At 71.7% G+C, this 49,782-nt stretch carries 46 protein-coding genes and 1 pseudogene; 24 read left to right on the top strand and 23 right to left on the bottom strand.

All coding sequences use genetic code 11. From position 1 onward, the window contains the following. Positions 1-458: 458 nt before the first annotated feature. A complete protein-coding gene (locus AC061S_RS18035; RefSeq protein ID WP_478686963.1) occupies positions 459-1,883 on the bottom strand; it encodes a peptidoglycan recognition protein family protein in 1,425 nt (474 codons plus the stop codon). A 150-nt stretch (positions 1,884-2,033) separates the two neighbouring features. Here AC061S_RS18035 and AC061S_RS18030 point away from each other — a divergent pair, with 150 nt between their 5' ends. The 4 genes from AC061S_RS18030 (at position 2,034) to AC061S_RS18015 (ending at position 8,010) form a co-directional block, all read left to right on the top strand. After that, on the top strand, positions 2,034-2,783 hold the full coding sequence (locus AC061S_RS18030) for a TIGR03089 family protein (RefSeq protein WP_478686962.1): 750 nt from the start codon (positions 2,034-2,036) through the stop codon (positions 2,781-2,783). Positions 2,784-2,962: 179 nt separating this feature from the next. Beyond that, on the top strand, positions 2,963-4,249 hold the full coding sequence (locus AC061S_RS18025) for an LCP family protein (protein ID WP_478686961.1): 1,287 nt from the start codon (positions 2,963-2,965) through the stop codon (positions 4,247-4,249). A gap of 222 nt (positions 4,250-4,471) precedes the next feature. Further along, positions 4,472-6,205: an LCP family protein gene (locus AC061S_RS18020; RefSeq protein ID WP_478686960.1), complete on the top strand. Its 1,734-nt coding sequence runs from the start codon at positions 4,472-4,474 to the stop codon at positions 6,203-6,205. Between the two features lie 101 nt (positions 6,206-6,306). After that, the gene (locus AC061S_RS18015) at positions 6,307-8,010 is read left to right on the top strand and encodes an LCP family protein (RefSeq protein WP_478686959.1); all 1,704 of its coding nucleotides are present in this window, start codon (positions 6,307-6,309) and stop codon (positions 8,008-8,010) included. An 88-nt stretch (positions 8,011-8,098) separates the two neighbouring features. Here AC061S_RS18015 and AC061S_RS18010 read toward each other — a convergent pair whose 3' ends face one another. Next, positions 8,099-9,139, bottom strand: a complete 1,041-nt coding sequence (locus tag AC061S_RS18010; RefSeq protein WP_478686958.1) for a glycosyltransferase family 2 protein — start codon at positions 9,137-9,139, stop codon at positions 8,099-8,101. 141 nt (positions 9,140-9,280) lie between these two features. Between AC061S_RS18010 and AC061S_RS18005 the strand changes: the two genes are divergently transcribed. Continuing rightward, complete coding sequence (locus tag AC061S_RS18005; RefSeq protein ID WP_478686957.1) at positions 9,281-10,819, top strand: LCP family protein; 1,539 nt, start codon at positions 9,281-9,283, stop codon at positions 10,817-10,819. Positions 10,820-11,014: 195 nt separating this feature from the next. Here AC061S_RS18005 and AC061S_RS18000 read toward each other — a convergent pair whose 3' ends face one another. Next, entirely contained in the window at positions 11,015-11,557 is a 543-nt protein-coding gene (locus tag AC061S_RS18000) for an acyl-CoA thioesterase (RefSeq protein ID WP_478686956.1), read from the bottom strand. 106 nt (positions 11,558-11,663) lie between these two features. On the opposite strand from AC061S_RS18000, the gene AC061S_RS17995 reads away from it, so the two are divergent. After that, a complete protein-coding gene (locus AC061S_RS17995; protein WP_478686955.1) occupies positions 11,664-13,010 on the top strand; it encodes an LCP family protein in 1,347 nt (448 codons plus the stop codon). Between the two features lie 69 nt (positions 13,011-13,079). On the opposite strand, the gene manB is transcribed toward AC061S_RS17995, so the two are convergent. Next, entirely contained in the window at positions 13,080-14,162 is a 1,083-nt protein-coding gene (gene manB, locus AC061S_RS17990; protein WP_478686954.1) for a mannose-1-phosphate guanylyltransferase, read from the bottom strand. 297 nt (positions 14,163-14,459) lie between these two features. On the opposite strand from manB, the gene AC061S_RS17985 reads away from it, so the two are divergent. The 7 genes from AC061S_RS17985 (at position 14,460) to AC061S_RS17955 (ending at position 17,325) form a co-directional block, all read left to right on the top strand. Then, on the top strand, positions 14,460-14,651 hold the full coding sequence (locus AC061S_RS17985) for a hypothetical protein (protein WP_478686953.1): 192 nt from the start codon (positions 14,460-14,462) through the stop codon (positions 14,649-14,651). Beyond that, entirely contained in the window at positions 14,638-15,159 is a 522-nt protein-coding gene (locus AC061S_RS17980) for a DUF6879 family protein (RefSeq protein ID WP_478686952.1), read from the top strand. The genes AC061S_RS17985 and AC061S_RS17980 overlap by 14 nt, the downstream gene beginning before the upstream one ends. Then, entirely contained in the window at positions 15,156-15,986 is an 831-nt protein-coding gene (locus tag AC061S_RS17975) for a helix-turn-helix domain-containing protein (protein ID WP_478686951.1), read from the top strand. The genes AC061S_RS17980 and AC061S_RS17975 overlap by 4 nt, the downstream gene beginning before the upstream one ends. 66 nt (positions 15,987-16,052) lie before the next feature. Beyond that, entirely contained in the window at positions 16,053-16,259 is a 207-nt protein-coding gene (locus AC061S_RS17970; RefSeq protein ID WP_478686950.1) for a hypothetical protein, read from the top strand. Further along, on the top strand, positions 16,259-16,483 hold the full coding sequence (locus AC061S_RS17965; protein WP_478686970.1) for a hypothetical protein: 225 nt from the start codon (positions 16,259-16,261) through the stop codon (positions 16,481-16,483). The genes AC061S_RS17970 and AC061S_RS17965 overlap by 1 nt, the downstream gene beginning before the upstream one ends. 56 nt (positions 16,484-16,539) lie before the next feature. Next, a complete protein-coding gene (locus tag AC061S_RS17960) occupies positions 16,540-16,764 on the top strand; it encodes a DUF397 domain-containing protein (RefSeq protein WP_478686949.1) in 225 nt (74 codons plus the stop codon). Positions 16,765-16,842: 78 nt separating this feature from the next. Continuing rightward, entirely contained in the window at positions 16,843-17,325 is a 483-nt protein-coding gene (locus AC061S_RS17955) for a hypothetical protein (protein ID WP_478686948.1), read from the top strand. A 9-nt stretch (positions 17,326-17,334) separates the two neighbouring features. Here AC061S_RS17955 and AC061S_RS17950 read toward each other — a convergent pair whose 3' ends face one another. Together AC061S_RS17950 and AC061S_RS17945 are read right to left on the bottom strand one after the other, a co-directional pair. Continuing rightward, entirely contained in the window at positions 17,335-17,553 is a 219-nt protein-coding gene (locus AC061S_RS17950; RefSeq protein WP_478686947.1) for a hypothetical protein, read from the bottom strand. After that, positions 17,553-17,861 (bottom strand): hypothetical protein, encoded by a 309-nt coding sequence (locus tag AC061S_RS17945; protein ID WP_478686946.1) that lies wholly within the window; start codon positions 17,859-17,861, stop codon positions 17,553-17,555. Before AC061S_RS17945 ends, AC061S_RS17950 begins: the two co-directional genes overlap by 1 nt. Before the next feature lie 172 nt (positions 17,862-18,033). Here AC061S_RS17945 and AC061S_RS17940 point away from each other — a divergent pair, with 172 nt between their 5' ends. Next, a complete protein-coding gene (locus AC061S_RS17940) occupies positions 18,034-18,258 on the top strand; it encodes a winged helix-turn-helix domain-containing protein (protein ID WP_478686945.1) in 225 nt (74 codons plus the stop codon). 59 nt (positions 18,259-18,317) lie between these two features. Here AC061S_RS17940 and AC061S_RS17935 read toward each other — a convergent pair whose 3' ends face one another. Next, positions 18,318-19,490: an acyl-CoA dehydrogenase family protein gene (locus AC061S_RS17935; RefSeq protein ID WP_422522793.1), complete on the bottom strand. Its 1,173-nt coding sequence runs from the start codon at positions 19,488-19,490 to the stop codon at positions 18,318-18,320. Between the two features lie 251 nt (positions 19,491-19,741). Here AC061S_RS17935 and AC061S_RS17930 point away from each other — a divergent pair, with 251 nt between their 5' ends. Both AC061S_RS17930 and AC061S_RS17925 read left to right on the top strand, forming a co-directional pair. Further along, the gene (locus tag AC061S_RS17930) at positions 19,742-21,094 is read left to right on the top strand and encodes a UDP-glucose dehydrogenase family protein (RefSeq protein WP_478686944.1); all 1,353 of its coding nucleotides are present in this window, start codon (positions 19,742-19,744) and stop codon (positions 21,092-21,094) included. A 115-nt stretch (positions 21,095-21,209) separates the two neighbouring features. Then, positions 21,210-22,514: a glycosyltransferase 87 family protein gene (locus AC061S_RS17925; RefSeq protein ID WP_478686943.1), complete on the top strand. Its 1,305-nt coding sequence runs from the start codon at positions 21,210-21,212 to the stop codon at positions 22,512-22,514. A gap of 16 nt (positions 22,515-22,530) precedes the next feature. On the opposite strand, the gene AC061S_RS17920 is transcribed toward AC061S_RS17925, so the two are convergent. The 3 genes from AC061S_RS17920 to purE form a co-directional block, all read right to left on the bottom strand. Continuing rightward, a complete protein-coding gene (locus AC061S_RS17920) occupies positions 22,531-23,622 on the bottom strand; it encodes a dipeptidase (RefSeq protein ID WP_478686942.1) in 1,092 nt (363 codons plus the stop codon). A gap of 204 nt (positions 23,623-23,826) precedes the next feature. Next, positions 23,827-25,047: a dipeptidase gene (locus AC061S_RS17915; RefSeq protein WP_478686941.1), complete on the bottom strand. Its 1,221-nt coding sequence runs from the start codon at positions 25,045-25,047 to the stop codon at positions 23,827-23,829. Beyond that, the gene (gene purE / locus AC061S_RS17910; RefSeq protein ID WP_478686940.1) at positions 25,044-25,583 is read right to left on the bottom strand and encodes a 5-(carboxyamino)imidazole ribonucleotide mutase; all 540 of its coding nucleotides are present in this window, start codon (positions 25,581-25,583) and stop codon (positions 25,044-25,046) included. The genes AC061S_RS17915 and purE overlap by 4 nt, the downstream gene beginning before the upstream one ends. Positions 25,584-25,730: 147 nt before the next feature. Here purE and AC061S_RS17905 point away from each other — a divergent pair, with 147 nt between their 5' ends. Beyond that, complete coding sequence (locus AC061S_RS17905) at positions 25,731-26,729, top strand: RNA-guided endonuclease InsQ/TnpB family protein (RefSeq protein ID WP_478686939.1); 999 nt, start codon at positions 25,731-25,733, stop codon at positions 26,727-26,729. 12 nt (positions 26,730-26,741) lie between these two features. Here AC061S_RS17905 and AC061S_RS17900 read toward each other — a convergent pair whose 3' ends face one another. Next, entirely contained in the window at positions 26,742-27,983 is a 1,242-nt protein-coding gene (locus tag AC061S_RS17900) for a 5-(carboxyamino)imidazole ribonucleotide synthase (RefSeq protein WP_478686938.1), read from the bottom strand. Positions 27,984-28,092: 109 nt separating this feature from the next. Here AC061S_RS17900 and AC061S_RS17895 point away from each other — a divergent pair, with 109 nt between their 5' ends. Next, positions 28,093-28,641 (top strand): GtrA family protein, encoded by a 549-nt coding sequence (locus tag AC061S_RS17895; protein ID WP_478686937.1) that lies wholly within the window; start codon positions 28,093-28,095, stop codon positions 28,639-28,641. Between the two features lie 40 nt (positions 28,642-28,681). On the opposite strand, the gene AC061S_RS17890 is transcribed toward AC061S_RS17895, so the two are convergent. Next, complete coding sequence (locus tag AC061S_RS17890) at positions 28,682-29,947, bottom strand: ATP-binding protein (protein WP_478686936.1); 1,266 nt, start codon at positions 29,945-29,947, stop codon at positions 28,682-28,684. 55 nt (positions 29,948-30,002) lie between these two features. Beyond that, positions 30,003-30,680, bottom strand: coding sequence for a response regulator transcription factor (locus tag AC061S_RS17885; protein ID WP_046778942.1), 678 nt, complete (start codon positions 30,678-30,680; stop codon positions 30,003-30,005). Positions 30,681-31,172: 492 nt separating this feature from the next. Here AC061S_RS17885 and AC061S_RS17880 point away from each other — a divergent pair, with 492 nt between their 5' ends. Then, positions 31,173-32,669, top strand: coding sequence for a peptide MFS transporter (locus tag AC061S_RS17880; protein WP_478686935.1), 1,497 nt, complete (start codon positions 31,173-31,175; stop codon positions 32,667-32,669). Between the two features lie 74 nt (positions 32,670-32,743). On the opposite strand, the gene AC061S_RS17875 is transcribed toward AC061S_RS17880, so the two are convergent. The 8 genes from AC061S_RS17875 to hutU form a co-directional block, all read right to left on the bottom strand. Further along, positions 32,744-33,982, bottom strand: coding sequence for a hypothetical protein (locus AC061S_RS17875; protein WP_478686934.1), 1,239 nt, complete (start codon positions 33,980-33,982; stop codon positions 32,744-32,746). A 382-nt stretch (positions 33,983-34,364) separates the two neighbouring features. Further along, positions 34,365-35,576: a hypothetical protein gene (locus tag AC061S_RS17870; RefSeq protein WP_478686933.1), complete on the bottom strand. Its 1,212-nt coding sequence runs from the start codon at positions 35,574-35,576 to the stop codon at positions 34,365-34,367. Continuing rightward, positions 35,573-36,631 carry a COG1470 family protein gene (locus tag AC061S_RS17865; protein ID WP_478686932.1) on the bottom strand — a complete coding sequence of 353 codons (1,059 nt, stop codon included), beginning with the start codon at positions 36,629-36,631 and terminating at the stop codon, positions 35,573-35,575. Before AC061S_RS17865 ends, AC061S_RS17870 begins: the two co-directional genes overlap by 4 nt. Before the next feature lie 17 nt (positions 36,632-36,648). Next, positions 36,649-37,326 carry an LPXTG cell wall anchor domain-containing protein gene (locus AC061S_RS17860; RefSeq protein WP_478686931.1) on the bottom strand — a complete coding sequence of 226 codons (678 nt, stop codon included), beginning with the start codon at positions 37,324-37,326 and terminating at the stop codon, positions 36,649-36,651. Between the two features lie 210 nt (positions 37,327-37,536). Further along, the gene (gene hutI, locus AC061S_RS17855; RefSeq protein ID WP_478686930.1) at positions 37,537-38,715 is read right to left on the bottom strand and encodes an imidazolonepropionase; all 1,179 of its coding nucleotides are present in this window, start codon (positions 38,713-38,715) and stop codon (positions 37,537-37,539) included. A gap of 118 nt (positions 38,716-38,833) precedes the next feature. Next, entirely contained in the window at positions 38,834-40,177 is a 1,344-nt protein-coding gene (locus AC061S_RS17850; RefSeq protein ID WP_478686929.1) for a formimidoylglutamate deiminase, read from the bottom strand. After that, positions 40,168-41,358 (bottom strand): allantoate amidohydrolase, encoded by a 1,191-nt coding sequence (locus AC061S_RS17845; protein ID WP_478686969.1) that lies wholly within the window; start codon positions 41,356-41,358, stop codon positions 40,168-40,170. Before AC061S_RS17845 ends, AC061S_RS17850 begins: the two co-directional genes overlap by 10 nt. Before the next feature lie 35 nt (positions 41,359-41,393). Beyond that, on the bottom strand, positions 41,394-43,079 hold the full coding sequence (gene hutU, locus AC061S_RS17840) for a urocanate hydratase (protein ID WP_478686928.1): 1,686 nt from the start codon (positions 43,077-43,079) through the stop codon (positions 41,394-41,396). Between the two features lie 104 nt (positions 43,080-43,183). On the opposite strand from hutU, the gene AC061S_RS17835 reads away from it, so the two are divergent. Beyond that, entirely contained in the window at positions 43,184-44,548 is a 1,365-nt protein-coding gene (locus AC061S_RS17835; protein ID WP_478686927.1) for a type III PLP-dependent enzyme domain-containing protein, read from the top strand. A gap of 464 nt (positions 44,549-45,012) precedes the next feature. Here the strand turns inward: AC061S_RS17835 and AC061S_RS17830 are convergent, their stop codons facing one another. Further along, positions 45,013-45,600 carry a TetR/AcrR family transcriptional regulator gene (locus AC061S_RS17830; RefSeq protein WP_478686926.1) on the bottom strand — a complete coding sequence of 196 codons (588 nt, stop codon included), beginning with the start codon at positions 45,598-45,600 and terminating at the stop codon, positions 45,013-45,015. 105 nt (positions 45,601-45,705) lie between these two features. On the opposite strand from AC061S_RS17830, the pseudogene AC061S_RS17825 reads away from it, so the two are divergent. Together AC061S_RS17825 and AC061S_RS17820 are read left to right on the top strand one after the other, a co-directional pair. Continuing rightward, a pseudogene (locus AC061S_RS17825) lies at positions 45,706-46,224 on the top strand (FAD-dependent oxidoreductase); the annotation flags it as partial. Positions 46,225-46,280: 56 nt separating this feature from the next. Beyond that, positions 46,281-46,877 carry an FAD-dependent oxidoreductase gene (locus AC061S_RS17820; RefSeq protein WP_478686968.1) on the top strand — a complete coding sequence of 199 codons (597 nt, stop codon included), beginning with the start codon at positions 46,281-46,283 and terminating at the stop codon, positions 46,875-46,877. Between the two features lie 18 nt (positions 46,878-46,895). Here the strand turns inward: AC061S_RS17820 and AC061S_RS17815 are convergent, their stop codons facing one another. Next, positions 46,896-47,738 carry a MurR/RpiR family transcriptional regulator gene (locus AC061S_RS17815; RefSeq protein WP_478686925.1) on the bottom strand — a complete coding sequence of 281 codons (843 nt, stop codon included), beginning with the start codon at positions 47,736-47,738 and terminating at the stop codon, positions 46,896-46,898. A gap of 310 nt (positions 47,739-48,048) precedes the next feature. On the opposite strand from AC061S_RS17815, the gene AC061S_RS17810 reads away from it, so the two are divergent. Both AC061S_RS17810 and AC061S_RS17805 read left to right on the top strand, forming a co-directional pair. Further along, a complete protein-coding gene (locus AC061S_RS17810; RefSeq protein ID WP_478686924.1) occupies positions 48,049-49,245 on the top strand; it encodes an MFS transporter in 1,197 nt (398 codons plus the stop codon). A 9-nt stretch (positions 49,246-49,254) separates the two neighbouring features. Beyond that, positions 49,255-49,632, top strand: coding sequence for a hypothetical protein (locus tag AC061S_RS17805; RefSeq protein ID WP_478686923.1), 378 nt, complete (start codon positions 49,255-49,257; stop codon positions 49,630-49,632). The last annotated feature ends 150 nt before the right edge of the window (positions 49,633-49,782 follow it).

The raw sequence follows: 49,782 nt of genomic DNA, 5'->3' as shown, positions 1-49,782 counted from the left end.
GGACCCCTCTGGGGCTCCGCCCCAGACCCCGCGCCTCAAACGCCGGCGGGGCTGGATTTTGGCCGGCGCCGGATCGCACGTGTGCGCAGCACAGCGTGTCAGCACAGCGTGTGCTGGATTGCCCGGAGGCAACTCCAGCCATCCCCAGCCCCGCCGGCGATTGAGGCGCGGGGGCCCGGGGGCTGGCCCCCGGCAACGGCGCCGCACACGGCAACGGGTCCGGGGCAAAGCCCCGGGGAACGGGCGAAGGGCGGGTAGGGGACCTCGCCCCCGCAGGGCCCAACCACCCGCACACGCCCACCGGCCCCGCCCCAGGCGCCAGTGGCTGCAACGCCGCCAGGCCACCGCCGGACGGAGTCCGGCGCAGCGACGCGAAGCCGGTAAGGCCCGCCAGGGCCGCACCGCGCGAGCGGCGCATCGAAAAGGTGAGCGGCGCGTCAAGGAGGGGCCATGGCCCTTCAGGGGCGGCCCTGGAGTTTGGCCGAGGCGGTTCGGGTGGGGGGGAGTTCGGTGTAGAGGCGGCGGCCGGGGCATTCGGTGGCGAAGCCGTCGCGGTGGCCCGAGATGACGTTCAGGCGGACGTTGCTGCCCTTCGCGTAGAGGTTGCCGCCGCCCGAGCGGAGGGTGGTCTTCGCGCGGGGGTCCGCTCCGAAGAGCCCCAGTTTCCAGGCCGTGAGGCGGGCCACCGCGTCGACCGCCGGCTTGGGGGGAGATGTGGAGGCGAAGGTGCCGATGACCGCGACGCCCATGCTGTCCGTGTTGAAACCCATGGTGTGCGCGCCGAGCACCGCCTTGGCGACTCCGCCCGCCCGGCCCTCGTAGACGGTGCCGCACTTGTCGACGGCGAAGTTGTAGCCGATGTCCCGCCAGCCGCTGCTGACCACGTGGTAGCGGTACAGGCTGCGCAGGACCGCCGGGGCGTCCTTGCAGGCGTAGTTGTTGCCCGAGGCGGTGTGGTGGACGAAGGCGGCCTTGACCGTCTTCGTGTAGACGAAGCCCTTCTCGCGCAGGCTCTCGTCCGCGCCCCATCCCATCCGGGTGACGATCTTCGGGCGCGGGCCGATGTACGGGGCGGCCGCGAGCGCCTCGTCGGCGAGGACCGCGTCGGCGGTGGAGTCGGCCTTGTTGAGGGCGGGGATCTCCTGGGCGCCCAGGGGTGCCATCGGGACGTTGGCGGAGGAGGACTCCGCCATCTCCATCGTCATGCCGGGGAGGAGGGCCAGCTCCCCCTTGTCGTCGTCGTCGATGGGCGTGGAGGTGCCGGGGCCGGTTTCCTCGTGGGCGTTCTTGGCGTCCGACTGGGGACGGGACGAGTCGCCCGGGTCCACCAGTTCGATGCGCATGCCCGTCGGGAGCCCGCTGCTCACCACGCGGCCGCCCGGTTCCGCCTGGACGCGGACCTCGATGCCGTCGGACTGGCCGACCCACAGGGGGGCGGTGCTGCCGCGGACCCGGCCGGAGCCGCGTTCCGCGGTGTCGGGGTCGGCGGCGTGTTCGCCGTTGTGGGTGTCGACGTCCTGCCATTCGGACCAGGCGGAGGTATCCACGGAGCGGGCGCGGACCTGGACGCGGCCGTCGAGCTGGGTGCTCGCGTCGTCCCAGACGACGCCGACCAGCGAGAAGGTCTTGACCTCGCGCGCCGACAGGCCCCGGGTCTCGGGCAGCCGGGGCGCGGTGCTCATGCCGGGGACCCCGGGGGTGCGGTCCGCCGCGGGTCCCACGGGGACGAGCGGCAGGGACTGGGTGGATCCGGCGGGGGCCGCGGGGGCTGCCGAGCCCGTGACCGCTGCCGGGTGTGCGAGGGCCGTGGAGGGGAGCGCGAGCGGCAGGGCCAGTGCGGCAGCCGTCGCGACGCCGATGGAGGAAGCAAGGAATGCACGCATGGAAAGGATGCTGGGGACTGACGGGGGCGGGCGCCATCCGAGAACTGACGTGCCGTCCGGGCCGGGCGCCGATACCCCTCCTCCGTACGGGGGATCGTGCTGCGGCCGTACGGAGGAGCGGCGCGGGCCGCCCCGCGTAGGCTCTGGTCCGTGAACGCCACTGACCGCACCCCTGCCGACCTGCTGCGATCCGCGCTCGCCGCCGATCCCGGCCGCCCGCTCGTCACCTTCTACGACGACGCCACGGGCGAGCGCGTCGAATTGTCCGTCGCCACCTTCGCCAATTGGGTGGCCAAGACCGCCAATCTCCTCCAGGGCGACCTGGGCGCCGAGCCCGGCGACCGGCTCGCCCTGCTGCTCCCCGCGCACTGGCAGAGCGCCGTGTGGCTGCTCGCCTGCGCCTCGGTCGGGGTCGTGGTGGAGGTGGGCGGGGATCCGGGCGGCGCCGATCTGGTGGTGAGCGGGCCGGACACGCTGGAGGAGGCCGCCGCGTGCTCCGGCGAGCGGGTGGCGCTCGCGCTGCGGCCGCTGGGCGGGCGCTTCCCGCAGCCGCCGGCCGGGTTCGCCGACTACGCCGTGGAGGTGCCGGGGCAGGGCGACCGCTTCGCCCCCTTCCAGCCCGTGGACGCGGACGGCCCGGGCCTGGTGGTCGGCGGCGAGGAGCTCTCGTACGCGCGGATCTGCGAGCGGGCCCGCGAGGACGCGGTGAAGCTCGGCTTCGGCGAGGGGGCCCGGGTGCTGTCCCGGCAGGGCTACGACACCTGGGAGGGGCTCTCGGCCGGGCTCTACGCGGCCCTGGCCACGGGCGGCTCCGTGGTGCTGTGCCGCAACGCCGAGGGGCTGGCGGACGGGGCGCTGGCCCAGCGGATCGAGAGCGAGCGGGTCACCCACACGGCCTGACCCGGCCCGACCCCGGCGTCACCCACACCGCCCAATGCCGGATCTGGGCGATTTGTCACCCACATGGCCCTATACACGGTCGTGCCCCCGGGCCGCATCGAACACCCGGGGGCAGGATCGGCACAGGCCGTACTCACCCGTACGGCCCGTACCGGTTCGGGTGAGGGGACGGAACGCGAGTGACGGACAGCGCGGGCATACCGGGCGGCACCGATGCGGCCGGAGGCGAGAAGCCTCCGAACGGCCGCAGGCGGCGCCGCCTGCTGCGCTGGATCGGGCTCGGGACCGGCCTGCTGGCCGTCGTCGGGGCGGGCACGGGCTGGTGGATCTACTCCAAGCTCGACGGGAACATCGCCGAGGACACCTCCGCCGCCGCCGAGCTGCGGCGGTACGACAAGGAGCGCCCGGCCCACCTGGCGGGCGGCGCCCAGAACATCCTGCTGATCGGCTCGGACTCCCGCACCGGCGCGGGCAACGCCCCGTACGGGCAGGACGAGGGCACGCAGCGCTCGGACACCACGATCCTGCTGCACCTGCCGGCGGACCGGAAGAGTGCGACGGCGGTGTCGATACCGCGGGATCTGATGACGGAGATACCCGCGTGCCTGAAGCTGGACGGAAACCGCACCAGGGAGCAGTTGGCCCAGTTCAACTGGGCCTTCGAGTGGGGCGGGACCGCCTGCACGATCCGTACGGTCGAGGCGATGACCGGGATCCGGGTCGATCACCACATGGTGCTGGACTTCAGCGGCTTCAAGAAGATGGTGGACGCCATCGGCGGGGTGGAGGTCTGCCTGAAACGGCCGGTGGACGACACCGAGGCCAAGCTGAAGCTGCCGGCGGGCCGGCAGACCTTGCAGGGAGAGGAGGCGCTGGGCTTCGTACGGGCCCGCTACAGCCTGGGCAACGGCAGTGACACCGAGCGGATGGAGCGCCAGCAGCTCTTCCTCGGGTCGCTCGTGAAGAAGGTGCAGAGCAACGGGGTGCTGCTCAATCCGGCGCGGCTGTACCCGCTGCTGGACGCGGCGACCTCCTCGGTGACCACCGACCCGGGGCTGGCCTCGCTGCGCGGGCTCTACGAACTCGTCCGGGGCGTACGCGACATCCCGACCGACCAGATCAAGTTCCTCACGGTGCCGCGCCGGCCGTACGCCGCGGACGCCAACCGGGACGAGCTGCGCCAGCCGGACGCGACCCAGCTCTTCCAGCGGCTGCGGGCGGACCAGCCGCTCACCATCGCCCCGCCCGCGGCCAAGGCCACGCCCGCTCCGGTCTCCCGGCCCGCGGACGGGGACGGGGACGGGGACCGGGAGGAGGCTTCGGCCGACCACAAGGCGGACGGCACCGAGGACGGCACCGAGGACGGGGCCACGAGCGGCACCGGGGACGCCCCGGGAACCGCGGAGCCCTCCACTCCCGTCCCCACGTTCACCGGCACCACGGCCGGTGTGGCCGACTGCCGGTAAAGCAATCCCAAAAGCCGGTGCCCGGGCCGAGCTTGTTGGGGCGATTGCCCCGTTGTAAGTGCGTGGAATTCATCACCAGCATGGTTTGCGGCGAACCTGTCCGGATAAGGTGAGCGATCCGGCGCCCGGCCAGTACAGAGGCCGTGTGCCAGCAGCCGGATCGTTGACCGTGCGCCTGGGGGAGGCGCGTCGCGAAGCACCGACGGAGGATTCGAGCAAACCGTGGATGCGCAAAGCCGTGGCCGGGCCGACGAGATCGACCCCGCAGACCAGTGGGTACTCAACCCCCGCACCGGCAACTACGAGCTGCGACTGGAAGATTCCGCTGCGCAAGCGCCGTCGCAGCGGTCCGTCCCCCTCGCGGCACCCCGCAGAGCCCCCGTTCCTCCCCGCTCCCCCGCGGCCCCGTCCCCCGCGGTCCCCGGACCGCGCCGCGGTGACGGCCCTCCCCCCGGCGGCCGACGCGGCGGGCGTTCGCGCAAGGTCGGCGGCGGGGGCCGCAAGCGGGCCCTGACGATCACCGGCGGGACCCTGGCGGTGCTGCTGATCGGCGGCTCGGTGGCGGGATACCTCTATTACCAGCACCTGAACGGCAACATCGTGGTCACCGACGTCGGCGACGCGGGCACGAGCGGCGGGTTCAGGAAGGACCAGGCGATCAACATCCTGGTCATCGGCACGGACAAGCGCAGCGGCGCGGGCAACGAGGGGTACGGGGACGCCGGCAGCGTCGGCCACGCCGATACGACGATCCTCTTCCACGTGTCGAAGGACCGCTCCAACGCCACGGCGCTGTCCATCCCGCGCGACCTGATCACCAACGTGCCGGTCTGCCCCACGAAGCAGCCGGACGGCTCGACGAAGGACATCCCCGCCGAGCGCGGGGCCCGCTTCAACAACAGCCTCGGGCAGTCGGGCCGCGACCCGGGCTGCACGATGCGCACGGTCAAGGAGCTCACCGGGATCCAGGTCGACCACTTCATGATGGCCGACTTCAACGCGGTGAAGAACCTGAGCACGGCGGTCGGCGGGGTGCCGGTCTGCGTGGCCAAGGACGTCAACGACAAGGACTCCAAGCTCAAGCTGACGGCGGGCGAGCACCGGCTGCAGGGCGAGCAGGCGCTGGCCTTCGTACGGACCCGGCACGCCTTCGGCAACGAGAGCGATCTCGACCGCATCAAGACCCAGCAGCAGTTCCTCGGTTCGATGATGCGCGAGATGAAGTCCAAGGAAACACTGACGAGTCCGAAGAAGTTCCTCTCCCTCGCGGAAGCCGCCACGAAGTCGCTGAGTGTGGATTCGGGGATAGGCTCGATCGGAAAACTCACCGATCTCGCCGGCGAGTTGAAGAACATCGACCTCAAGAACATCACCTTCACCACACTTCCGGTGCTCGACAACCCGGCGGAGAAGGTCAAGGCCACCGTGGTGGTCAACCAGGCGCAGGCCGAACCCCTGTTGCAGATGATCCGGGGGGACGTCTCCCTCACCGAGGTCGAGAAGAAGGAACAGGCCGCGAAGGACGCGGCGGCGGCCGACGCGAAGGCAAAGCTGGACGCCCTCCTACAGGGCACCCGTGCGGCGGCCAAGGACGTCCGGGTGGACGTCTACAACGGCGGCGGCCCCGCCGGATCCGCGTCCGGCACGCTGAACTGGCTGCAGAACACCCAGGGCGTGCCCAAGTCCAGCAACCTGGGCAACGCGCCCGCCAAGGTGGATGCCACGCAGCTGGAGTACGCGCCCAACCAGGCCGATCAGGCCCGGGCGTTGGCGGACATGATGGGGCTTCCGGCGACGGCGCTGAAGATGGGCACGGCCGACGCCGCGCCCAAGACCCCGATGAAGCTGACGCTCGGCGCGGACTTCAAGGGGGCCGGGGTCTCCATGACGGCGCCTCAGCAGGCACCCGAAGGCGTCCAGCGCGTCGAGGCGGACAAGTCCGTCTGCGCCAAGTGACCGACAAGGGGGCCGTCCGGCTCTCCGCGGTCACGAAATGACGTGCCGGATCACGTCGGACCGGCACAATACCGACACAGAGTGATCGTTATGGGGGACGCGTGAGGCACAGCAGCGTGCAAGGGGAGGGGGCGCCGGGCCGGGCCGGCAACGGCATATCCGGCCCCGGCACCCGTCCGGCGGCCAACGGCGTCGTACCCCCGCCGAGATCCGGCTCCGGCCACCGCCGCGGTGGCGGCAAGCGCCCGACCCGGCGGGGGCGCCGCCGGGTACTGCGCTGGACGGCCTGCATCGTGGCGCTGCTCATACTCGGGACGGCGGCGGCCGGTTACCTCTACTACCGCCACCTCGACGGCAACATCCGCAGCGGCCAGCGCCTGAGCGGCGACAGCGGTGTGGCCAGGGGCGAGGCCGACGCCGCGGGACGGCGCCCGATCAACATCCTGATGCTCGGCTCCGACGTCCGCGACGAGGAGAACGCGAAACTCGGCGGGGGCTGGGACAACATCGGCGACCCCGCGCGGGCCGACGTGCAGATGCTGATCCACGTATCGGCCGACCGGAAGAACGCCTCGGTGACCTCCGTTCCGCGCGACACCATCGTGGACATACCGGAGTGCACGGACCCCGAGAAGGGCGAGAAGTACAAGGCCACCAAGACGACGATCGACCAGAGCTTCGCGCGCGGGGGTCCCGGCTGCACCCTGGCAACCTGGGAGAAGCTGACCAAGGTCTACATCGACCACTGGATGACGATCGACTTCGCCGGTGTCGTGAGCATGGCCGACGCGATCGGCGGCGTCGACGTCTGCGTCAACCAGAACGTCTTCGACCAGTCGGAGCCGGGGTCGGGCACGGGCGGTTCCGGCCTCAAGCTGAAGGCGGGCACCACCAGGGTCCAGGGCGAGCAGGCGCTCCAGTGGCTGCGCACCCGGCACGCCTTCGGCAGTGACATGGCCCGGGCCAAGGCGCAGCACATGTACATGAACTCGATGATGCGCGGTCTCAAGAGCCAGAACGCCTTCACCGACCTCCCCCGCCTCACGGGCCTGGCGGAGGCGGCGACGAAGTCGCTGAAGGTGTCGGAGGAGATCGGGTCGGTCAAGAAGCTCCTCGACCTCGGTCTGCTGCTCAAGGACGTGCCGGTCAACCGCATCACGACGGCCACGATCCCGGTGCTGCAAGCCCCCAGCGACAAGAACCGGCTGGTCGTCAACCCCACGGACGCCGAGAAGGTGTGGGAGCTGCTCCGCAAGGACGTCGCCATGGACAAGAACGGCGACCCGGCGCCGGCCGAGAGCGGCGGGCCGGGTGCGAGCGGATCGACCGCATCGCCCTCGGCTCCCGTCGCGTCCTCCGAGCCGGCCCCGCAGCAGTCCTCCGCGCCGCCGGTCTCCAGCCCGGCGAAGATCGCCGTACAGGTGGTCAACGGCACGGGTGTCGGGGCGCCGCCGGTGGGCAAGCGGGCCACGGCCATCGCGGGCCAGCTGGTCTCCAAGGGGTTCGCGCTGGCCAAGGCGGACGGCGCGCTCACCCCGGAGAAGGCGACGGTCGTCCGCTACGCCACCGACGCCCAGGCCGCCGACGCGCAGAGCGTGGCCGCCGCCCTGGGAATCCCGGGCACCTCCGTGCAGAAGTCGGCCGCGGCATCCAAGATCACGGTCCTGGTGGGCGCGGACTGGCGCGAGGGCACCGTCTACCCGCAGCAGGCGCCGCCCGAGGCCGGCTCGGTCCCGGAGACGGCCGACGTGCTCAACGGCACGGACACCAGCTGCATGGACGTGTACGGGCCGTACCGCTGGTGAGCTGACACGCTGGAACAACGAAAGGGGTGACCCGGTCCGACGAGGACCGGGTCACCCCTTTTCGTGTGTACGTGTGCGTGGGCGGGGCTCAGAGCTCGGCGGGGTCCCGGTTCACCGACGGGCGGCGGCTCGCGATGACCTTGGCGGCGAGCGAACGCGGGCTGGTCAGGAAGCCGTAGCCCCAGCACACGTGCATGGTCGCCAGGGCCACGGGGATCCGCAGCCGGGCATTCAGCGACAGCCCCTTGCCGGCCGGGACGGAGCCGACGGTGATCGCCGCGAGGTAGCCCGCCGGGAGGACGAAGGCCCACGGGGTGACGGCCGCTCCGACGACCACACCGGCGGCGATCGCGCAGACGGCGGCCGGTGCGGCGAGGTAGCGCAGGTTGATGGAGCCCGCGTGGTAGCGCGCCACCACGTGGCGCCAGCGCCCGTAGTCCTTGTACTGCTTGGCGAGCGCCCGTACCGAGGGCCGCGGACGGTACTGGACCTTCAGCTCCGGCGAGAACCAGATCAGCCCGCCGGCCTCGCGGATGCGGAAGTTCAGTTCCCAGTCCTGGGCGCGGACGAACTCCACGTTGTACCCGCCGGCGGCCTCCAGGGCCTCCCGCCGGAACACCCCCAGGTAGACGGTGTCGGCCGGGCCCGCCTTGCCGCCGGTGTGGAAGGCGGCGTTGCCGACGCCGATTCGCGAGGTCATCGCGGCGGCGACGGCGTCCTCCCAGGCGTTCTCGCCCTCGGCGTGCATGATGCCGCCGACGTTCTGCGCACCGGTCTCCTCCAGGAGGCGGACCGCGGTGGCGATGTAATCGGGGGAGAGCATGCCGTGGCCGTCCACGCGCACCACGATCGGATGGCGCGAGGCCTGGATGGCCGCGTTGAGAGCGGCGGGGGTGCGGCCGGTGGGGTTCGGTACGGTCTGGACCCGGGCGCGTTGATTGGACGCAGTTTCCCGTACCAGCTCGGCGGCGATCTCGTCGGTACGGTCCCTGGACGGCCCGAGCGCGATCACCACTTCCATCTCACCCCCGTACTGCTGTCCGAGGATGTGGTGGACCGAGTCGCGCAGATGGCGCTCTTCGTTGAGTACCGGCATGATCACCGAGACTGCGGGCTGCTGGGCGGGCATGTGGTCCTTCAAGGTCGGGTATCGGTGTCACGTTACCGCTTACGGGGGAACCGGGTGCGCGCCGGATGAGCAGTACGGACAGCGGCTGATCGTATGGACCTACTGTTCTGACGAATCTGCCGAACGTGCGAGGTGTCCCCCGTGCCCCAGCCGCACCGTCCCACCCGACCCGCCCTGCCCGCCCGGTCCGCCCGGCCGTCGCAGCGCGCGCCGCGGCCCGGCGGTCCGGCCGTCCCCCCCGGCGGGATCCGGCCGGCGGGCGGGAACCGGCCGGCGGACAGACCCCGCTGGGGGGTCCGGCTCGCCGCGGGACTGTCGGTGCTCGTCCTGGGCTCGGGGGCCCTCGGGCACGCCGTGATGACCGGGCTGGACACCGGGATCCAGCGCGTGGACCCCTTCAAGGACATGAAGAACCGCCCGCAGGCCGGGCACGGGGTGAACTTCCTGCTCGTCGGCACCGACGGGCGCGACAAGATCACCGCCGAGGAGAAGCGCGAGTACCGCCTGGGCGGCGCGCCCTGCCACTGCACCGACACCGTCATGCTGGTCCACCTCTCGGCGGACCGGTCGCGGGCCAGCGTGGTCAGCCTCCCCCGCGACAGCTTCGTGGAGCTGCCCGCGCACGTGGACGGCTCCAGCGGCAAACCGCACAGGGCCCATCCCGTGAAGCTCAACGCCGCCTATGCCGAGGGCGGGCCGCAGCTGACCGTGCGCACCGTCGAGAGCATGACCCGCGTGAAGATCGACCACTACCTGGAGGTCGACTTCACCAGCTTCATGAAGACGGTCGACGCCATGGGCGGCGTGGAGATCTGCACCGCCAAGACCATGCACGACCCCAACACCGGCCTCGACCTGCTCCCCGGCACCCACCGGCTCAGCGGCGGCCAGGCCCTGCAGTACGTGCGCTCGCGCCATGTCGACGGGGCCTCGGACCTGGGCCGGATGCAGCGCCAGCAGCGGTTCATCGCCGCCCTGATCAAGCAGGCCACCGGGGGCGGGGTGCTGCTCAACCCCGTCAAGTTCAAGCAGGTCAGCTCCACCCTTCTGGGCTCGGTCCGGGCCGACAAGGGCTTCGGCTCGGAGCAGATGCTGGCGCTCGGGCAGGCGATGCGCGATTTCACCCCGTCCTCCTCGGAGTTCGCCTCCGTGCCCGTCGGCAACCCCTCGTTCCCGGTCAAGGGCATCGGCTCCACCGTGAAGTGGGACGAGGCGAAGGCCGCGAAGCTCTTCCAGGCGCTGCGCGACGACCGCCCGCTGACCCCGGCCCCCGCCCCCGGCCGGCCGGTGCGCCGGCAGCCGGCGGTGCCGGTGGACGTGCCCCCGCGGCAGGTCCGGGTCCAGGTGGAGAACGGCACCCGGATCGACGGGCTGGGCACCCGGGTGGACTCGGCGCTGCGCGCCACCGGCTTCGACACCACCCGGGCTCCGGGGAACGGCGCGAGCCGGGAGGTCAAGCGCACGGTGATCACGTACGACCCGCGCTGGGACCGGTCGGCCCGTTCGGTGTCCACCGCGCTGCCGGGCAGTGAGCTGCGGGCCGTGCGGGGGCAGGGGCGGACCATCGTGGTGATCGCGGGCGCCGACTTCCGCAAGGTGGTGGCGGTCCGCGCGGAGGACCCCTATCAGGGCCAATTCGGTGTGGTCACCGGTGACCAGGTGGTCTGCGGCGGCTCCTGACGGACTGGGCCGTCTCTTTCGGCCTAGGGCCTGTCGTCAAAGTGTCGTCGCCCGAAGGGCGGCCACGCGGCGTCTGGTGCGTGCTCTCGGCGTGCCGGGCGGAAGCCCGCGTACTGGACGTACTCGGGCTTTCGCCCGGTGCGGCGAGAGCGCGTGCCAGGCGTCGCGTGGCAGACGGCACTTTGACGACAGGCCCTAGGCGTCGGCGTCCAGCCCCTGCGCGGACCGCTCCTCCCGCAGGTCGCGGATGGCCTGGCGGCGGGCGAGCCGGTGGGTGCGGCGGATCTGGGCCTCCTGGTAGCGCCGCTCGTCCCGCTCGGTCTCCCGGATCACCTGCGGGACCTGGCGGGGCTTGCCCTCGGCGTCGACCGCGGTGAAGACGAGGTAGGCGCTGCCGACCTGGGTGGCGGGGGTGGACTCGTTCCACCGCTCCGCGAGGACCCGTACGCCGATCTCCATGGAGGAGCGACCGGTCCAGTTGCACTGGGCCTTGACGTGGACGAGGTCGCCGACGCGGACCGGGGCGAGGAAGGCCATCTCGTCCATGGAGGCGGTGACCGCCGGGCCGCCGGAGTGGCGGCCGGCCACGGCGCCGGCCGCGTCGTCCACCAGCTTCATGATCACACCGCCGTGCACCGTGCCGAGGAGGTTGGTGTCATTGGCGGTCATGATGTGGCTCAAGGTGGTGCGGGAAGCCGAGATCGGCTTCCCCGCCGGGTCGCCCGGTATGTCTGTCATGGGAACAGCTTAAGTGCGCTGCCCCGGCATCAGCTCTGCAACAGCACCGGTACGAAGGGCCACCCGGGCTGTTCCGCGCCCCTCCCGGCCAGGCATTCTTGGGCACATGAGTGACAGGGACGGGTGGAGCGGCGAGCAGGACCAGCGCGGCCGCCGCGATGACGGGTACGGCCGCGGCAGCGGCCAGGCGGAGCCGGAAGGCGCACGGCGGATGAGGCACGTCCAGCGGCCCGGCCCCCAGGCGTCCCGGCAGCCCCAGCAGCCCCCGCGCCGTCCGGCCCAGCCGCCGGCCGGGGCCCCTTACGTGCCTCCGCAGCAGGACGGCTCGTACAGCGGCGGCTACGACAGCGGCTACAACACCGGCCAGGTGTACGGAGGCGGCTCCCAGCCGCCCGCCGGGCCGCGCGGGCGCGGACCGGGCGGCCCCGGCGGACCGGGCGGCCCCGGCGGACCGGCCCGGCCGGCGGGACCGGCCCCGGACTGGCGCAAGCGGATCAAGATCGGCTCGATCGTGCTGGTCTCGGGCCTGCTCGTGACGGGCATCGGCACGTACTTCTGGGCCGACTCCAACGTGCGCCGCGAGGTCGACCTCTCCAAGGTCATCGAGCGCCCGAAGGAGGGCGACTGCACGACCTACCTGATCGTGGGCTCCGACAGCCGTGAGGGCATGTCCGCCGAGGACAAGAAGAAGCTCCACACCGGCTCCGCCGAGGGCAAGCGCACCGACTCGATGATGATCCTCGCCAAGTGCTCCAGCGGGAACACGATGATCTCCCTGCCGCGCGACTCCGACGTGGAGATCCCGTCCTTCGTCGGCTCGGAGTCGGGCAAGAAGTTCGCGGGCACGGGCAAGCGGACCAAGCTGAACGCGGCGTACGCGGAGGACGGCCCGGAGCTGCTGGTGCGGACGGTGGAGTTCAACACCGGCCTGCGCATCGACCACTACGCGGAGATCGGCTTCGCCGGCTTCGCCAACATCGTGGACGCGCTGGGCGGGGTGGAGCTGAACATCGAGAAGGGGTTCAAGGACGAGAAGTCGGGGGCCGACTTCAAGGAGGGCACCCAGACGCTGAACGGCGAGCAGTCGCTGGCCTACGTACGGACCCGCTACGCCTTCGCCGAGTCGGACCTGCAGCGGACCAAGAACCAGCAGAAGTTCCTGTCGGCGCTGGCCAGCCAGGCGGCGACCCCGACGACGATCCTGAACCCGTTCTCGCTGTACCCGGTGCTGGGCGCGGGTCTGGACACGCTGATCGTGGACAAGGACATGGGCCTGTACGACATGGGGTCGATGTTCTTCGCGATGAAGGGCATCAGCGGCGGTGACGGCGTGTCCATGAACATGCCGATCTCCGGTCAGCGCGGCGGCAACCTCGTCTGGGACAAGGCGAAGGTGCAGCAGCTGGTCCAGCAGATCCAGAAGGACGAGAAGGTCACCGTCCGCGGGAACTGATCACGCCGGAGGGCGCCCGGGACCGGGCGCCCTGATCCGGAAGACGGGTCCGGCGCCGTTTCCTTCGGCCTAGGCGTCGGAGGAGAAGCGGATCGCCGCGTCGGGCAGCCGCGCCCCGCACCAGATCCGGGCCCCGGCGCGGAGCTCGTTGTCGGCCCCCACGACGGCTCCGTCGCCGATGACGGCGGCGTCCAGTACGGTCCGTGCGCCCACCGAGGCGCCGGCGCCGATCAGGCTCGCGGACACCTGCGCGTCGGGGCCGACGACCGCGTCCGCCAGCACGATGGAGCCCTGGACGACCGCACCCGCCTCGACGCGGGCTCCGGCGCCCACGACGGTGCCCCCCGACAGCTTGGCCCCGGCCGCGACCTGGGCCCCGGGCAGGACGAGGGACTCGCCGCGGCGTCCGGGGACGGCCGGGGAGGGGACGACGCCGCGGACCAGGTCGGCGGAGGCCTGGATGATCGCCTCCGGCTTGCCGAGGTCCATCCAGTACGTGTTCTCGGTGACCCCGTGCAGGGTGGCGCCGGAGGCGAGCAGGCCCGGGAAGGTCTCGCGCTCCACGGAGACGGACCGGCCTGCCGGGATGGTGTCGATCACGCTGCGCCGGAAGACGTAGCAGCCGGCGTTGATCTGGTCGGTGATGATCTCCTCGGGCGTCTGCGGCTTCTCGGTGAAGGCCAGCACCCGCCCGTGGGCGTCAGTGGGGACCAGGCCGAAGGCGCGCGGGTCGTCGACCCGGACCAGGTGCAGGGAGACGTCGGCGTCGGCCGCCTTGTGGGATTCGACGAGCCCGGCGATGTCCAGGCCGGTGAGGATGTCCCCGTTGAAGACGAGCACGGAGGAGTCCGGGCCGCCGGTGAGCAGCCGCGCCGCGTTGCGGATGGCGCCGCCGGTGCCCAGCGGCTCGTCCTCGACCACGTACTCCAGGTGGACGCCGAAGGCGGACCCGTCCCCGAAGTAGGGCTCGAAGACCTCGGCGAGGTAGCAGGTGGCCATCACGATGTGCGTGACGCCGGCGGCGGCGGCGCGGGCTATCTGGTGGGCGAGGAAGGGGACGCCTGCCGTGTGGACCATCGGCTTCGGCGTGTTCACCGTGACGGGGCGCAGCCGCGTCCCCTGTCCGCCGACCAGCAGGATCGCTTCCGTCATTTGCGTTCTCCCCAACCGGTTCCGGCGTACGAAGGTCCAAATTTAGCCCATCCGGGTGCGGCCCAAGGGCCGGATCCGGGTGTCGTTACCCACCTCCGACGTGGTCGGGTGTCCGCCCGGCGTGAGCGCCCTGCACCCGTACAGGTTTAGGGCCCGGCGTGTCACGAAATGACCGGGCAGCGCACAGCGGCACGGCCGGTTTCCCGTTCTCTCAACCGTGATCCCTTGACCCTGTGGTCGCTGGCTCGGGAGCATAAACGCGGCACTCCGCCGTACGGGAGAGGGGAACCGGAAGCCATGAAGGTGACCAAGCTGATCAGCACCTGTGACGTCAAGGACTGCCCGACGATCTACGCCACCGACCGGGGCACGTTCCTTGTGCAGGGGGAGACGCGGACCGACCACGGGCTGAAGATTCCCGCTCACGAGACCCTCGTGGAGATCCCCGTCGAGCTGATCAAGAAAGCCATTTCCGATGGCCTCATCTAGCACCCTCGCCGAACTCTTCGAGAGGTTCCAACACGAAGCGTTCCGCCTGGAGACCCTCGACGACTACAGCCGCTCGGGGAACGTGGACGCCTACCGCGCGTTCCAGGCCGGCCGGGCGCAGCCGGAGGGCTACAACGCCGAGTGGATCGACGAGATCCGGGGCCTCACCCACCAGGGCAAGCGGGTGTACCGCGTGCACGTCCTCAAGCGCCCGCTCACGGAGTACCTCCGCTTCGAGCTGGGCTGGGGCTACCGGACGAACATGGCCGGCGGGGAAGAGTTCTTCATCCTCGACATGACGGAAACACCCAACCCCCTTGAAGGCGTTCCGGACTTCTGGCTGTTCGACTCAAAAGACGCAGCCGTCATGCGATACGACGACGCCGGGGCATTCCTGCGGGCCGAGCTTCGCCCGCAGGATGAAGCCGCCGTCTATGCCTCTTACCGGGAAACGGCCCTCACCCATGCGGAGCCCTTCACCGACTGGTGGGCCAAATACGGCGAGTGAACAAAGCACAGCTTGGGGCCGCGCTGCGGGCACTGCGGGAGGCATCCGGAAAGGAAGCCGAAGCGGTAGCCCGTAGCGCCCTCATGTCTCCGTCCAAGCTCTCCAAGATTGAGAACGCCAACCTCCTGCCGAGCGCCACGGACGTAGAACGCATCCTGACCGCCCTCGGAGTGTCCGACGCCATCAAGGCCGAGTACACGGAAGCAGCCCGCGCAGCGACCACAGAGGCGACCGCGTGGCGTCTCCTCAAGCGAGCCGGCATCCACAAGGGCCAGCAGGCCGCGAAGGCCCTCGAAGCCCAGATGACCACGCTGCGGCTGTTCCAGCCCGCCCTGGTACCCGGGCTGCTCCAGACACCCGAGTACATCCGCGCCGTCCTCCAGCGGCACGAACTGAGCGAGGACGCACTCACCCGCACGCTCAGCGGAAGGCTTGAGCGTCAGGCCGTGATGTTCGACAGCACGAAGGAGCTCCACTTCGTCATCACCGAGCCCGTGCTCCGGTGGAGGATCGTCCCGCCCGAGATGATGGCGGCACAGCTTGACCGCATCGTGTCCAAGTCTCGGCTGGCTCATGTAGACATCCGAGTCGTACCACTATCAGCCCCACAGACGGACATCGCCAACCATGCGTTCGTCATTCGAGACGATCGGATGGTGACCGTTGAAACGGTTCACGCTGAGATAGTCGTCACCGATCCACAGGATGTAGGGATGTACGTCTGCAAGTTCGAAGGATTTCAGCAGGCGGCCTTGTCCGGCGACGGAATGCGGAGCCTGGTCGAGAGAATCCGGGACGGATTCTTGACGGAACAGGAAACAGGCTAGGAAATGCCCTTCGTCCCTGGTCACTATTGCTGCCGACGCAGCGAGGGTGACGTGAAGGGGTGCCACATGGCAAGGACGAAGGCGAAAGCACCGGAGTTCGACCGGGACGCGTGGGAGTACCTGACCTACGCACCAGGACACGAGTGCTCCGCCTGCAACCGGACCATCAAGTCCTTGGAGCTCGTCCTCCGAGGGACCCTCGACCGCACGTCGGGTGCGCCCGTCACCGTCTACCGGCACAACGAGTGCCCGGCCGTCGCAGTGGCCGCGTGATGAACATGCGGACGTGGCGGGACGCCCGTACGCGGGCCACGGACGCCGCCGAGGCCATACAGGCAGGGTTGGCCGCTCTCGGCGTTCCCGAGTCCGCGTGGAGCGGCATACGGCCCACCGTGACCTACAACGGCCACGCGTACGTGCACCTGGGGATGCTCCCGGCCGACGTGGTGGAGCAGATGGCCGAAGGCATGAGGGTCACCGAGACTTCCGTCCGCTGACGGGCGGGGGACGGCCGGCTCCGGTCGGCCGTCAGCAGATCAGGAAGGCAACAGCGATGACCGACCTGTACGGACTCACCATCACGGGCGCCGAGTTCTCGAAGGCATGCGGCGGCAACACCCACCCCGACGGCGAGGCATGCGTGACGCTCGCCAGGATCGGCCCGGACGCGTGGGCCATGGGTGACAGCAAGCGGCCGGACGCCGAGCCGCTGCGCTTCACCACGGCGGAGCTGGACGCGGCGGGCATCGACCCCGCGCGCTTCGACCTCTCCGCCTGACCCTGAGCACCACCTGACTGACGGCCCCGCCCACACACCGACGGGCGGGGCCGTCGGCATCCCGGAATCGGAGCGGCAGTGCACCACCACGGTTACGCCTGGGTCGGAGCGAAGAAGGCGTTCGACGACGAAGCTCTCCGACGGCCGCCGCATTCCGACCCGCCCCCTCCCCCGGTAGCGGGGGACGTGGGTGCGCAGCGGCTTGTCGAACGGTATCGGGAGGTGGTCGCGGAGTTCACCGTGACCGGGCTTCCGCCGTTGCAGACCGCTCACTGGCTCATGAAACCTGCGTCCGTCGTCCGGGGCACGTGGCATGAGCCGGCGGAGGCCGGGGAATGGCTCGGCACACAGCTTGCCGAGTTCGCCCCCCGCTTCGCCATGAAGGCGGAGCGGGAGGCGACCCGGCAGCGGCTCCTGGTGATGGCCGCGGTGGACCGGCTGGCATGGGGCGGGGACGTCTCACTCGGGCACTACCTCAGCGGCTCGGTCTTCCACTCGGTCGCCCTGGTGACCTGCTCACCGAACCGGTCCAGCCCCGAACTCCCCTGCCCGCTCCGCTGAGACGTGCGCTTACGGGGCGCGGCCTTCCTCCTCGGCCGGCCATTCGTCCCAGCCGGGTTTCAGGAGGTCGAGTGCGTCCGGAGGCCTCGGGATGTCCGGTGCGCACTCCGTGCACGCGTAGACGTTGAAGCCGGGTCCCGATCCGGCGTGCACCTCGGAGACGACCACGGGGTCCGTGGTGAGCCGTTCGCAGCGCACGCACATCCGGATGGGTTGGCGCGTGGCCATCAGGCCACCCCTCGCGCGCCGACGAGGTGCGTGTCGAGATCGATGCCGAAGTCGGCGGCGAGCACCATGGCCAGGCGACGCTGACGCTGCCGGGCCCGTTCCTCGTGGTCCCGCAGATACGGCCGGACCAGCGGCGTCTCGTCCCCGTCCAGCGGGCCGCCGATGCCGTACGGCGAGCGCGGGGTGGGCGGCCAGGGGCGCGGGTACTGCGTACTGCGCACCAGGGAGGGCGCCGGCCCCACTGGCGTCGCCGGGCGACGGAACCAGAGCTTCGCCCACTGGGCGAGGGCGCGGATAAGGTCTGCCATGTCGGTCTCCCTTTCAGAGATCGGCCATGCCCCGGGACGGTTACCGCCGTCGCCGGGGTCCTTTCGTACCGAGCGTACCCCCAACTGCGTCCCTCTGCACCCCACTGCGTCCCACCGCGTCCGGACGCGTTCCTACGATGCCTGCCGCACACGACCGCGTCACCGTAGAGGGATGAGCGATGGTTTCCCGCAGTACGAGTACGTGAAGCTGGCGGACGCGATTGCCGCCGAGATCGCCTCCGGCAAGCTGCCGAAGGGTGCGGCGTTGCCCGGCGAGCGGGCCATGACCGAGTTGTACGGCGTGAGCATCGGAACCGCGCGCCGCGCAGTGGCCGAGCTCCGCAAGCGCGGGCTCGTCGCCACGCTTCCCGCGAAGGGGACGTACGTCCTCGGGTGAACGCGAACAGCCCCCGGCCGAAGCTGGGGGCTGTGAGGTTTGCGCAGGTCAGACCGCGCCTACGGCAGGTTGCGGGCCATGACGATCCGCTGGATCTGGTTCGTGCCTTCGTAGATCTGGGTGATCTTCGCGTCGCGCATCATGCGCTCCACCGGGTAGTCACGGGTGTAGCCGTAGCCGCCGAGGAGCTGGACCGCGTCCGTGGTGACCTCCATGGCCACGTCCGAGGCGAAGCACTTGGCCGCGGCGCCGAAGAAGGTGAGGTCCTCGTGCGGGCCGCCGCCGGAGACGCGCTCCGAGCGGGCCGCGGCCGAGTAGGTCAGCTGGCGGGCGGCCTCGATCTTCATGGCCATGTCCGCGAGCATGAACTGCACGCCCTGGAAGTCGCCGATCGGCTTGCCGAACTGCTTGCGCTCCTGGACGTAGCCCTTGGCGTAGTCCAGGGCGCCCTGGGCGATGCCCAGCGCCTGGGCGGCGATGGTGATGCGGGTGTGGTCGAGCGTCTTCATCGCGGTGGCGAATCCGGTGCCCTCGGCGCCGATCATGCGGTCGGCGGGGATGCGGACGTTGTCGAGGTAGACCTCGCGCGTCGGGGAGCCCTTGATGCCGAGCTTCTTCTCCGGGGCGCCGAAGGAGACGCCCTCGTCGGACTTCTCGACGACGAAGGCGCTGATGCCCTTGGAGCGCTTCTCCGGGTCGGTGACGGCCATGACCGTGTAGTACTCGGAGACGCCGGCGTTGGTGATCCAGCGCTTGACGCCGTTGAGCACCCAGAAGTCCCCGTCGCGCACGGCGCGGGTCTTCATGCCCGCGGCGTCCGAGCCCGCGTCGGGCTCGGAGAGGGCGTACGAGAACATCGCGTCGCCCTTGGCCAGCGGGCCGAGGTACTTGGCCTTGAGCTCCTCGGATCCGGAGAGGATCACCGGGAGGGAGCCGAGCTTGTTGACCGCCGGGATGAGGGAGGAGGACGCGCAGACGCGGGCCACCTCCTCGATCACGATCACCGTGGCGAGCGCGTCGGCGCCCGCGCCGCCGTAGGTCTCGGGCACGTGGACGGCGTGCAGGTCGCTGGCGACGAGGGCGTCCAGGGCCTCCTGCGGAAAGCGGGACTCCTCGTCGACCGCGGCGGCGAAGGGCATGATCTTCGCCTCGGCGAGCGCGCGGACGGACTCGCGGAGCATGTCGTGCTCCTCGGCCGGGCGGTACAGGTCGAAGTCGGCAGAACCCGCCAAGATCTCTCACTCCCCAGGTGGTGCGTGGTGTTAACTACCGTTAAGTAGCCCAAGCTTAGTGTCCGGCCGCCAACCGCGACACGGCCGTCGCACGTGAGTTGCGTGACAGCGGGGCCGGTACGGGCGCCGGGCGGGCGACGGCGGGGTGGCTGCGGAGTGTCGGCCCGGTGGCGGACTCCGGAATGCATCCCCGGCCACCGGCCCGACTATGCTCGGTTGCCGCGAACGGCCCCGCACCTCCAGGAGCACTCATGGCCCCCCTCAAGATCACTGTGATCGGCACCGGATACCTCGGCGCCACGCACGCCGCGGCTATGGCGGAGCTGGGGTTCGAGGTGCTCGGGCTGGACGTGGTGCCGGAGAAGATCGCCATGCTGGCCGCCGGGCGTGTGCCCATGTACGAGCCGGGGCTGGAGGAACTGCTGGCCGCGCACGTGGCCGGACTGCCGGGCTCCACGGGCCGGCTGCGCTTCACCACCTCCTGGGAGGAGGTCGGCGCCTTCGGCGACGTCCACTTCGTCTGTGTGAACACCCCGCAGAAGCACGGCGAGTACGCCTGCGACATGAGCTACGTCGACTCCGCCGTGGAATCGCTCGCCCCGCACCTGACCCGGCCCGCCCTGGTCGTCGGCAAGTCCACCGTGCCCGTCGGCTCCGCCGAGCGCCTCGCCGCGAAGCTGACCGCGCTCGCCCCGGCCGGCGAGGAGATCGAGCTCGCCTGGAACCCGGAGTTCCTGCGCGAGGGCTACGCCGTGCAGGACACCCTGCACCCGGACCGGATCGTCATCGGGGTCGACGGCGAACGTGGCGAACGCGCCGAGAAGGTCCTGCGGGAGGTCTACGCGACCCCCATGGGCGAGGGCACCCCGCTGGTCGTCACCGACTTCCCCACCGCCGAACTCGTCAAGACCGCCGCCAACTCCTTCCTCGCCACGAAGATCTCCTTCATCAACGCCATGGCCGAGGTCTGCGAGGCCGCCGGCGGCGACGTGGTGAAGCTGGCCGAGGCCATCGGCCACGACGAGCGCATCGGGAAGAAGTTCCTGCGCGCCGGCATCGGTTTCGGCGGCGGCTGCCTGCCCAAGGACATCCGCGCGTTCATGGCGCGGGCCGGCGAGCTCGGTGCCGACCAGGCCCTGACCTTCCTGCGCGAGGTCGACTCCATCAACATGCGCCGCCGCGGCCACATGGTCGAGCTGGCCCGCGACGCCGTCGGCGGCTCCTTCCTCGGCAAGCGCGTCGCCGTACTCGGCGCCACCTTCAAGCCGGACTCCGACGACGTCCGCGACTCCCCCGCGCTGAACGTGGCCGGCCAGATCCACCTCCAGGGCGGCCAGGTCACCGTCTACGACCCCAAGGGCATCGACAACGCCCGCCGCGTCTTCCCCACCCTCGGGTACGCCGACACCGCCCTGGACGCCGCCCGCGGCGCCGAGGTGGTCCTGCACCTCACCGAGTGGCGGGAATTCCGCGACCTGGACCCCGCCGCCCTCGGCGAGGTGGTCACCGACCGGCTCCTCCTCGACGGCCGCAACGCCCTCGACCCCGACCGGTGGCGCGCCGCCGGCTGGACCTACCGCGCCATGGGCCGCCCCCGCGCCTGACCCTCCGCAGCCCTTGATCCGCTTCGTTCCGGAATGAGCGGTTTCGCATCTCGTCACCGGATCGTTGGCGAGACCACCCGGGGCCGCGCGCAATGGATCGCTAGACTCACGGCCGATGACCAGTACGAGCACGACCATCGACTCCGCACTCCGGGGGCGCGCCGGCCGCCTGGCCATGGCGGGCTTCTGGCTGGCCACCCGGACCCTGATGGTGGTCCTCCTGGTGGTGAACCTGCACGGCACCTCATCGGTCCGCGTGGAGATCACCCAGACCTACAACAACTGGTACGACGTCCTCGTCACGGGGACCATGCCGCACGACGACGTCATGTGGCAGTACCCGCCGGCCGCGGCGGCGATCTTCCTCTCGCCCGACCTGCTGCCCTTCCTCAGCTACTTCCAGGCCTTCGTCGCGCTGACCGTGATCTGCGACGCGCTGATCACCGTCGGCCTGGTCCGCGCCGCCCGCCGCTCCGACGGCAGCCTGGCCGGCGCCGTGCTGTGGCTGACCACGCTGCCGCTGCTGCTGTCGCTGCCCTTCGGGCGCTACGACCTCCAGGTCACCCTGCTCGCCGTCGGCTCGCTGCTGTGCCTGCGCTTCCGCCGCAAGCTCGGCGGGGTCCTCGCCGGAGTCGGCGCCCTGGTCAAGGTCTGGCCGCTGCTCACGCTGATCGGCACCCCGCGCGGCCGCACCACCCGCGACGCCGTCCTGTCGGCCGTGGCGGCCGGGGCCGTACTGCTCGCCGTGCTCGCGCTGTTCTTCCGCGACACCCTCGGCTTCCTGGGCAACCAGGGCAACCGCGGCATTCAGGTCGAGTCCCTCGGCGGCTCGGCCCTGATGCTCGGCAAGCTCGTCGGCGCCTGGTCCGGGAAGGTCGAGGTCCGCTACGGCGCCTACGAGTACCTCGGCCCGTACGTCTCCAGCGTCGCCCTGCTCTCCGTCGGCCTCACGGTCGTCGGGTTCGCCTGGCTGCTGCTGTGGCGGGTGAAGGCCCGGCGCTGGACGACCGCGACCCCGCTGGACGCCGCGCTGTGCGCCATCCTCGTCTTCACCATCACCAGCCGCGTGCTCAGCCCGCAGTACCTCATCTGGCTGGTCGGCCTCGCGGCCGTCTGCCTGACCTGCAAGCACACCACGCAGCGGCCGGTGGCCTGGCTGATCGTGGCCTCCACCGCGCTCAGCACGGCGATCTACCCGCTGACCTACGGCTCGGAGATCCTCCCGGGCACCGGCTTCGGCACGTTCCTGCTGGTGCTCCGCAACGGCCTGCTGGGCTGGGCCGCGATCTGGTCCTGCCTGCTCCTGTGGCGGGCGAGCGTGAGCCCCGTACCCGCGACCGGGGCCGGGGCCGGGCACGACGCCGGGACCGCGACGGCCCCGGCGCCCAAGGCCGGCTCCGAGGTGCCGGCCCGCGTCTAGGCCGTCCAGCTCCCGCTCAGGGCGCCCTACGGTGCTGCGCCGCGCGGGCCGTGAACTCCGCGTCGCGCAGCACCCGCTGGGCGTTCCCCCAGGTCAGCAGCGCCAGGTCGGTCTCCGGCCAGCCCCGCTCCAGCAGTTCCGCGATCAGCCGCGGATAGCCCGAGGGGTCCGTCAGGCCGGCCGGCCGGGGGATGCCCGGCTCGGCGCCGAAGCCGGCGCCCAGGCCCACGCAGTGGGGACCCGCGACGGCTCGTACGTGGTCCACGTGGTCCGCCACCGCGTGCAGGGAGTCCCCGGTGAGCGCGGTGTCGAAGCTGACCATCGCCAGGCCGTTCGCCGCGCGCAGCGCGAGCAGCACCTCGTCGGTCACGTTGCCCGGGTGCGGATTGAGGGCGGCCGCCCCGGTGTGCGAGATGATCACCGGCGCCTTGGAGGCCGCGGCGAGCTGGCAGGCGGGTGCGGGCGGGCAGCCGGTGAGGTCCACCAGCATCGCCAGCCGGTTCATCTCCTTGACCACCTCGTGGCCGAAGGCGGTCAGCCCCTCAGTCGCCCAGGGGGCCCCGGCCGGCGCGAGGATCCGTACGCCCAGCGCGTGGAAGGCGCGCAGCGCGCCCAGCGAGTCGGTGAGGGTGCGGCCGGGCACGGGTCCGAGGAAGGAGGCGATGCGGCCCCGGTTGCGGGCGTCCGCCAGGTCGTCGGCGGTCAGTGCGAGGCACAGGTCGTCGGGGTATCGGCGCATCAGGGCCAGCGCCACGTCGATCTGTTCGAGGGTGTCGGACACCACCTGGTCGGTGTCCGCGGCCTCGCGCGGCGTGAGCAGCGACCAGAACTGGGCGCCCACTCCCCCGGCGCGCAGCCGCGGGATGTCGGTGTCGACGCCCGTGTCCGAGGTGTCGATGTCGTGGTACGGACTCTCGCGCAGGGTCCAGGCGAGGGTGTTGCAGCCATCCGCGACGGGATGGACGCAAAGCAGTGCGGCGGCCCGGTCCAGGGCGCCCGGGAGCAAGGTGCCCGGGAGCAAGGTGCCCGGGGGATCCTCGGCTCCTAGGGAGCCGGGGCCCACGGGGGTCACCGGGTTCGTGTGCGGTTCGTCCTGCAGGTCGGCCATGGCGTGCGCTCCGGTCTCGGCGGCTGTGTCGTTGCGAAAAGCAGCGGGAGAGAAGCAGGGAAGATGTTGCCACCGTGACATGTGGGACGCCGGAGGCGCCCGGCGGATGTGGCGTTCGGGTGTAACCGGCAGGTGTTCGCTGGTCACAGCCGTGCGCCGGATCCGCCGGGCGGGCCGGTCAGGACGTGGCGGGGCTCCTCGGCCTCACACCTGGAGCACCGCGTTGGACGGGCCCCGGGAGGCCGACTGCTCGCGCGCCACCGCTTCGGCGTCGCGCAGCGTCCGTACCGCGTTCGACCAGGTCAGCTTGGCCAGGTCGGCCTTGGACCAGCGGCGTGCCAGCAGCTCGGCGACCAGGTTGGGGTACCCGGCCACGTCGTCCAGCCCGGCCGGGGTGAAGGCGGTGCCGTCGTAGTCCCCGCCGATGCCGATGTGGTCGACGCCGGCCACCTCGCGCATGTGGTCCAGGTGGTCGGCGACCGTGGCGGCCGTGGCCACCGGGCGCGGGCGCGCCTCCTCGAAGGCCCGGTGCAGGGCCATCGCCCCGGGGGTGGTGTCGAGGTGGTGGTAGCCGTGCGCGCGCAGGTTCTCGTCGGCCGCCAGGGTCCACTCGACGGCCGCCGGGAGGATGAACTTGGGCACGAAGGTGGCCATCGCGACCCCGCCGTTGGCCGGCAGCAGCGCCAGCACGTCGTCGGGGATGTTGCGCACGTGGTCACAGACCGCCCGGGCGGAGGAGTGCGAGAAGACCACCGGCGCAGCCGTGACCGCGAGCGCGTCGCGCATCGTGGTCGCGGCGACGTGCGAGAGGTCGACGAGCATGCCGATCCGGTTCATCTCCCGGACGACCTCGCGGCCGAACTCGCTCAGGCCGCCGTGCCGGGGCTCGTCGGTCGCCGAATCCGCCCAGTCGATGGTGTCGTTGTGCGTGAGCGTCATGTACCGCACGCCGAGCTGGTGCAGGGCGCGCAGGGTGGCGAGCGAGTTGTTGATGGAGTGCCCGCCCTCGGCGCCCATCAGCGAGGCGATCCGGCCCTCGGCGCGCGCCGCCTCCATGTCGTCGGCCGTCAGGGCCCGCACCAGGTCGCGCGGGTAACGGTCGATCAGCTGGGCGACGACGTCGATCTGCTCCAGGGTGGCGCTGACCGCGTCGTCGCCCGCGTAGTCGGAGCGCACGTAGACCGACCAGAACTGCGCGCCGACCCCGCCGGCCCGCAGCCGGGGGATGTCGGTGTGCAGGTGGCCCTTCTGGTCGCGGCCGATGTCGCGCCGGTCCAGGTCGTAGCGCACGGTCTCGCGCAGGGCCCAGGGCAGGTCGTTGTGTCCGTCGACGACCGGGTGTTCGGCGAGCAGTTCGCGCGCCGCGTCCAGGTGCCGGGCGGCGCCCGCCCCGCCCGCAGCGGCCGCCTCGCCCGCCGTGCTCACTTCCCGAATCCGAACGACTCCTGGCCCGCGACCTTGTTGCGCAGCCGCTTGCCCTTCTCGGTGGCCTGGTCGTTGAGGTCCTGGAGGAAGTCGGTCATGCGGGCCCGCAGCTCCGGGTCGTGCGCGGCCAGCATCCGTACGGCGAGCAGCCCGGCGTTGCGGGCACCGGCGATCGAGACGGTGGCGACGGGGATTCCGGCCGGCATCTGGACGATCGACATCAGGGAGTCCATGCCGTCGAGGTACTTCAGCGGGACGGGTACGCCGATGACCGGCAGCGGGGTGACGGAGGCGAGCATGCCGGGCAGGTGGGCGGCGCCGCCCGCGCCCGCGATGATCGCCTTGAGGCCGCGGCCGTCGGCCCGCTCCCCGTACGCGATCATCTCGCGCGGCATCCGGTGGGCGGAGACCACGTCGACCTCGTAGGGGATCTCGAACTCGTCGAGGGCCTGGGCGGCGGCCTCCATGACGGGCCAGTCGGAGTCCGAGCCCATGACGATGCCGATGACGGGAGCTGCTGCGGGGGACGTGCTCATCCCAATCTCCTTGCGTGGGTAATTCCCGGAGTCTGCCGGGTTGGCAAACGCATCCACGGCCCTGAGCCGCGTCGCGGTGGTCTACCGCTCCGTGATGCCTTCACCTGGGGTTGTATTCGGGTGGTGACCGCCCCTAGCGTCCAGGACGTGGGGAATTCTTCTGTGAAGCGGGCGTTCAAGTACCGCTTCCATCCGAACGACACGCAGGCAGCGGAGCTGTCGAGGACGTTCGGGTGCGTGCGGAGGGTCTACAACCTGGCCCTCGCCGCCCGGACCGAGGCGTGGGCAACGCGCCAGGAGCGTGTGGACTTCGGGCAGACGTCGGCGATGCTCACGGCGTGGAAGAAGACCTCTGATCTGGCCTATCTGGCCGAGGTGTCCTCCGTACCGCTCCAGCAGACACTGAGGCACCTGCACGCGGCGTTCGTCCGCTTCTGGCAGAAGCGAGCACGTTATCCGCACTTCAAATCGAAACGGAGGGCCCGGCAGACCGCCGAGTACACGCGCAGCGCCTTCCGTTACGCGGACGGTCGGCTGACGCTCGCGAAAATGGCCGCCCCGCTGGAGATCGTATGGTCCCGGCCCCTGCCGACGGGGGCGATGCCTTCGACGGTGACGGTCTCCCGTGACCGTGCACATCGCTGGTTCGTGTCCCTCCTGTGCGAGGACGCCCCGGCATCGATGCCGGACACGGCGCACGCGATCGGAATCGATGTCGGGCTGACGGCCCTGGTCACGCTCTCCACCGGAGAGAAGGTCCGGAACATGCTCAAGAACCGCAAGCTCGCACGCGCCATCACGAACGCGGCGTGGGGCGAACTGCGGCGGATGCCGGAGTACAAGGCGGCCTGGTACGGGCGCGAGCTGATCGCCGTCGATCGCTGGTTCCCCAGCACCAAGCTGTGCTCGACCTGTGGGACCGTCGCCGACGCGATGCCCCTGAACGTCCGTGAGTGGACATGCGAGAGCTGCGGAACGACCCATGACCGGGACGGGAACGCGGCGATCAACCTTCTGGCCGCCGGGCTGGCGGTCACTGCCTGTGGAGCGGACGTCGTGCCTCAACGGGAGTACTCCTCTCGGCCGGGGCGGTCCGTGGTGAAGCAGGAAGCCCCACGCGCGAGGGTGGGAACCCCCTCCCGCTAGGGAGGGGGCAGGTCAATCGGTGATCGTTCCTCTGAGGTAGCCGGCTGCGTGACGTGCGCGCTCCAGCACATCGTCCAGGTCGTCGCCGTAGGTGTTGACGTGGCCGACCTTGCGGCCGTGTTTCACGTCCTTGCCGTACATGTGGATCTTCAGCTGGGGGTCGTGGGCCATGCAGTGGAGGTACGCCGCGTACATGTCGGGGTAGTCCCCGCCGAGCACGTTGGCCATGACCGTCCACTTGGCGCGGGGGCGCGGGTCGCCGAGGGGGAGGTCCAGGACGGCCCGTACGTGGTTGGCGAACTGGGAGGTGATGGCACCGTCCTGGGTCCAGTGGCCGCTGTTGTGCGGGCGCATCGCCAGTTCGTTGACCAGGATCCGGCCGTCGGTGGTCTCGAAGAGCTCCACGGCCAGGTGGCCGGTCACGTCGAGCTCCTTGGCGATGCGCAGGGCCAGGGCCTGGGCCTCGCCGGCCAGGGCCTCCGAGAGGTTCGGGGCCGGGGCGATGACCGTGTCGCAGACCCCGTCCACCTGGACGGACTCCACGACGGGGTAGGCCACGGCCTGGCCGTGCGGGGAGCGGACGATGTTGGCCGCGAGCTCGCGGACGTAGTCCACCTTCTCCTCGGCCAGGACCGGGACGCCCGCCTTGAACGGGGCCTCGGCGTCCGCCTGCGTACGGACGAACCACACGCCCTTTCCGTCGTACCCGCCGCGCACCGTCTTGAGGATGACGGGGAACCCGCCGACCTCTTCGGCGAAGGCCGCCGCGTCCGCCGGATCGCTCACGATCCGGTGGCGGGGGCTGGGCGCGCCGATCTCGTCGAGCTTGGCGCGCATCACCCCCTTGTCCGCGGCGTGCACCAACGCGTCGGGCCCCGGGCGGACGGGGATGCCGTCGGCTTCCAGGGCCCGCAGGTGCGCGATGGGCACGTGCTCGTGGTCGAAGGTGATCACGTCACAGCCGCGCGCGAAGGCGCGCAGGGTCTCCAGATCGCGATAGTCGCCGATGACGACGTCGCTCACGACCTGGGCCGCCGAGTCCTGTGGGGTGTCACTGAGGATCTTGAATCTGATGCCGAGGGGGATACCCGCCTCGTGGGTCATGCGGGCGAGCTGTCCGCCGCCGACCATGCCGACTACCGGGAACGTCACTCCTCCAGGGTATCCGGCGGTATTCCGCCATCTGGACGCGCATGGGGGTGTCCGTGGCCTGTACGCGGCTGTCGCGGGTGGCGGGTGTGCCGTGTGTCGCACGGTGTCCGAAGGCGCAGACGTACCCGTGGGGCGACACTTAGCATGGGCGCGCGCAGATAAAACGTGTGACGCCTCATACGGGGGCCCCGAAGACAGGACTGAGCCTCATATGAGCAAGTCGGAGAACGGATCCGTCCTCGGCCGCGTGCGCGGGCTCGCGCGCGAGATCGCCAGGTTCGGGGCCGTCGGCGGGCTGGGGGTCCTGGTCAACCTGGGTGTCTTCAACCTGATCCGGCACGTCACCGATCTGCAGATGGTGCGCGCGGGCGTGATAGCCACCCTGGTGGCCATCGTCACGAACTACCTGGGCTTCCGCTACTTCGCCTACCGGGACCGGGCCGACCGGACCGGGGCGGGACGGACCCGTGAGCTCGGGCTGTTCGTCGCGTTCAGCGCGATCGGGCTCGTGATCGAGAACGGCATCCTGTTCACGGCCACGTACGGCTTCCACTGGGACGGGCCGCTCGCCTCGAACTTCTTCAAGTTCACCGGCATCGGCATCGCCACCGTGTTCCGCTTCTGGTCCTACCGGACCTGGGTCTTCAAGGCCCTGCCCGCGCCGCCCGCGGCCTCGCTGGTCGTCGAGCAGCGTGATGGCCAGGCCCCGGCGGACATACAGGCCCCGGCGGCCCGGACCCCGGAGACCGCCGCGAACTGAGGCCTCCCGCCTCTGCCCGCCGCCCCGCCTCCGGCCGCCCTCAGCGGACCGTCTGCTCCGGCTCGGAGCGGTCCGGTGCGGTGCGGCTGAGGAACAGCGCGAACACCGGCGGCCGGGTCTGGAGCAGCTCCAGGCGGCCGCCGTCGGCTTCCGCGAGGTCCCGGGCCACGGCGAGGCCGATGCCGGTGGAGTTCCGGCCGCTGATGGCCCGCTCGAAGATCCGGTTGCCCAGGTCGGGCGGGACCCCCGGTCCCTCGTCCGTGACCTCCAGTACGGCCTGGTTGCCGATCACGCGGGTGCGCAGGGCCACGGTGCCGCCGCCGTGCATGAGGGAGTTCTCCACCAGGGTCGCCAGGACCTGCGAGACCGCGCCCGGGGTGCCCACGGCGCGGATGCCGGTCTTCCCGGAGCGGACGACGGCCCGGCCGGCGCTGCGGTAGGCGGGGCGCCACTCCTCCAGCTGCTGTTTGACGACCTCGTCCAGGTCGAAGGGGACGGCCGAGCCCGTGCGCGGGTCCCTGGAGTTCGTCAGGAGCCGCTGGACCACGTCCGTGAGCCGCTCCACCTGGGTGAGGGCGATCGTCGCCTCCTCCCGTACGGTCTCCAGGTCGTCGGTGACGGTGATCTCCTCCAGCCGCATCGACAGGGCGGTGAGCGGGGTGCGCAGCTGGTGCGAGGCGTCGGCGGCCAGGCGCCGCTCGGCGGTGAGCATGCGGCCGATCCGCTCGGCGCTGGAGTCCAGTACGTCCGCGACCCGGTCCAGCTCGGGGACCCCGTACCGCTTGTGGCGGGGGCGCGGGTCGCCGGAACCGAGGCGCTCGGCGGTCTCGGCGAGGTCGGTCAGCGGGGAGGCCAGCCGGTTGGCCTGGCGTACGGCGAGCAGGACGGCCGCCACGACGGCGAGCAGGGCGACGGCGCCGACCACGGCCAGGGTCCGGCCGACCTCGCGGGTGACGATGGAGCGGGGCTCCTCGACGACCACGACCTCGCCCTGCTCCCCGAGGGCGGTGCCCCGGATGACGCTGTCGGTGATGGGCTTCCCGATCTCGACCGGCTCCCGGCCGGGGATCGTGATCCGGGCGAACCGGCCGGGGTCGAGCTGTTCGGCGAGCGCACCGGCGTCGACCGGCTTCTTCTCCAGGACGTCGCTCTCGACGATGCCCACCAGCCGCAGCGCCTCGGACTCGATGCGGTCCTGGGCGCTGCTGGTGATGGTGCGGGTCTCGACGATGACGAGGGAGACCCCGAAGACGGCGATGACGACGAGCACCACGGCGAGCGTGGAATTGATCAGGCGGCGGCGCATGGATCAGAGAATGCCCTAGTTGTACGGTCCCGGGGTTATGTGGTCCCGGGTGGTTTCAGCTCTTCTCGAAGCGGAAGCCGACTCCGCGGACGGTGGCGATGTAGCGGGGGTTCGCCGCGTCGTCGCCGAGCTTCTTGCGCAGCCAGGAGATGTGCATGTCGAGGGTCTTGGTGGAGGACCACCAGGTGGTGTCCCAGACCTCGCGCATGAGCTGGTCGCGGGTGACGACCCGGCCGGCGTCGCGGACGAGGACCCGCAGCAGGTCGAACTCCTTCGCCGTGAGCTGGAGCTCCTCCTCGCCCATCCAGGCGCGGTGCGATTCGACGTCGATGCGCACCCCGTGGGTGGCGGGGGGCTGGGCGGCCTCGGTGGAACCGCGCCGCAGCAGGGCCCGGACGCGGGCGAGCAGCTCGGCGAGGCGGAAGGGTTTGGTCACGTAGTCGTCGGCGCCGGCGTCCAGGCCCACGACCGTGTCGACCTCGTCGGCGCGGGCGGTGAGGACCAGGATCGGGAAGCCGTGGCCCTCGGCGCGCAGCCGGCGGGCGACCTCCAGACCGTCCATGCCCGGCAGGCCCAGGTCCAGGACGACGAGATCGATGCCGCCCTGCAGTCCCGCGTCCAGGGCGGTGGGGCCGTCCTCCCGGACCTCGACCTCGTACCCTTCCCGGCGCAGGGCGCGGGCCAGGGGTTCCGAGATGGATGCGTCGTCCTCGGCGAGCAGTACACGCGTCATGTGGGTGATGGTAGTCCGCGGCGGGGGAAAGAAGAGGCCTGCCTACAGACCCCTCTCTATCTGGCCTTATGAAGGACCAACGACCTTCGAATATGGTCTCCTGGTTCCACCGTGGCCTGTGATCCATCTCTCAAGTGCTTTCATATGCGCCACTGTCGTGTCGTATGGTGTCGAGACGCCTGATGCACTACCTGAGAGACTTTCGAGCCAAAACCAGCCGAAAGTCTCTATTTCTGTCCTGATCGGGCAGGCATTGTTGTCGCACCGCCCGTTCCGGGCCAGATGGCAGTGAATGACCTATGGGCCGGGCCCTTCGCGCGATGGAGCGCGACGGGCGTGGATCCCGGTTACGGATGTTCCTTCGTCTTCGCCCCCGCGGAGCGAGACCCCCCGGGCGTGGGGGCCGGGACACCCGCTGCCGGTACCGGCCACCCCTCACCGGGCGCCGTTGAGCTCACGAAGCCGCGCGTCCCGAGCAAGCAAGGATCGACCATGGCTTCCAGCCTGACGAAGGGCTCGGCGGACCCCTCCACCGAGAAGACCTTCCTCGGACACCCCAGCGGCCTCGCCTTCCTCTTCATGACGGAGATGTGGGAGCGCTACAGCTTCTACGGCATGCGCGCACTCCTCGTGCTCTTCCTGGCCACCAACGTGGCCGACGGCGGACTCGGGATGAACGACGCGACCGCGGTCGCGATCTACTCCGTCTACAACGCGATGGTCTACCTGCTCGCCCTCCCGGGCGGCTGGCTCGGCGACCGCGTGTGGGGCGCCCGCAAGGCCGTAGCCGTAGCCGGTGTCGTGATCATGACGGGTCACTTCCTGCTGGCCGTGCCGTCGTCCGTCTCGTTCTTCATCGGCCTGGCGCTCATCGCCGCCGGTTCCGGTGTGCTCAAGGCCAACATCTCCACGATGGTCGGCCAGCTGTACACCGACAAGAACGACCCCCGCCGTGACGGTGGCTTCACGATCTTCTACATGGGCATCAACCTCGGTGCCTTCGTGGCCCCGCTGACCATCGGCTACGTCGGCCAGGAGATCAACTGGCACCTCGGCTTCGCCATGGCCGGTGTCGGCATGGCCCTGGGCCTCGCCTTCTACTTCTTCGGCTTCCGCCACCTGAGCCCGGTCTCGAACCAGGTTCCGAGCCCGCTGAGCGCCGCCGAGAAGTCCTCCGTCCTCAAGAAGGGCCTGATCTGGCTCGGCGTCGCCGCCGCCGCCTACGCGATCATCGGCCTGGCCGGCATCTTCACGATCAACTACGCGCTGTGGCCGCTGACGATCGCCGGTCTGGTCCTCCCCGCCTGGGCACTCCTGCGCATCAAGCGCGACAAGGACCTCTCCGGGGTCGAGCGCTCGCGCATGTCGGCGTACGTCTGGTTCTTCGCCGCCGCCGCGATCTTCTGGGCCATCTACGACCAGACCGGCTCCACGCTGGCCCTGTTCGCCAAGGACAGCACGGACAGCACGCTGTTCGGCTTCAACTTCCCGGAGAGCTGGTTCCAGTCGCTGAACCCGCTGTTCGTGATGGCTCTCGCGCCCCTGTTCGCGATGCTGTGGGTGGCGCTGGCCCGTCGCTCCAAGGAGCCCACCACCCTCGCGAAGTTCTCCTTCGCGCTGGTCATGATCGGTGTCTCCTTCGGCGTCATGATGCTGGCCCAGGGTGTGGCCACCGGTGACACGAAGGTCAGCCCGATGTGGCTGGTCGGCGTCTACTTCATCCAGACCGTCGGCGAGCTCACCCTCTCCCCCGTCGGCCTGTCGCTGACCACCAAGCTGGCACCGCAGAAGTACGCCTCCCAGATGATGGGCGTCTTCTTCCTCGCGGTCACCGCCGGTGACTCCACGATCGCGCTGCTCCAGCTCCTCGGCGCCCCGACGGACACCCAGGGCTGGTTCGCCACCCAGGGCGTGCTCGCGATCCTCGCCGGCATCGCGATCTACATGTACCGCAAGAAGGTCCAGCCCCTCATGGGCGGCGTGCACTGACGCACTCCCCGACAGGGCGAACGGCCCGGCACACCGCGAGGTGTGCCGGGCCGTTCTGTTTCTGCGAGCGTGCGTTACCGCTGGCCGCGCAGGCGGCGCCACGGGGTGAAGGTGAAGACCGCCGCACCGAGCAGCATGACCGTGCCGGCGACCAGGGCCAGGGCCTTGATCCCGCCGTCGTCCGCGGCTCCGGTCTGGGCGAGGCCGCCGGAGGTGCCGGAGGCGCTGCCCGAGGTGCCGGAGGTGCCGGAGCCGCCGGGCTGGGCGGCGGTGTCCAGCGTGAGCGATACCGCACTGGCGGTCGCGGCGCAGGGCACCACGATCGGGGCGGCACCCGGGGCCATGACCACGTTGATCGTCAGCTTGTCCGGGGTCAGCGTGGTCTTGCCGGTCTTGCCGGGCTTGTAGCTGCCCTTCATGTCACTGAGGCTGACCGGCGCGCCACCCTTGATCGGCTCGGGGTTGCCCGGGCCGCTGACCTTGACGATGCCGCTGTCGGCGCCGCCGAGCTTGATGTCCAGCGAGGGCTGGAGCGCTCCCGCCGGAAGGTCCATGGGGCTGTTCATCACGCCCTTGGCGGTCGTGGCGGTCAGGTCGTAGCTGCCGCCGTTCTTCTTCGCGTTGATCGTCACCTTGCCCTTGAGCGGGCCTCCCTGGATGAAGCTCCCGCAGTCGAAGGTGACGTCGACGGTCTGGCCCGGGAAGTCGGTCTGGCCGCCACCGGACGGGGAGGGTGCGGGGCTGGTGGGCGGCTGGCTGGTGGGCGGCCGGCTGCTCGGCGGGGCGCTCGTCGGCGGCTGACTGCTCGGCGGCGGGCTCGTCGGCGGCTTGCTGCTCGGCGGCGGGCTCGTCGGGGGCTGCGTGGGGCCCCCGACCGTCACGTCCAGCTCCAGGGACGGCTTGGGGTTGTTGCCCGGGGTGCAGGTGGAGGTCGTACCCATCGCCTTGATCAGCAGGACGCCGGCGGTGAAGGTGACCTTGCCGGACTTCTTCGGCGTGTACGTGCCCGACAGGTCGCTGATCTTGATCGGGGTGTTGGCCGGGATGGGCTCGGGGTTGGCCGGGCCGGTGACGTCGACCGCCCCGGTCTCGGCGCCGCCCAGGACGATCTTCGCGCTCGGGGTCATCGCGCCCGCGCCGAGCTCGATGGGGCTGGAGGAGACGCCCTTCTGGAAGGACATCGTCAGCTTGTAGCCGGCGCCCTCCTTGACGGCCTTGATGTCGATCGGCGAGACCGCCGACTTGTCCCCGATGGGGGTCTTGCAGTCGTACTGGACATCGACCACGTCAGCCTGAGCGGGCGTGGCCCCCATGGCGATGCCCGCGCCGCTGAGCAGCAGCGCGACCGCGGCCGCGCTCGCCCTCCGTTGGGTTTTCAGCGGGGACCTCCCAGGATGCCCTGGCCTTCAGGCCGGGGAGGAATCGGACCCCTGCGGAGCAGGGCAGGGAACGGGGTTCCGTCCCCAGGGCGAAAGACCGCCCACGTGATCGGGTAGGGTGCACGCTGTGCGTTGCGAGAACCAAGCGCGTACACCGTGTCGATCGAGAACCAAGACGACACAAGCACCTCCAAGCTTTGCCGTACCAAACCGGGCTGGTTCCAACCCGGCTGGTGTTGATCGTGGAAGACCTGTCGAGTCGCTGACTCGCAGGCAGCGTGAGCCAGGAATCCCCCTGCTTCAGCTGGGGGAGGGTTCAATGAAGTCCCTTCGTCGTCGGACCGTTCTCAGTCGGTGCGGACGTCTGCGGTGCTGGTTCTGATGGAGCCGGCTCCGTGGAGGGATCCGGTGTCCCCGGCGCGCTGTCCGGGGTGAACCACGGCAGTACCGCCGTGGTGGTCTGTGGGGGTTCGGCCGCCGGGGCCGAGCGGGCCATCGGTCCTCGTACGGGGCCCCGCGCGGGTCCCCGTACCGCCGGGATGCGCGGCAGCCGGGCGGTCACCGACGCCGCCGGGTCGGGCTGCGGCCGGTGGCCGCGATGGCGGCCGCCCATCGCCGAGAGACCCGCGCGCGGGCGGACCTTGTCGACGACGGCCATGCCGATCCGGAAGATCCCGGCCGGGATCACCAGCAGGAGCAGGCCCCAGAACAGCAGCACCCCGTACGGGCGGGCCACGCCCCAGGGCTGCGTGGCCAGGACCGTCTCCCCGTACTTGAGGGAGAGGGTGTAGTCCCCGTGGGCGCCGGCGGTCAGGGTGGCGTCGAGGGAGACCTCGGCCTTGCCGCCGGGCGGGATGGTGCCCTTCCAGCGGACCTCTTCCCAGGTCGGTGCGAACACCCCTTGGGCGGTGCCGATCTGGAAGACCGGGTCCTTGACCGCGGCGGAGCCGAGATTGCCCACGGTGACCGTGAACTTCCGGCCGGGCGGGGCCCCGAACCAGGTCAGCACCCCGTCCTCGCCCTTGAGCTGGACTCCGGTGAGCAGGGCGAGCCGGGCCGTGCCGCCCTCGGCGGGCAGGTCGGCCACCGGGTGGTCGGTGATCTTCAGCGGGGCCGCGACGGTGGACTGGTCCCCGTTGACGGAGGTCACGTTGACCACGCAGGGGCAGGGCTTGGGCGGGGCGACCACCGGGAGCTGGGCGGAGAAGTGCCCGTCGTCGGCGACCGAGACGGCCACGCCGTCGGCATTGGCGCAGCTGTTGGTGCCGCCGATCATGTTCTGCCCGCAGACCAGCAGCATCACCATGGTCTTGGCCCGCCAGCCCGTTCCGGTGACGGCTATCTCCGTGCCCTTGGCGGCCTCCTTGAGCGAGACGGCCACCGCGGGTTTGGCCCCGTCGTCCGCGGCGGCCGGGGCCGCTGGGAACAGCGTCAGCGCGCACACCACCAGCCCCGCCAGCCCCGCGCATCCCGCCGCGACCAGGGCCCTGACCTTGCCGCCGTATCTCCCACCGGCCTTGGCGCTCACCTGGGTGCTCCCGTCAACTCGTGTTCCGGCGCTGGGGCTTCTTCGGGTACGGCGCTCCCGTGCGGCGACGGCCCTGGCCCGTCGCCGGACCGGATCCGCCGCTTGCGTTCGAGGAGCAGCGCGGCCGCCGCGACGGCGCCGAGGCCCAGCAGCCCGAGGCCGGTCGAGCCCGCGATCCCCCACGGCACGAACCAGGCCGAGGCGCTCCCCGTGGCGCGGGCGCCGCCGGGGGCCGTGACGGCGAGGGTCAGGGCGACCCGGTCGAACACGGGCGCGCCGGGCCAGGGTTCGGTCAGCTCCACGCGCTGGCCGGGCAGCACCTCGACCGGCAGGGTGCGGGTGCTGCGGCCCGCGACCTTGCCGAAGGTGCCCTCTGCGGTGATGGAGAGTTCGGGGGTGAGCGCCACGTTGCCCCGGTTGACCAGGGTGTACGCGACCCGCGCGGCCGCGCCCTTGCCCCGTACGGCGACGTCCTCGACCGTGAGCGCCGCCAGTGCCGGGCCGCCGACGCGCAGGTGGACCCGTACGCCCACCTCGCGGCCGGACTCGGTGGCGACGACGGCGGCCGGGTGGTCACCGGGCGGGGCGCCGGGCGGCACGGTGACGGTGAAGGGGACCACCGCGCGGGTGCGCGCCGGGACCTTGACCGTCGTGCTCGTGCCGAAGCTGATCCAGAGCCCCGCGCCGGTGACGTGGCCTTCCGAGCCGCCTCCGGCGGCGGGTTCGGCGGAGCGCACGGCGAAGGCCCCGTCCGCCGTGTTGTAGACGTCGGCGCCGCGCAGGGTGATGGTGCGCTCCCGGTCGCTGGTGTTGGCCAGGGCGAGGCGGTCCTCCAGCACCGTGCCGGAGGGACCCGCGACGTAGAAGTACGGGCGTGCGGAGTACGGGCGGGCCCCGGCCTTCGCCGCCGCCGGCGCGCTCCCGGCGACGGGCTCGGCGGTCCAGCCGGGGTCGTCGGCGGCGGCCGGGGCCGCCACCGCGCAGGAGAGCACGGCGGCGGCCACGGCGGCGAGGAGGATCCCGCCGGACCTTCGGGGCGAGTGGAGCACGGGCATGACCGGGTGCGCTCCGTTCAGGACCGGGCCCGCTGGCCGCGCCGGGTCAGCCAGAGCACGCCGGCGGCGCCGGAGAGGATCACGGTGGCGCCTAGGGTTCCGAGGGCGATGGCGGAGTCCTCGGGGCCGGTCTGCGGGAGGCTTTCCCCGGTGGAGCCGGTCGATCCGGTGGCGCTGCCGCCGCCGGGGGCCGTCACGTCGAGTTCGAGTGACGGCTTGGGGCTGTTGCCCGGGGTGCAGGTGGTGGTCGTGCCCATCGCCTTGATCGTGAGCACGCCCGCGGTGAGCGTGACCTTGCCGGACTTCTTGGGCGTGTACGTGCCCGAGAGGTCGCTGATCTTGATGGGGGTGTTGGCCGGAACGGCCTCGGGGTTGGGCGGACCGGAGACCGGTACCGACACCTTCTCCGCGCCGTCGACCACGATCACGGCACTGGGCGTCATCGCGCCCTTGCCGAGCTCGATGGGGCTGGAGGAGACGCCCTTCTGGAAGGACATCGTCAGCTTGTACCCGCTGCCCTCCTTGACTCCCTTGATCTCGATCGGCGAGACCGCCGATTTGTCCCCGATGGGGGTCTTGCAGTCGTACTGGACGTCGACGACGGCCGCATGGGCTGCGGGGGCGGCCAGCAGTACCGCCGCCCCCGCCAGCGCGGAGGCCAGCGCGAGCACGGTGGAGCGTTTCCGGTCGGACACCTTCGTCTTCCCCTCGAACCTTGGGCCACAAGTTACTGACGGCACATCAGATTGGTGGCTCAAGGTAGCCCCGGTGCCTTACGGAGGGAAGACAAAGGACAGCGCCGTATCAACAGCCCGTCCATAGGCTGCCCAGAGGCCGTCCAGGGGCCGTCCAGAGACCGCGGTCCGCACCCGGGGGCGGCCTGCGGCGTCCGGATTCCGGCTGTTTCAGGCCGTCTTGCGGCCCTTCTGCCAGACGGCCGAGACCAGCGGAACGCCCGGCCGGTAGGCGAGGTGGACGTGGCTCGGGGCGTCGAGCAGGGCCAGGTCGGCACGGGCGCCGGGGGTGACGGTGCCGATGTCGGTGCGGCGCAGGGCGCGGGCGCCGCCGGCGGTGGCGGACCACAGGGCCTCGTCCGGGGTCATCCCCATGTCGCGGACGGCGAGGGCGATGCAGAACGGCATCGAACTCGTGTAGGAGGAGCCCGGGTTGCAGTCGGTCGACAGGGCCACGGTGACCCCCGCGTCGAGGAGCCGGCGGGCGTCGGGCCACTGCGCGCGCGTGGAGAACTCCGCACCGGGCAGCAGGGTGGCGACGGTGGTGCCGGCCGCCTGGGCGAGGGCGTCCACGTCGGCGTCGGTGAGGTGGGTGCAGTGGTCGGCGGAGGCGGCTTCCAGCTCCACGGCGAGCTGCACGCCGGGGCCGTGGGAGAGCTGGTTGGCGTGGACGCGCGGGATCAGCCCGGCGGCGGCGCCGGCGGTGAGGATCGCGCGGGCCTGGTCGCCGTCGAAGGCGCCCTTCTCGCAGAACACGTCCACCCAGCGGGCGTACGGGGCGCAGGCGGTCAGCATCTCGCCGGTGACGAGGTCCACGTAGCCGGCCGGGTCGTCGGCGTAGTCGGGGGAGACGATGTGCGCGCCGAGGTAGGTGACCTCCTCGGTGTGCGCGGCGGCGATGCGGAGGGCTCGTGCCTCGTCCTGGACCGTGAGGCCGTAGCCGGACTTGGTCTCGAAGGTGGTGGTGCCCTGGCGGCGGGCCTCGTGGAGGTGGCGCAGCAGGTTCGCTTCGAGCTCGGCGTCGGAGGCGGCGCGGGTGGCGGCGACGGTGGTGCGGATGCCTCCGGCGGAGTAGCTGCGGCCGGACATGCGGGCGTTGAACTCTGCGGTGCGGTCGCCCGCGAAGACGAGGTGGGAGTGGGAGTCGACGAAGCCGGGGATGAGCGCCCGGCCCTGCGCGTCGAACGCCTCGTCGGCGGACGGGGCCTTGTCGGCGGGGCCGACCCAGGCGATGGTGTCGTTCTCGATGACGACCGTCGCGTTTGCGATGAGGCCGAGGGGGGTGCCGTCGCCCAGGGCGGGGTCGTTGGTGACGAGGCTGCCGATGTTGGTGATGGCTGTGGTGGTCATGATCCCTCGGGTCGTCGAGTGGTTTGTTCCCCCACCCCGCCCCTTCCCGAAACCGGGGGCTCCGCCCCCGGTTTCGGGAAGGGGCGGGGTGGGGGAGGGCCCGCCGCAGGCGGAGTGGTCAGCCGCGGAGGGCCGCGATGGTGGCGGCGAGGGCGGACGGGACGTCCTCGACCAGGCTGTGGGCTCCGTCGCGGACGATGTGGCGGCCGCCCACCACCGTGTGGCGCACATCGGCGGCGGAAGCCGCGAAGACGGCCGTCTCCGCGCCGAGGCGGGGCAGCGCCCCGGCCGTACGGACGGAGTCCAGCGCGATCGTGGTGAAGTCCGCGAGCGCGCCCGCCTCCAGGCGGCCCGCCTCCGACCAGCCGAGGGCGGCGTGCCCGTCCTCCGTGGCGGCGGTGAGCAGGGCGTTGGCCGTCCAGTGGCCCCGGGTCCGGCTGCTCAGCCGCTCGTTCAGCTCCATCGCCCGCGCCTCTTCGAGCAGGTCGATCACCGCATGGCTGTCGCTGCCCAGCGAGAGCGGACTGCCCGCGCGCTGGAGGCGCACGGCCGGGCCGATGCCGTCGGCGAGGTCGCGTTCGGTGGTGGGGCACATGCAGGTGCCGGTGGCGGTGGAGCCCAGGAGGGCGATGTCCGCGTCGGTGAGGTGCGTGTTGTGCACCCCCGTGGTGCGCGGGCCGAGCACCCCGTGGTCGGCGAGCAGCCGGGTCGGCGTGCAGCCGTGGGCCGCCAGGCAGGCGTCGTTCTCGGCGGTCTGCTCCGAGAGGTGGACGTGGAGCGGGGCCCGGCGCTCCTCGGCCCAGCGGGCCACGGTGGCCAGTTGCCCGGCCGGTACCGCGCGGACCGAGTGGATCGCGGCGCCGATCAGGGCGTGTTCGCGGGGCTTGAGGGCCGAGACCCGCTCCGCCCAGGCGTCGGCCGTGGAGTCGGAGAAGCGGAGCTGGTGGGGCTCGGGCGCCTGTCCGAAGCCGGACGAGAGGTACGCCGTGTCGAGGAGGGTGATCCGGATGCCGGCCTCGGCGGCGGCCGCGATCAGGGCCTCGCCCATGGCGTTGGGATCGGCGTACGGGGCTCCGCCCGGGGCGTGGTGGACGTAGTGGAACTCGCCCACCGCCGTGATGCCGGCCAGCGCCATCTCGGCGTAGACGGCGCGGGCGAGCGCGAAGTAGCTGTCGGGGGTGAGGTTCTGGGCGACCTTGTACATGAAGTCGCGCCAGGTCCAGAAGGTGCCGCTGCCGACCTGCACGGTGGAGCGCAGGGCCCGGTGGAAGGCGTGGCTGTGCGCGTTGGCGAGGCCCGGGACCGTCAGGCCGCGCAGGACCTCCGCTCCCGGGGGCGGGGTCTCGGTCCCGGTCCGCAGGGCGGCGATCCGCCCGTCGTCCATTCCTACGTCCAGGGCGACGCCCGGCTCGACATGGGTGCCGAGCCAGGCGTGCTCCAGCCAGTACGTCTTCAGCGGCACGCGAGGCCTTCCAGTACGTCGGCGAGGGCGAGGACGCCTGCCACGCAGTCGTCCTCGGCGGCGAACTCCCGCGGGGAGTGCGAGACCCCGGTGGGGTTGCGTACGAACAGCATGGCGGTCGGGAGGGCCGCCGAGAGGATTCCGGCGTCGTGTCCCGCGCCCGTGCCGAGCACGGGGACGGACCCGCCGAGGATCCGGTTCATCTCCTCGCGCAGGGCGTGCTCGAACTCGACGACCGGGGTGAAGGACTCCCGGACCACGTCCAGGTCGATCCCCTCCTGGTCCGCGCGCTCGCGGGCGGCCTTCTCGATCGCGGTCACGACCGTGTCGAGGGTGGCCTGGTCGGCGGCGCGGGAGTCGAGCCAGCCGCGTACGAGGGAGGGGATGGCGTTGACCCCGTTGGGCTCGACGGCGATCTTCCCGAAGGTGGCCACGGCCCCGGCGAGGGCCGCCTCGGCGCGGGCCGCGAGCACGGTCTGCGCGTAGGTGAGCATCGGGTCGCGGCGGTCGGCCAGCCGGGTGGTGCCGGCATGGTTGGCCTCGCCGCGGAAGTCGAAGCGCCAGCGGCCGTGCGGCCAGATCGCGGAGGCGATGCCGACCCGGTCCCCGGACAGGTCGAGGGCCCGGCCCTGTTCCACGTGCAGTTCGACGAAGGCGCCGATGCGGGCGAGGCGTTCGGGATCGGCCCCGATGGCGGCCGGGTCGTATCCGGCCGCCTCCATGGCCTGCGGGAGGCTGACGCCGTCCGCGTCGCGGAGCTCGTACGCCTTCTCCTTGGTCAGCTGCCCGGCGCTGAGGCGGGAGCCGACGCAGGCGAGGCCGAAGCGGGCCCCTTCCTCGTCACCGAAGTTGGTGATGGCAAGTGGCCTGGCGAACTCCGCTCCCCTCCTGCGGAGTTCGTCCAGGGCCGCGAAGGAGGACACCACCCCGAGGGGGCCGTCGAAGGCCCCGCCGTCGGGGACGGAGTCCAGGTGCGAGCCGGTGACCACGGCGTCCCCCGCGAGGGGGTCGCCGAGCCAGGCCCACTGGTTGCCGTTGCGGTCGGTCTCGTACGCGAGCCCGCGCGCCTCGGCCTGCGCCCGGAACCAGCTCCGGCAGTCGGCGTCCGCGCCGGTCCAGGCGTAGCGGCGGTACCCGCCGGAGTCCGCGTGGCGGCCGATGGGCCGGAGCTCGGCCCACATCTCGTGGAACGAGGCTCCGGCCGTAGCGTCCTCGCTCACGCGTCGTCGCCCTCGCGCATCGGGATGCGGACGTCGCGCTCGTCGGCGACCGTCTCGGCGATCTCGTAGCCGGCGTCGACGTGGCGGATGACGCCCATGCCCGGGTCGTTGGTCAGGACGCGGCGGATCTTCTCGCCGGCGAGCTTGGTGCCGTCGGCGACCGTGACCTGGCCCGCGTGGATGGAGCGGCCCATGCCGACGCCGCCGCCGTGGTGGATGGAGACCCAGGAGGCTCCGGAGGCCACGTTGACCATGGCGTTGAGCAGCGGCCAGTCGGCGATCGCGTCGGAGCCGTCGAGCATGGCCTCGGTCTCGCGGTACGGGGAGGCCACCGAGCCGCAGTCGAGGTGGTCACGGCCGATGACCAGCGGCGCGGCGAGCGTCCCGTCGGCGACCATCTCGTTGAAGCGCTCGCCGGCCTTGTCGCGCTCGCCGTAGCCGAGCCAGCAGATGCGGGCGGGCAGGCCCTGGAAGTGGACGCGCTCGCCGGCCATCTTGATCCAGCGGTGCAGGGACTCGTTCTCGGGGAAGAGCTCCAGCATCGCCTTGTCGGTCTTGTGGATGTCCGAGGCCTCGCCGGACAGCGCCGCCCAGCGGAAGGGGCCCTTGCCCTCGCAGAACAGCGGTCGGATGTAGGCGGGGACGAAGCCGGGGAAGGCGAAGGCGCGCTCGTAGCCGGCCAGCTGGGCCTCGCCGCGGATGGAGTTGCCGTAGTCGAAGACCTCGGCGCCCGCGTCCATGAAGCCGACCATGGCCTCGACGTGCGTGGCCATGGACTCGCGGGCGCGGGTGGTGAAGCCCGCCGGGTCCTTGGCCGCGTAGTCGGCCATGTCGTCGAAGTCGACGCCGACGGGCAGGTAGGCCAGCGGGTCGTGGGCGGAGGTCTGGTCCGTCACGATGTCGATCGGCGCGCCCTCGGCGAGCATCTGCGGGAGGAGGTCGGCGGCGTTGCCGAGCAGGCCGATGGAGAGCGGCTTGCGGGCGTCGCGCGCCTCGACGGCGAGCTGCAGCGCGTGCCGCAGGCTGTCGGCCTTGACGTCCAGGTAGCGGTGCTCGATGCGGCGGTCGATGGCGCGCGGGTCCGCGTCGATGCAGATGGCGACGCCGTCGTTCATCGTCACGGCCAGCGGCTGGGCGCCGCCCATGCCCCCGAGGCCGGCGGTGAGGGTGATGGTGCCGGCCAGCGTTCCGTTGACCCCTCCCTTGCCGATTGAATGCAGCTTGGCGGCGACGGCCGCGAACGTCTCATAAGTGCCCTGCAGGATGCCCTGGGTGCCGATGTAGATCCACGAACCGGCCGTCATCTGGCCGTACATGGTCAGGCCCAGGTTCTCCAGCCGGCGGAACTCCTCCCAGTTGGCCCAGTCGCCGACCAGGTTGGAGTTCGCGAGGAGCACGCGCGGCGCCCACTCGTGCGTCTGCATCACGCCGACCGGGCGGCCGGACTGGACGAGCATCGTCTCGTCCTGCTTGAGGGTCTGGAGGGTGCGGACCATCGCGTCGTACGAGCGCCAGTCGCGGGCGGCCTTGCCGGTGCCGCCGTAGACGACGAGCTTGTCGGGGTGCTCGGCGACCTCGGGGTCGAGGTTGTTCTGGAGCATCCGCAGCGCGGCCTCCTGCTGCCATCCCAGGGTGCTCAGCTCGGTACCTCGCGCGGCACGTACGGGGCGGGGTCCTGACATGGCGGTGCCTCCTCCGGTGTTGGTCGATCTATTCACATCCTTCCCTCCTGAATAGATTCAGTCAACAGCTGCGGGCGGACGCGCCGGATGATGGGATGGCGGACATGGCAGCCGACGCACACGCGCACCCCGCCACAGATACCGCCGAGGCCGTCGCCCGGCGACGGGACCTGGCCGTACGGGCCGTCGTGGAGCAAGGCCTGATCCACGAGGACGCCCCCCTCCTCTGCCTGCTCGACACGGCCGGCATCCGAGCCTCCGCCACCGCCCTGACCAGCGCCTTCACCCAGGCCCTCGCCCCCGGCACCCCCGTCCTGCACGCCTTCGCCGTCAAGGCGGCCCCGCTCGTCCCGGTACTGCGGCTGCTCGCCGACGCCGGGCTCGGCTGCGAGGTGGCCAGCCCCGGCGAGCTGGCCCTGGCCCGCGCGGCCGGGGTGGCGCCGGAGCGCATCGTCCTCGACTCCCCGGCGAAAACGGCCGCCGAACTGCGGGAGGCCCTCGCCCTGGGCGTCGCGGTGAACGCCGACAACCGCCAGGAGCTGGAACGGCTCGACGCCCTCGTCGCGACAGCGGTCACCGCTTCCCCGATCGGCGTACGGATCAACCCGCAGACCGGAGCCGGCAGCATCGACGCCCTGTCCACCGCCACGGCCACCTCGAAGTTCGGCATCGCGCTGCGCGATCCGGGCGCGCGCGAGTGGCTCGTACGGGCCTACCTGGACCGGCCGTGGCTCACCCGGCTGCACACGCACTCGGGCTCCCAGGGTGTGCCGCTGGCGCTCATCGCCGAAGGAGTACGGGAGCTCTACACCCTGGCCGAGGAGATCAACGAGGCGGCCGGGCGGCGACAGGTCGACACCCTGGACATCGGCGGCGGCCTGCCGGTGAACTTCACCTCGGACACGAGCACCCCCACCTACGCGGAGTACGTGAGCACGCTGCGCGCGGCCGTCCCCGGGCTCTTCTCGGGGGCCTACGGGCTGGTCACGGAGTTCGGGCGGTCCCTGACGGCCAAGCACGGGCTGGTGCTGTCACGCGTCGAGTACACGAAGACCACCGGCGGGCGGCCGATCGCGCTCACGCACGCGGGGGTCCAGGTGGCCACCCGTACGGTGTACGCCCCGGCGGCCTGGCCGCTGCGGATCCTGCCGTACTCCGCGAAGGGGGCTCCGCTGACGGGGCCGGTCGTTGCGCAGGACATCGCGGGGCCGGCGTGCTTCGCGGGCGACCTGCTGGCGGCGGCGCGGGAGCTGCCGCTGCTGGCCCCCGGGGACCTGGTCTGCGTGCCCGACACGGGGGCGTACGCCTTCACCGCGCACTACGGCTACAACAGCCTGCCGCGGCCGGCGGTGCACGGCTTCTCCGTGGCCCCCTCGGACGAGGTCCGCTTCGCCCTGGCCCGCGCGGCCCAGCCCCCGTCCGCGATCCCCGCCGAAGCGGGCGCAGCCACCCCCGACGCCCTCCTCTGACACCCCGAGGGCCGCGCCCCCAAGCCCCCGCTGCGCGGGCCGAAGTCCCCTACCCGCCCTTCCACCGTTCCCAGGGCCAGCCCTGACCCGCGCCTCAAACGCCGGCGGGGCTGAATGCGAGGTACCGGTCTGCGCCCGAACCCCTGGGGCTCCGCCCCAGACCCCGGTCCTCAAACGCCGGACGGCTGAAAGGAACAACCCCGGGCGGCTGAAAGGACCCAAGACCGGGCGGCCGAAAAGGCCCAACGTCGGGCGGCTGGAGAAACCCACCCTCCGGCGGCGGCGCGGTCGGCGGCGGCCCGGGACGGGGACGGGGGCGGGGTGGGGTGTCGGCCGGGACGTAAAGCGTGATTTGTGGCGCAGGTACACCCACCCACTGTCGAAGCTGCGCACAAGGCGCCTAAATCATTCAGTCCAGGCCGACACCCCACCCCGCCCCCGGCACCGGCCCCCACGCGGCACCCTCAGGGGGTGGACAGGAGGGTCGCCTGCAGGGCCGGGGTCAGGGCCTCGATCACCGCCTCCGGCGGGAGCGCCGCCATCGGAGGGAGGCGCAGCAAGTAGCGGGTCAGGGCCAGGCCCAGCAGGTGGGTGGAGACCAGACCCGCCACCCGCAACCCCCGCTCGGGCCCGAGCACCGCAGCCAGCGCCGGCGCGACCTGGGAGGCGAAGACCTCCCGCATGCGCGCCGCCGCCGCCTCATTGGTCACCGCGGAGCGCAACAGCACGAGCAGCGCATCGTCCGCCGGATCACCTTCCCACCGCTCCACGAAGTGCCGTACGAGCACCCGCGCCAACTCCCCCGCCGGGACCCCCGACAGATCCGGGAGCCGCAGGTCCACCGCCAGCGCCGCGTCGAAGAGCCCCTCCTTGCTGCCGAAGTACCGCATCACCATCGACGGGTCGATCCCCGCGTCCGCCGCGACGCCGCGGATCGTCGTCCGTTCGTACCCCTGCGCGGCGAACCGCTCCCGCGCCGCCCGCAGGATCGCCGCCTTGGTCTGCCCGCCCCGGGTCTCCCCGTTCGCCCCGCCCACCACGTCTCGCGTCATGCCAACAAGCGTAGGCCAACAACCGTTGACATACCACAGCGGCCGCCGCATCCTTGAGTCAACAACCGTTGGCCAACAACCGTTGGCATCCAGGAGGAGAACACCATGTCGCTCCCCGCCACCACCCGCGTAGCCATCGTCGGCGCCGGCCCCACCGGCCTCGCCCTCGCCCTGACCCTCGCCGAGGCCGGCATCGACTTCGTGCTCCTGGACCGGCAGGCCGCGGGCGCCAACACCTCCCGCGCCGCCGTGGTCCACGCCCGCACCCTGGAGGTCCTCGACGAGCTCGACCCGGCCACCTGCGCCGAGCTGGTCCGGCGGGGCACGGCCGTCACCCGGTTCCGGATCCGCGACGGCGCCCGCCCGCTCGCCGCCGTCTCCTTCGACGGCCTGCCCACGGCCCACCCGTACGCCCTGATGGTTCCGCAGGACCAGACCGAGGCCGTGCTCCTCGGCCGGCTGCGCGCCCTCGGCCACGAGGTCCACCGCCCGTACGAGGTCACCGCCGTCACCCAGGACGCCGCCGGGGCCACCCTCACCACCGCCACCGGCGAGACCCTGCGGGCCTCCTACGCCGTCGGCGCCGACGGAATGCACAGCACGGTCCGCGAGGCCGCCGGGATCGGCTTCACCGGCAGCGCCTACGAGGAGTCCTTCGTCCTCGCCGACGTGACGATGGACTGGACCCCGGGCCCCCGGGAGGTCTCCCTCACCTTCGGCGGCGCCGGCCTCACCGTGGTGGCCCCGCTCCCCGGAGGCCGCTACCGCGTGGTCGCCACCGTCGACGAAGCCCCCGCCGAGCCCGACCTGCCCTTCGTCCAGGCCCTGCTGGACGCCGCGCCCCCGGCCAGGCCACCGTCACCGACGTCGTCTGGTCCTCGCGGTTCCGGGTCCACCACCGGGTCGCCGACCGCTACCGCGCCGGCCGCCTGCTGCTCGCGGGCGACGCCGCGCACGTGCACAGCCCGGCCGGCGGCCAGGGCATGAACACCGGCATCCAGGACGGCCACGCCCTCGGCCGCGCCCTCGCCGCAGCCGCCACCCACGCCGATGGCCACGCCCACACCGACGCCGACGCCGCCCTCGACGCCTACGGGGCCACCCGCCGCCCCGTCGCCCTGCGCGTGGTGGCGCTCACCGACCGGATGACCCGGATCGCCACCACCCGCAACCCCGCCCTGCGCGCCGTACGCAACACCCTGCTCCCGCTCCTCGCCCGCGGCCCGGCGCTGAACAGGCGCCTCGCCACCGAGCTGGCGGAGCTGAACTACCGCTGAGCCCCCTCCACCCCAGGACTATTCGACGAACAGCCCGCGCGCCGCGGCCCGCGCGTCGAAGGCCTCCAGCCGCGCCTGCGCGTCCGGCAGCGCGTCCGCCATCGCCTCCAGCAGCACCCGCCCCAGCAGCATCGGCGCACACGCCGTGTCGAAGGCCAGGCCGGTGCCCACGGGCGCCGGGATCAGCAGGTCGGAGTGGCGGGCCACCGGGGCGAAGGCCGAGTCGGCGACCGTCACCACGGTCAGCCCGGCCCCCCGCGCGTGCTCCAGGGCCTCCGCGACCTCCTTCGGATGCCGGGGCAGCGCGAAGCACAGCAGCGCCGAGGCCCCGGCGCCCGCGGCCGCGTCGATCCGGTCGGCGAGCATCGAGCCGCCCTCGTCGAGGAGCCGCACGTCGGGGTGGACCTTCGCGGCGAAGTACGCGAACCCGCGCGCCTGCGAGGACGCCGCGCGCAGCCCCAGTACGGGCAGCGGGCTCGACCCGGCCAGCAGCCGCCCCGCCTCCCGTACCGGCTCCGGGTCGGCGAGCATCGCGGAGAGCTGACGCAGGTTCTCGATCTCGCCCTGCACGGCCTGCTGGTACTCGTTGTACGCGTCCTCGTCCCCGCCACCGGCCCGCTCGGCGGGGGCCACCTCCCGCAGATGGCGGCGGAGCGCGGGATAGCCGTCGAAGCCCAGCGCCACGGCGAACCGGGTCACCGACGGCTGGCTCACCCCGGCCAGCTCGGCGAGCTCCACGCTCGACAGGAACGGCACCTCCGCCGCCCCGCGCACCATGCAGTGCGCGATGCGCCGCTGGGTCGGCGTCAGCCGGTGCCCCTCGAACAGCTTCTGCAGCCGGGCCGCAGGGCTCTCGCTCATCCCGTTCCCCTCCGTCCCGTCCGCCGGGCGGCCGGGCGGCCACCGACGGGATATTCAGTCACCGAGCACTCTGCATGCGGTTATGCAGGACGGCAACCCGCGCCCGCGATCCGAGACCTCGGCGCAGTTGTCGCACCCCGGATCAATTCGTTTGACCGGCCGGCCGCCGGGCCTTGATCCTCAAGGCTCGGCCGCCGAGATCCGCCGGTCAACACCCCTTCTCATCCAAGCGAATTGGCCCCCCATGGCGTCTTCGTCCGTCTCCGCCCCATCCCTGCCCGGACCCCACCTCTGGACCAGGAACTTCAGCTTGTTCTTCACCGCCCGCATCGTCTCGATGCTGGGCGACACGATGATGCCGGTCGCCTTGGCCGTCGCCATGCTCTCCCTCGGCTACGGGGTGAGCGGCATCGGGTACGCGCTGGGCGCGTGGATGGGATCCTTCGCCCTCTTCATCGTCTTCGGCGGGGTGATCGCGGACCGCTTCCACCCCCTGCCGCAGATGATCGGCGCCGACGCGGTCCGGTGCGTGGCGCAGGGCTCCTTCGCCGTCTACCTCTGGCTCGGCCACCCCACCCTGTGGTTCGTGATCGGCGGATCCGTCCTCGGCGGCATCGCCACCGCGATGTTCCAGCCGGGCACCGCCAGCCTCGTCCCCCAGGTCTCCACCGACCCCACCCGGGCCAACGGGGTGCTGCGGGTGAGTCAGGGGATGGCCACGATGGGCGGGCCCGCGCTCGCCGGCGTCCTCGTCGCCGCCACCTCGACGGCCTGGGTGTTCGTGATCGATGCCGCCACCTTCGCGATCAGCGGGATCTGCCTGCTGGCTCTGCGGCTCCCCCGCTTCGAAGCCGACCGCTCGCAGTCCACGCTCACGAACCTGCGGGAGGGCTGGGACGAGTTCCGCTCCAGGTCCTGGCTGTGGGCGGTGATCCTGATCTGGTGGGTGCTCGGGGTCTTCGTCTGGGGCCCGCTCACCCCGCTCGGTGCGGCCTCCATCATCGAGGAGCACGGCAAGGCCGCCTTCGGATACGCGGAGGGCGCCTTCGGAGCCGGCTGCGTCCTCGGGGGCCTGGTCGCGATCCGCCTGCGTCCGCTCAGGCCGCTCCTCGGCGGCGGCTTCGCGATGTTCCTGTTCCCGATGATGCCGCTCGCCGCAGCCCTGGTCCCGGCGCTGCCCCTGCTCATGCTCGGCTATGCGGTCAGCGGCGTGGGCTGGGCGTTCTGGGGCGTGCAGTGGTCCACCACGGTGCAGACCCAGATACCGCAGGACCGTCTCAACCGGGTGACCGCGTACGAGGTCGGCGGCTCGATCCTCGCCATTCCCCTCGGCCAGGTCCTCTCGGGCCCCGCCAGCGGCCACTTCGGCGTCCGCCCCCTCCTACTGGCCGGCGCCGCGATCAGCCTCGGCTGCGCCCTCGCCCTCATCGCCGTCCGCCCCGTCCGCCGGCTCGTGCGCCGCGATACGGGGGCTAACCCCAGTGCCGTCGCGGTCGGGGCTTCCTAGGCTGGCGGGATGGAGTCCCAAGAGCTGAAGAAGGAACTCTCCGCCACGCTCGACGCCCGGCGGGAGCTGGGAGCGGAGTACGAGGCCGCACTGGTGGACTCGTTCGTCGAGAAGGTCGACACGCAGGTCCGACGGCGCCTCGCGGAGGAGCGGCTGTCCGCGGCCCGCGGCACACCCCCGGGCACCGCACAGTCCCCGGAGGGCAACTTCGGCGAGCGCTTCGGCTTCGCGATCGTCACCCTGGTGCTGGCGATCCCGCTCTCCGCGATCGGCGCCGCCCACGCCGATCTCAGCGGCCTGGTCGTCGCCTGGCTCGGCATCCTGGGCGTCAACTACGTCCACGCGGCGAAGTTCCGCCGGCGCCGGAGCCCGGACTCCCTGGACTGATCCGCCGGGGCCGGACCGTGCGAGGGGCGCGCCGGAAAAGGAGTATGCGCGGGGACCGCCGCACCCCGGTTTCCCGGGGGCGGGACGACGGCGGTCCCCGCGCAGGACACGGGCCGGGTCAGGGCCGTCCGCGCGTCCGTGGCGTCCAAC

Source organism: Streptomyces sp. CA189 (assembly GCF_056428985.1).
This window is presented reverse-complemented; position numbering and strand designations above follow the sequence as displayed.

Bases quoted from the DNA above. Each gene is read 5' to 3' on its own strand.
- AC061S_RS18035 (WP_478686963.1), bottom strand. From the start codon at position 1,883: ATGCGTGCATTCCTTGCTTCCTCCATCGGCGTCGCGACGGCTGCCGCA.
- AC061S_RS18010 (WP_478686958.1), bottom strand. From the start codon at position 9,139: ATGCCCGCCCAGCAGCCCGCAGTCTCGGTGATCATGCCGGTACTCAAC.
- AC061S_RS18000 (WP_478686956.1), bottom strand. From the start codon at position 11,557: ATGACAGACATACCGGGCGACCCGGCGGGGAAGCCGATCTCGGCTTCC.
- AC061S_RS17995 (WP_478686955.1), top strand. From the start codon at position 11,664: ATGAGTGACAGGGACGGGTGGAGCGGCGAGCAGGACCAGCGCGGCCGC.
- manB (WP_478686954.1), bottom strand. From the start codon at position 14,162: ATGACGGAAGCGATCCTGCTGGTCGGCGGACAGGGGACGCGGCTGCGC.
- AC061S_RS17985 (WP_478686953.1), top strand. From the start codon at position 14,460: ATGAAGGTGACCAAGCTGATCAGCACCTGTGACGTCAAGGACTGCCCG.
- AC061S_RS17980 (WP_478686952.1), top strand. From the start codon at position 14,638: ATGGCCTCATCTAGCACCCTCGCCGAACTCTTCGAGAGGTTCCAACAC.
- AC061S_RS17970 (WP_478686950.1), top strand. From the start codon at position 16,053: ATGGCAAGGACGAAGGCGAAAGCACCGGAGTTCGACCGGGACGCGTGG.
- AC061S_RS17965 (WP_478686970.1), top strand. From the start codon at position 16,259: ATGAACATGCGGACGTGGCGGGACGCCCGTACGCGGGCCACGGACGCC.
- AC061S_RS17960 (WP_478686949.1), top strand. From the start codon at position 16,540: ATGACCGACCTGTACGGACTCACCATCACGGGCGCCGAGTTCTCGAAG.
- AC061S_RS17950 (WP_478686947.1), bottom strand. From the start codon at position 17,553: ATGGCCACGCGCCAACCCATCCGGATGTGCGTGCGCTGCGAACGGCTC.
- AC061S_RS17945 (WP_478686946.1), bottom strand. From the start codon at position 17,861: ATGGCAGACCTTATCCGCGCCCTCGCCCAGTGGGCGAAGCTCTGGTTC.
- AC061S_RS17940 (WP_478686945.1), top strand. From the start codon at position 18,034: ATGAGCGATGGTTTCCCGCAGTACGAGTACGTGAAGCTGGCGGACGCG.
- AC061S_RS17930 (WP_478686944.1), top strand. From the start codon at position 19,742: ATGGCCCCCCTCAAGATCACTGTGATCGGCACCGGATACCTCGGCGCC.
- AC061S_RS17925 (WP_478686943.1), top strand. From the start codon at position 21,210: ATGACCAGTACGAGCACGACCATCGACTCCGCACTCCGGGGGCGCGCC.
- AC061S_RS17920 (WP_478686942.1), bottom strand. From the start codon at position 23,622: ATGGCCGACCTGCAGGACGAACCGCACACGAACCCGGTGACCCCCGTG.
- purE (WP_478686940.1), bottom strand. From the start codon at position 25,583: ATGAGCACGTCCCCCGCAGCAGCTCCCGTCATCGGCATCGTCATGGGC.
- AC061S_RS17895 (WP_478686937.1), top strand. From the start codon at position 28,093: ATGAGCAAGTCGGAGAACGGATCCGTCCTCGGCCGCGTGCGCGGGCTC.
- AC061S_RS17890 (WP_478686936.1), bottom strand. From the start codon at position 29,947: ATGCGCCGCCGCCTGATCAATTCCACGCTCGCCGTGGTGCTCGTCGTC.
- AC061S_RS17885 (WP_046778942.1), bottom strand. From the start codon at position 30,680: ATGACGCGTGTACTGCTCGCCGAGGACGACGCATCCATCTCGGAACCC.
- AC061S_RS17880 (WP_478686935.1), top strand. From the start codon at position 31,173: ATGGCTTCCAGCCTGACGAAGGGCTCGGCGGACCCCTCCACCGAGAAG.
- AC061S_RS17875 (WP_478686934.1), bottom strand. From the start codon at position 33,982: ATGGGGGCCACGCCCGCTCAGGCTGACGTGGTCGATGTCCAGTACGAC.
- AC061S_RS17865 (WP_478686932.1), bottom strand. From the start codon at position 36,631: ATGCCCGTGCTCCACTCGCCCCGAAGGTCCGGCGGGATCCTCCTCGCC.
- hutI (WP_478686930.1), bottom strand. From the start codon at position 38,715: ATGACCACCACAGCCATCACCAACATCGGCAGCCTCGTCACCAACGAC.
- AC061S_RS17845 (WP_478686969.1), bottom strand. From the start codon at position 41,358: ATGTGGGCCGAGCTCCGGCCCATCGGCCGCCACGCGGACTCCGGCGGG.
- hutU (WP_478686928.1), bottom strand. From the start codon at position 43,079: ATGTCAGGACCCCGCCCCGTACGTGCCGCGCGAGGTACCGAGCTGAGC.
- AC061S_RS17835 (WP_478686927.1), top strand. From the start codon at position 43,184: ATGGCAGCCGACGCACACGCGCACCCCGCCACAGATACCGCCGAGGCC.
- AC061S_RS17830 (WP_478686926.1), bottom strand. From the start codon at position 45,600: ATGACGCGAGACGTGGTGGGCGGGGCGAACGGGGAGACCCGGGGCGGG.
- AC061S_RS17815 (WP_478686925.1), bottom strand. From the start codon at position 47,738: ATGAGCGAGAGCCCTGCGGCCCGGCTGCAGAAGCTGTTCGAGGGGCAC.
- AC061S_RS17805 (WP_478686923.1), top strand. From the start codon at position 49,255: ATGGAGTCCCAAGAGCTGAAGAAGGAACTCTCCGCCACGCTCGACGCC.